Source organism: Spartinivicinus poritis, from assembly GCF_028858535.1.
GTDB lineage: Bacteria > Pseudomonadota > Gammaproteobacteria > Pseudomonadales > Zooshikellaceae > Spartinivicinus > Spartinivicinus poritis.
In genome coordinates, this window is record NZ_JAPMOU010000004.1 from 173,014 (window position 1) to 230,684 (window position 57,671).

Here is a 57,671-nt window from a genome sequence, read left to right on the forward strand (position 1 = left end):
CCTGGTATGAAGACTCAGCTTAATCAGCTAGAAGCGTTGTTAAATAACAAACTGGCTAATTTTGATAATGCTGATCAGCTAACAACTGCCCTAGCCACGGATATTACCAAACAACTAACTAAAGCTATTGCAGAAAAAGGGCATGCCACTCTGATTTTATCTGGAGGACGCACCCCTATTCCATTATTTAAGCAATTGGCCAATACGGACATTGAATGGGAAAAAGTTTATATCACGCTAGCCGACGAGCGTTGGGTAAATCCTGATGATGAAGCGAGCAATGAACGATTAATCCGCCAACACCTATTACAACAGCATGCCGCTAAAGCTAGTTTTACCGGTTTAAAAAATCACCATGATTTAGCTACAGCAGGCGAAACTGAATGTAACAATCTATTAGGCAAATTACCTTACCCATTTGATGTGGTAGTGCTGGGAATGGGCAATGACGGGCATACCGCTTCTTTATTTCCAGAATCTACACGCCTGGCAGAGGGGTTAGATCCCAATAACCCTAACCACTGCCTTGCTATCACCCCAATGCACGCTCCCCATGAGCGAATGAGTTTAACCTTTGCCTCATTAAAACAAGCCAAACAGATTATTTTACATCTTTGCGGAACAGATAAATTAAATACCTTACAAACTGCCTGTGAGGATGGACCCATAGAAGACATGCCAATCAGAGCATTTCTCCGCAGCCAGTTGCCATTGACAGTCTATTGGAGTCCATAGTTAGGGATTAAAGGTTTTAAGAAATATGACAACACAACTGCCAACGTCTATCACCAGCCAAATTGACCACATTTGTAGTCAGTCTCTGATAATGCCTGTTATTACAATTAATTCTGCTGAACAGGCATTACCTTTAGCAGAGGCATTATTAGCAGGCGGTATCAATGTATTAGAAATCACCTTACGTTCTGAATATGGCTTAACTGCCATTGCTGAGCTAAGAAAAAAACTACCAGAAGCCTGGATTGGAGCAGGCACAGTCACCAATCGCGAGCTATTAAAACAAGCGCAAGAGGCAGGCGCACAATTTATAGTAACGCCAGGCAGCACTGATGATTTATTAGCAGCCGGCGTAACAGCTAATATCCCACTATTACCAGGTATTGCTACTGGCTCCGAATTAATGATGGGGCTGGAAAAAGGCTATCAACGGTTCAAATTCTTCCCTGCCGCCATAAACGGAGGAACAGCAGCACTAAAAGCATTTTCAGGCCCATTTGGCCAGGTAAAATTCTGCCCAACCGGCGGAATCAATTTAGACAATGCCGCTGAGTACTTAGCCTTAAATAATGTGATCTGTATAGGCGGTAGCTGGGTAGTATCTAAAGACGCCATCGAAAATAGCGATTGGAAAAAAATCACTACTATAACCAAAGAAAGTATTGAGCAGTTGGCTTAATATACCCAATGCGAAGGGTTTTTAGGGCTAGCCTACAGAGGTGAGGCTAGCAATAATAGCATTAACTGATAAAAGAGCGTTATCGGCAAGCCATCAAGTGACGAGTTCCAGTAGCACTTTTTATATCAATTAAAGTTGCTACCGCAAGTCTTACAGTAGTAGACTTGCCCCCATGAGCCTATATTAATAGGTGACTGGGGTGAGGAATGAAGATAACAAAACCTAAAAATGATTCGCGACGGGTATAATACAGCTAGTGAGGCACTTACAATAGTGTTTACTAAAGGGAGTAATGACTCCCTTTACATTTGAGCATGATATTACTTTTCTACCCCACTAAACATCGTTGTTTTTTTGCCTTTAATTACTAATGACCAAGCATTTTTTACGCCCGACCCAGTGTAATTATTTTTTTCTGTATCTTTAAACCAATAATACAGTGGCAAACCATCATAAGTTAACTGTAATCAATTACAACTTAACAACAATACAAAAATAACACCAAAACAATGTTTGATGAGCATACCCCCCCATAAAAGCTCTTGTTGACTTATATCAATCATTGCTTTTTATTATAATCAAAAGATTACTTTAGAGCTGCCATTACTCTAACTGTCAAGTAAAATAAGCACACGACAATGATCAATAACCAACCAATTTTTAAAGGAGTAACCTATGTTAGCTCGGATGGCATTGGCTATTATTATATGGGCATTAACTATTACCGCCATCAACTTACAAGCAGCTGAAGTTAACTGTTTCCACACCGAGCAAACATGTAATAATTAACAGCAAGGAAAGATAAATAAGGATCTATAAAAAAAGGGACAATCACCAATATCATTTAATTCTAGTAATTCCTCGTAGCTGCTCATTTAAATGACTACGAGGACTTTTATATATAGTTCTTATAGTTTGCTAAAGCTTACTCCACTTCTTAATAATAGCTTTCTAGCCTTATATAAAAAACAAGATAATGCAAGTCTATATAACCCCTTACATAATGCAGGGCAAACATACGATGTAAGTTGATTTAACACAACAATAATATTATTAACGATTGTTTTATTATGCTAACTTTCAGCGCTTGTGAATAATAACCAACATGCGAGCGAATTAGCATTTTCAGGCATATCTAATGATTGTTTACCCCTGAAGTCAGTCACTGCTACTATAAAAATTTTGGATACTATAATAAGGATGTAACTCACTAGTTATTTTTTACTTTCAAAAATATAGGCGCACTATATTAATTAGAAATAATTTTGCAATTAATATAATAAACAATTATATAACAATATTTTTACCTGCTTATGTATGATTACCAAAAAAATTTGCTAGAATTATAAAGCGCTGTTGAAGAAATTGATATCACCTATGATCAACTATTTAACCAGCTTACCTTTACAACAATTTTTAGGTTAAGGTTAAGCTTATGCCTGGCCATAATACCACTAACTTAAGTGTTCAACCTCTTCCCGAACCTATCAAGTCTTCCAGCCTTTTACTTAAAAGGCTGGAAGCTGCGAGTACTCCGGTATCTTATCGCCTGGATATTTTACTTATTGTATTCGGTTTTCTGTCACAAGAAGCAAGACATGAAAATATTAAATATTTAAATAAACTGAACGCTGACTCAGACATTGGCCACTACTTAATAAGTAAAAATATTATAACAGAAAGAGAGTTTCAGCGTGTTTTAGCTTATAAATTAGGTATGCCTTTTGTGTCACTTATAGATTTAGAATTTGACCTAAATATTATAAATCTTTTACCTGAAGAAGTCGCTAGAGACCATACTGTATTGCCAGTATTAGATCTTGGAGAAAAACTAGTCATAGCAATGACGTTGCCACTAAAAAGCCAAACTATAAAATATTTAAGTTTTTTAACCAATTTTGTTATTGAGCCTGTAATTGCAGAGAGAAAAGATATTGAGTTCGCAATAGCAAGACTATACGGGACCAGTAGTGAACTTGAAGCATTAGAAGAGTTTAAAAGCAACTACCATGAAGGAAACAAGCTAACTAGCAAAGACAACCTATTACTTGGCCAAAAAAAGCCTATTGTAAAACTTGTTCATAATATGATTCTTGATGCTATTGGTAGCAAGGCCTCCGACATACATTTGAGACCTTGTGAAAACGGGATAGATTTATTATTTAGAATTGATGGTAGCTTAATTAAAATACGAACATTTACTAAAGGGCTACTAGCCCCCATCATAAGCAGGTTAAAAGTCATGTCAGGAATGGACCTTGCTGCACACCATTTACCACAGGATGGACAGGCTTATTTAAAAAAAGGTGATCGGCAAATTGACTTACGGTTTTCAGTTATACCTACTATTTATGGAGAAAGCGCAGTTATAAGAATTCTTGATGCAAAGTATGGCATGAAGAATTTATCTGGTATTGGTTTCTCAGAAAAAGACTTAACCTTATTTACTAATTTATTACACCGATCAAATGGTATTATTCTAGTGACAGGACCTACTGGCTCCGGAAAATCAACAACCCTTTATGCCGCTTTACAAGAAATAAAAATGCGTAATGTTAATGTTGTTACCGTAGAAGATCCGGTTGAATATCATATTGACGGTCTTGTACAAATACAAGTCAACCACTCGATTGGCTACACTTTTTCAAGGGCATTAAGGCATATTCTAAGACATGACCCTGATGTGCTTATGGTAGGTGAGATAAGAGATTTAGAGACAGCACAAATGGCTATTGAATGTAGCCTTACAGGACATATAGTACTCTCTACGTTACATACTAATAGTGCAGCAACAACTATAGCACGTTTACTAGAAATTGGTATTGATCCTTATCTTGTAAATACTTCCTTGTTAGGTGTTTTAGCCCAGCGGCTTGTTCGTTGTAACTGTAAACATTGCTTAGTGGAAGAAAAAGTAAGGGCTGGTGTTCACTCTTCTCTGGGTTTGAAAGATGAAGAAACTTTTTATCGAGGTAAAGGTTGCGACCACTGCCGTAACACAGGTTATTCAGGCCGGCATGCCGTTTATGAGTTACTGATTATGAGCAATGAAATTCGTCAAGCAACTATTAATGGTAGTGGTGCTGAGCTTATTAAAAATGCAGCTATAAAAGAAGGTATGACACCGCTCACACAACAAGCACTTAGCTTGGCTCGTAATAAACTAACATCGTTAGAAGAAGTATATCGAACCATTTTAGATTAAAAAAAAACAAACTTGCTATCAATGGAGTATTGACTATGCATATCTCCTTAACGAAACCAGAGCTAGATAGAGCACTGATCAAAGCCACAGAAATGTGGGAAAAAAGTGATGATAGTGACTATTTAGCAAAATCGTTACTTTATCATAATCAGTTAGTGAAAAAGCTAGATGCTGTTTATAAGGCAGCTAAGCTATATTTACATTCAGGTAGTGGAGCAAAGGAGCATACAAAACTCATTAGAGCTATAGATATAGTAGAACAAATCGAGTCAATTAAAGAATGGTAAAAACCATATCATAATTCAGGTAATAGTTTTTCAAACTATTACCTTTCCAACGAAAACGGAGATAACTTTATAAACCACTATGATCTAACCTGATTAAAGCTCAAACCAAACTTAGACAAATAAATCCGTAAACGATGACTATCATTATTAGATGCTTTTTGCGTTCGAGAATAATTAAACAATTCCCTTCCTGCCGCCGATAACGACGATTGCTGCTGGCAAATAGAAATCACCTGCTGTAGTTGTAACTGATCAAACAAATCAATTGAAGCTAATTGTTCTTCACTAAAATAATGTGCTAAGTCTACACCAAAATGATTAACTTTGGGCTGATCGGTTTGCCAGTGCTTGGATAACCGTTCTACTTCTTCACTGACAATGATTTCATTAATTCGTCCTCCTTCTGCTAACGTTAACATCCTTTGTACGCTGGCATTTAAGTCACGAAAATTGCCTCGCCAACTGGCCTGTGAAGATGTAGCAAAAGCTAGGTATTGCTGCTTTGCCTGTTGATTAAAACTGGCTTTATGGGCTGTTTTTCGCTCATGCTCCTGTAGCTCATAATTCAAGTTTGGCTCAATATCTTCTTTTCGTTGAGCTAAACCAGGCAGCTGATAAGTCCATAAGTTGATACGAGCTAATAAGTCATCACGAAATACCCCTTCTTCAACTGCCTGATATAGATCTTTATTGGTGCCAGCTATTTGTTGAAAATCACTTTGGACAGGCTTATCACTACCTAATGGGTAGAATGTTTTTTCCTCAATAGCATGTAGTAGCATAGCTTGTTCATCTAGCCCAAGCTCACCAATTTCATCAAGAAATAACAACCCTTGGTTTGCTGCTAATAATAAACCATCCCGCTTATTTTGAGCTCCAGTAAATGCCCCTTTAATATGACCAAATAATGCTGACATAGCATTATCACCTTTTAAGGTTGCACAGTTAACTGCAATAAAATCACCAGCAACCAAGCCTTTTTGTTGTTTTAGCTGATAAATTCGTTTTGCCAGCATTGATTTACCTGCTCCAGTTGGCCCAGTAATTAACATGGGTGCCGTACTCCGAACAGCGACTTTCTCGATCTGCTCGATCATTTGGTTAAACGCTTTATTTTTAGTTTGAATGCCACTTTTTAAGAAAGACTGGTCATCTAAAGCTTCTTTTTGAAAACGCTGCGCTAAGGCATCATATTTAGATAAATCCAGATCAATAACGGAGTAAGTACCAATCGCATTACCTTCTTCGTCTTTTACTCCTGGAGAAGACTGCAATAAACGGGCAGGTATATAGTTAGCTTCACACAATAAAAACCAACAAATCTGCGCTACATGGGTCCCAGTGGTGATGTGCAAATAGTAGTCTTCCTTTTCAGGCTTAAACGGGTAAGACTGACAGAACTCCAATAGCACACTATAAACTTCTTCAAAATCCCAAGGGTCGATAAAGCGAACTGAATGCAAATTGTAAGCTGTATGATTAGACACCTCCTGCACATCTTCACACACCTTAGTTGCCAAGTTTTTATCCCTTGGTTGATGCAGCAACTCTAAACGATCTAGCTTAAGATCCTTTTGCTGAAAAATACTAACGGTTGGCCGCCAGCTACTCCAACGCTTAGTCCCTTTACCTCGACGATCCTTAGTCGTACCCAGCAAACCAATGGCAACCTTAGTTTTGTTTGTTTTTTCACTCGTCACACCAACCTCACCTTATTACATTGCATACAAATGCTGCTACTCGGCCCTACCAATTAACCGCTAACATACATATTATTTATATAGATCAATATTATATCCATATAGATATTTCAACAACAAAACTTCAGCGACAGCAATTCATGCTGGCCTCTCAGGTGATTCTTGCTATACCTTGAATATCAAGGCCTCCAACACTTTTAACAAAGAAATTTTAAAAGTTGGCACGTTAATCGCCTTATGATTACTGTGCAAAGCGGAATGCTTTAGCAGGTCTGGTTTTTTGCTTCAAACCAAAGCCAGCCTGGTAACTCTTGTTTCAAGTAAGTTGTACCAAAGCGTCCCAAGACACAGTGCCCTTTCTCGGCATGGATTCGTAAGAATCTTATTGGGTTTTTTATGATATGGCATACAACTGGGTTCGAGTCCCTAAAAACCACCATTCATACTGGCTTTTAACCAGTGCTTGATAGCTCATTTGGTAGAGCAGTTGCTTAGGGAGCAATTGGTAGAAGGTTCGATTCCTTCTCAAGCTGTATAAATGTAAAAAGACTACGCAAGTAGTCTGCAATGAAATATACCCAAAGCGAAGGGTTTTTAGGTGAGGCTATCGAGTGATGAAGCCCCGTGAGCCTATAAATAATAGGTGATTGGGGTGAGTCACGATGATAACAAAGCCTAAAAGCGATTCGCGAAAGGTATAAAAGAGGTTAGCGGTTGTTGCCGCTGTTTAGCTTAATTAAATAACAGCATTAAATTTATCAAAACTTAAAGTGAATGCAGGAAGCAATTACTTAAGGAATGGTGACTTTAATGAGGTAGCTAAAGCTGTACTAGTAGTTACCAGTTATTTAATTATTTGGTTCGTTATTGAATCATTCCTTACAGGGTTACATTCTGTGGATCAACCACATACGATGTACAAATGTAAGCGAACCATTCTTTAACCACCACTATTCAAGTAACCGCCCCTAACTTCTTTAGTTATGATGAGTCGCTTTTTAGTAGTTAATCAACTACTGACCAGTACTCATCATGACTAATAAGTCCTATTTTTAAGGGCATTTAGATTTAATGGAGATGTATTGTGTTTAAGAAAATAGTTGTCGGGCAAAATGAGCGACTAATTGTTGTTAAAGATAAAAGATTAAGTAAAGTTCTATCGACAGGAGTACATTATCTGCCTATTTGGCAATATGATGATGTAGAATTGGTTAGTACTGAGTCAGTACGCTTCACTCATGACAGCCTAGAACAGTGGCTAAAAGAGCCTGTATTTTTACAATATTTTGATAAACTAGAGTTAGGCCGATTTGAAGTTGGGTTAGTTTATAAACATGGTCAGCTTTGGCAGTTATTAAACCCGGCGACTACCCACTATTTGTGGAAAAATAGTGATGATATTGAGGTGCGTACCATCAATACCGAAAATAGTTATTATCTTGAAGATGATCTATTATGGCAATTAACAAACAAAGAGCAGTTTGTTATTAATGCTAATACCAGTAATGTTACTACCCATAAAGTTAATGCAGGATTCGTTGCTTTAATCTATGTGGACAGCCAACTTATCGATTTGCAAGGTGAAGGTGAGTTTGGAGTATGGCAGTATCAGCGCAAAATTGAAGTAGTCATGATGGATACCCGCAAAGGGTTAAAACTTGATTATATATTGCAGGAAAACTGGTTAGAAATTCCTGCTGTTGCAGAACAAATTGCGCTATTTAAAACTGAACCACAGCAAGTTGGGCTACTGTATGAAGTACAGCATGGCCAGCGTCGTTTTAATCAATTACTGCCACCAAATACTGAAATTGCTGTATGGCAACAGAATAAAGTGTGGGAGCTTGATCTGGTTGATATCAACAACGACTTTCGGGTAACCAAACCATTGCTAGATAGCTTACGTCAGTATTTAAGTGGCCAGTGGTTAACAACCTCTATCGACCAACAGCATATCGGTTTGCTACTGCAAGATGGTCAATTGGTTAGCACCCTGAATACTGGGCTACACGCTTATTGGCCTTTTGGTCGCCAACTGGAAATAAAACAGTTTGATTTACGCTGGCAAACAGTGGAAGTCAGTGGACAAGAAATATTAACCAAAGATCGGGTTAGTGTGCGGGTCAACCTAAACGCCAACTATCGTATTTTAGATGCGGTAACGACTTTTGAAAGCGTTAACAATGTTAATGAGTTTATTTACCGTACGTTACAGCTAGCATTACGAGAAGCCATAGGTACACGAAACTTAGATGATTTGTTAATGGATAAAGAGCATGTAAATCAGCTATTGCTAAAGCAATCAGCGGAGCATTTATCATCTATTGGGATAGAGCTTGGTCAACTGGGAATAAAAGACATTATTTTACCTGGTGAGATGAAGGAAATTCTTAACCAGGTGGTTAATGCCCAAAAATCAGCAGAAGCTAACAGCATCAAGCGTCGGGAAGAAACAGCTGCTACTCGTAGCCTGCAAAACACCGCCAAAGTTATGGAAGGCAACCCAACTTTGCTGCGCTTGAAAGAACTGGAGTCATTGGAGAAAGTAGCAGAAAAAATTGACCAATTAAATGTATATGGAGGATTAGAACAAGTAATGAATGGCTTAGTTAAGCTAAAGTAAACGTTGTGGTGCATATAGATGCACCACAACGTTTTTAATAAAAACAATTGATATTAAATAGGTTAATTACTTTCCCAATTGAATACTGTGCCGTCACTAAAATGAATCATCACTGTATTAGGCTTCACTACTTTTTTGTTTAATAAATAATCTTTACTGCTAAAATTGGCGGTAATCGTGGAGCCATCACTAAAGGTTGTTTGTTGTACTTGTCGACTTTTAGTTAAGTCAAGAAATTTCACTAAAGCCTTATCCCAAAGTTTTTCATGAGCTATCTGAAATCCTTTCGCATAGTGTTTTAAAGCAGGCAACCGCTTTCGTAAGCTATTACGACTAATATGCAACATTGGCGGTGTGTTATATAACATCGCGGTTAAATCACGTACCACTTTCACATCGGAAAATTTTAAACTGTCTGCCCCCCAATGGTAGCCATTAATAACAGCATCATGAAACACGGCCTGATATAACGGCAGTTTATACTCGGGCGCAAACAATAAATTTTTATAAAGCATTTTGACTTGAGCTGGCTTAAAGAAAACCTGCGGCTCGTCATTTGGCCACCAAGTACCAAGATAATATGGTGATTGTTTATTTTTACGCATGTCTGGATCACGCCAACCAAAACCTGTAGTTTGAATTCCATGAGCAAATACTATTGACGACGTATTAATTGCATTACCATCTTCAGAGCCTAATGGTAGTTGATATTGATCCACAAACCACTGCAAGCGATAATTAAATCCTTTTGCCATGGTAGACTGGGAGTGTAAACGTTTAGAATGGTAATCCTCATAAAGCATTCCAGTGGCATCAGCGTCCAAAAATAAACTATTAAAACCACCATAGTGCATGATTTTAGCAGTACGTTGCTGATAGTAAGTTTGCATACAACTTGGATTGGTATATACTCCTTTTCCTTTATAGCCCATTTTTTTATATCCATCTTTCTTAACAATGCCACAGTTTTCCCGTAACTGGCTAGGTATCTGAGCAGTCAGCCAATTATCATTTACCCCCATCGGTATTGCTGTATTATACGAATCATAGGTGCTTATTAAGTAGCCAGCCTGTTTTGCCGCTATGACAGCCTCTGGATGATAAAAAGCTGAGGTCCAACTGGGTGTCAGTAATAATAATTTATTCAATTTGGCTGTTTGAAAATCCTCTATGACAGGTTTGGATAATCCCTGTCCCCAATTGACTACTGGCTTTAAAAAAACTCCCAATCTTGCTTTCACTATTTTTTTTCTTTTTTTTGCTACCAGGTACTGCTGATCAATAAAATCTCTTTTATCCGGATCAGAAGAGACTGGTAATACTTTTGTGAACGCATGATTAAGCATTTCAATCACTTTACGCTGGTGATAGTGATTCATCCATTGTGAATTTATACCCGTATCGAATCATTTTTAGGTTTTGTTATCTTCGTTCCTAATCACCAAGGATGGTGTGAATGCAGTTAATGCATTATGACATGGATGTCATGTATTAGGGCAATGCAGGAGTAGTTGCCTAGGAGCATTTAACTGTCACCCCAATCACTTATTAATATAGGCTCATGGGGACAAGTCTACTACTGTAAGACTTGCGGTAGCGACTTTAATGGATATAAAAGTGCTACTGGAACTCGTCACTTGATGGCTTACCAATAACGCTGTTTTATCAATTAATGCTATTATTGCTAGCCTCACTGCTGTAGGCTAGCCCTAAAAACCCTTCACATTGGGTATATATAACGTTAAAAACACATAAATATTAAAGCAATCAATATCATAAAAAGCGTTTATAACAATTTTTTACCAGTTAGGCTTATGAAAATTATATAGCTCAGAACCTATTACTGCCACTTGCACAGAGGCTGCTCATAGATAGTATATTTCTCACAGCTACTTTTAGTCCTAAATCCTCCACACCATTTTTTTAAATTAAAATCTTGCGTCTGGTAATTATTCTCTGAATTTTGTAAACAGCTTTGTGCTTTAACTTCAACATAACCTGGATATAAACTTAGCTCTGGTTTATCATAACAATAATTCATGACTGATTCTTTATCATATGATCCAATAAATACAAATAAATTATATAATTCTTTTAACATGTAATGCTTCTTTTATAATCTGTTTTCTTAGTTTTCGTTGACTATCTTTCATTAGATCTATATTTATTGCAAAAAACCATGTTTGATTATCCTTCTCTAGGAAACCAACATACCAGCCTATGTCTATCCCTTTTCCATTTTTCATTACCCAACCTGTTTTTCCATATAGTTTATATGATGGATTACTTTCATTAAGCATAATCTTCTTAGTTTTTTTCTGATATTTTTTGTAGTATGGCAGTCTTTCAGAATATAATTTTTTTAGAAACTCAATTTGTTGATATGCATTGATTCGTAACTTTCCATCTAACCAAAACGTCGTTAAATTGCCTAACTCTCTATTACCATAGTTCATTTTTTTTAAGTGATACCGATACTGCAATCTCCCAACATCTTGAGCTACCTCTTGATAACACCATATACATGAATTGGATAATGCAGACTGTAATGTATGATTTTGATTCCATATCTTCCATCCTTTATCTTTTCCATCCCATAAAAATACATGACCATCAGGATTTATAGCCCCCTCTGCAAGACCAATTAGTGTATTAGGGATTTTGAATGTTGATGCAGGTAAATAATTTTTTTTTGCTCTAGATTCATTATGTATGTACACTTTTTTTCCATCAGTGGACGATATAACCAATGTACCATTTACATTATATTTATTGAAAATGCTTAATAATTGCTTATCCTCAACCCCATATGAAAAAACAGCCTGAATAAATAAAAGCGAACCTAAAAATAGGTTTTTGATATGTATCTTCATGATTTTAGAAGCCTATTAATGTAAATTGAAAAAACTATTTTATATAAATAACTAAGAAACTTTGTACTTTTCTGATGATCAATTATGATAAAAAATGGCATTAAGTACCCATTTATTTAATCTTACCGAGCACCCTATTATTACACGCCTTGCCTCTCACGCTAGAATTTAAACAGTAAATTAGTATTGTATTTATTGTAATGGGTATTACACTCCAAAGGTAAAAGTCAATAAAATATTTACCTATTTACAAAGAAAAATATAGAGGGTAATCAACAAGAAAGAAGATTATTATTTAACTTGGCATTAATTATATTTACATTCTTAAAAGATGTTTAATTACACAATAAATTCTGAACTTAATAGATATTTGTACTTATTGTGGTAGATATTCGTCCATCCAACGTACACTTTAAGTGTGAAGTTATTAAAGTGTACGCTATGACCTACTAAATCTTTAATTGAAGGGTTCGTTATTATTTTTCGTCTATATTGAGTTTAATTCTGAACAGTTGACTTGCTGGAGATAAAATAGTGATATTTCTTTATTTGATATAATTTCTTGCTTTGGCTTTATTTTTACTGTTGCACAAAACAAATTTAAAGATTGAATCCAGCTTTTATCAATGTATTTTTTTTGTGCTGGTTGATTTTTTTATAACATGTATTTTTATCATTGCATGTCTTTCTTATATCAGTAATTGTTCCTCCCATCTGATATCCATCTTTTTCTGCATTGAATAACGTATAGCCTACATGCACCTTAAACTGGCCATTTTTACATGGCTGAATCACTTTAGTAATTAGTGAGTTAGATTTATTATTAGGAGAATAATCTGCAACTTCGTTTAGTACTTTTTCTTTTATAATGTCTTCAAAGCTATTATATGTACGATTAGGAGAACCTATTAATGCAGCAATTTCACTTGATTCTATTCTCTTAGCAAAATCACTACGTTTTAATTTAACCTTATCAAGATCTAATTGCTTTTCTTTACAGGGAGAGCGTATAACACTTAATTCATAAGGCGTTAAATTATATACTTTAAAAGTATAATTCTCAGGTGCAGCCTGAACTGTCAGTACTACCATTAAATTACTAATGATAGCTAGTTTAATTCTATACAACCACATTATTAATTACTCAAATGCTGACTACTTTGATATAACACTCAACAGCAGGCAGACATCTTCTAGTTCTATCAGATTACATTAAGCTGGTGAAGGATACAGATAAAGGCTCCTTTAAACATCATAGGTTACTGCCCCTATCAAGATTATTATTTTATGCCATAAATACTAATCTAATTAGCATTACAAGGATATCGACTTACAAATGCTCCTTCAGGATTTTTAGTTTTTGCAAGATCGGCAACTGGATATTTTTCACACATTTTGGTAATTTTGCTACCAAGATTAAACTTATCTTCAATATGGTGTTCTTCCGACGCAATAACCTGACCATCCTTATAAGCATAAAATGTGTAGATACCCTTTGGCAGACCACCAACTGCATTTCTTAACCATTGACTACTACAACCACTCAGCAAAATTAAACCAACAAATAACAAGACCAATTTTTCTTTCATAACAAATCTTTTAGTCATATAAATAATTGGAGATAAGTAAACTTATTATTTTCAAATAATATTAACAAAATGTCACGTGAATGTAACATTTTCAACAAATATAAGACAATTTAAGTATAAACACCTACTCTTTTTGAAGATATTGAGCGAATATCAATCAGATCTGTTTTCATTTATTAGCATTGAGTAAATGCAATTCAATGTTAGACTTTCAACTACCTCTAACTCAAAACTACCAGTGTTTAAACAGTTTTTTGCAACAGTTATGACTGAGTCAATCATAGACAATGCCCATTCTATAGGGATATCTTCTCTTAGTTTTCCTTTAAGCTTCAAAGCAATTAACTCACTTTTAAGCCTGTTTGTAGCATTAAATTTTTCACCTTGAATTAATTGTATTACTAAATACTCTATATTACATTTTTTTCTTTCAAATACAGTTGATGAGTTTTCGTTCAATTACATTTACCTTATTATTAGAATGCCTATTACCTAACAAGCAAGTATATCCAACAGAATTGCTTTGGCAGGCAATCCTACACCAAGGCATTATAATAACAATGGTTTTATGAAGATCAATTATGACAAAAAATGACATTAAGATAATTTTAAGTGCTCACTTTTCAACAGTGATTCCAGCATTCCAACACAACAACACCTTCTCAACACCAATATTTACACCAATTTATTAACGACACCTGAACTATTGTAGTTACACTGCTCCTTTCCCAGACACGCTTGCACAGTTGGCTGTATTATCTAACGTTTATTTTCTTAACTGCCTTTGTATTTTTAAATATGATGGTAGATACGATCTTAGATGTAATGAGCCAAGAGCAAGAAAAATTTCGCGCTGAATCTCATGGTGAAACAGAAGAAGGTGGTACACCTGCCAGTCGGGCTCAGATTGAAAAGCTAGAAAAAGAGTTAACTGAAATAAAAGCGCTATTAAAACAACAAACATCTATCAAAGAACAATAGCTACTTTTAGTTAGCCCAGCGAAATTTATCTTCTGAGCTAACACAAACTGTAGGACACCTTTAATCAGGAAATATAACTATTATTAAGTGCCGCAGCCGCTCCCACTAACCCAGGATATTCACTTAATACTAAATAAGTAGGTATTTTTTCTGCGTAGCTTTGTAACCGCCCTTTATTTTCAAATGATTGCCTAAATTGACTCGCAGCAAAAAAATCTTTAAAGCGTGGAATAATACCACCCATTATGTAAACGCCCCCTTCTGCTCCCAAGATAAGCGCTGCATTACCTGCAGCAGCACCCAACAAATTACAGAAATGGGCTAGTACTTGATGCTCTATTGAGTTTTCATCACTTAATGCTATGGATGATATATCAGCTGCTGACTGCTGCTTAACAGGTACTTTGTTTAATTGGCAATGGGCTTCATATAAATCCACCAAGCCGGCACCACATAGCAGTCTTTCAACTGATACGCGTGGATACTTTTTTAAGAAAAATTCCAGAACATCCATTTCAAAGCGATTGCGGGGGGCAAAATCCACATGGCCGCCTTCGCCGGATAATGCTAACCAACCACTGCTGGTTGAAGCTAATCCTGCCATACCTAGCCCTGTGCCCGGACCAATCACCAATTTAGTTTTATTTGCAACAGCTTCACCGCCGCCTATTTGCATTAATTCATCGTTAGTTAAATAAGGTACTGATAAGGCAAGTGCCGTAAAATCATTAATTACCTTAAATGAATCAAAACCAAATTGCTGCTGCACAGCTGACTGTGAAAAATCCCAATGGTTATTGGTCATTTTAATTCGGTCTTGATGAATAGGACAAGCAAAGGATAAACAAGCTTGTTTGACATCGGGATTGCCCACCAATGCTAAATAATCAGCTAACGCATCTGGCATATTGTTATAGTCTGCGCAGGGCAGCACTTCGATTAACTCAGGCTGCACACCCCCATCTAATACCATGGCAAACCGGGCGTTTGTGCCCCCAATATCACCAACGACAATTGGTTGGTTCATTTAACTTCCTCATTCGCAAAACCAAACACTGAAGCACCCTGTTCAGCACCACCGGCAAACGCTCGCATTTGACCGAACAGCTCTCGGCCCATGCCTTGGTGAGAGTTGGATAAATCCACCTCAACTGCTGTACGCTGCAGCCATTCTTGATCATCGACTAATGCAGTCAACTCTCCGGTTTCTGCATTTAAACGTATAACATCGCCTTCCCGCAGTTTGGCAATTGGTCCACCTTGGGCAGCTTCAGGATACACATGAATAGCTGCCGGCACTTTACCAGAAGCACCTGACATTCGGCCATCAGTAACTAATGCGACTTTAAATCCCTTATCTTGCAATACACCCAAATAAGGCGTCAGTTTATGTAGTTCTGGCATGCCAATCGCCTGTGGCCCTTGAAAGCGCACCACAGCAATAAAGTCTCTTTCCAGTTCTCCGCGTTTAAAGGCTTCAGCTAAATCATTTTGATCATGGAAAATTACCACGGGGGCTTCAACTATTTGATTATCCTTAGCGACGGCCGACACTTTGATCACACCACGGCCTATATTGCCATTTAATAGTTTTAAACCACCTTCCGGGCTAAATGGATTTGCTGCAGGTCTTAGTACCTCCGCATCATGAGTTTCCTCCACTCCATCTCGCCACACTAACTTATCCCCATCCAAGAAAGGTTCTTGCGTGTATTGACGAAGCCCTTTGCCAACTACAGTTGTGACATCATCATGAAGCAAGCCACTATCTAACAATTCACGTATTAAAAAAGCCATCCCCCCAGCTGCCTGAAAATGATTAATATCTGCCTGACCATTGGGATATATCTTGGTTAATAAAGGCACCACCGAAGAGAGTTCTGAAAAATCATCCCAGGTTATGTTTACCCCTGCTGCTGCTGCCATCGCAACTAAATGCATGGTGTGGTTAGTTGAGCCACCAGTCGCCAGCAATGCCACCACAGCATTGATAATCGTCTTTTCAGATACCACCTGATACATTGGTGTAAAATCACTACCTAATGCAGTAATTCGAGCCGCTTGTCGAGTCGCTTCTTTTGTCAGCTCATCACGTAGCGGAGTATTAGGATTAATAAAGGATGCTCCTGGCAAGTGTAAGCCCATCACTTCAACTAGCAGCTGGTTACTATTAGCTGTTCCGTAGAAGGTACAAGTGCCTGGGCCATGGTAAGACTGAGATTCCGCTTCAAGTAATTCTTCTCTACCGACTTTACCTTCAGCAAACAATTGGCGAATTCGAGCTTTTTCCTTATTTGGCAAACCTGATGGCATTGGGCCTGCTGGTACAAATATCACAGGTAAATGACCAAAGCGTAAGGCACCTATAAATAAGCCAGGCACAATCTTGTCGCATACCCCCAGGCACAGAGCTGCATCAAACATATTGTGGGAAAGGGCTACTGCAGTAGCCATTGCAATCACATCACGACTGAATAGGCTTAGCTCCATACCCGGCTGGCCTTGAGTCACCCCATCACACATCGCCGGTACCCCACCAGCAAACTGAGCCACCGAACCAACATCATGGGCAGCTTGTTTAATTAGCTCAGGAAATACCTCCAAAGGCTGGTGTGCAGACAACATGTCGTTATATGACGAAATAATCCCTATATTGGCCTGATTCATCATCTTAAGTGCCTGCTTGTCTCCACCAGAACAGGCAGCAAAGCCGTGGGCTAAATTACCACAAGACAATACCCCTCGATGAGGGCCCTTTTGCTCCGCATGCTTCATCGCTTGCAGGTAGGCTTGCCGAGAGCGACGACTTCTCTCGATAACCCTACGGGTTACGTTATCTACTACTGGGTGCATGGGGCCTCCTCATCTTTTTTCCCGAAGCATAGGATATGGGCTTTCGTTCCTAGCAAATATTGTAATATTACATAACTTTTTAAATTTATTTCAGCATTCCAGCTTGTTAACTGGAATTTTTATTTGTAATATTACCAAACAAACAGAATAAGAGTCTTCTTTTTATTTTCTCATAAATTTGGCAAGAGTCGCCTGTTATGTGAACGTTTATTTAAAAAGTACATGGTAATGTGGCTTGTATCAGCTTGTTAGGAGGTTTAAATGACCATTCGTGTTGCCATTAATGGTTATGGTCGTATCGGTCGTAATATCTTGCGTGCTCTGTACGAAAATGGCTATCGAGACCGAATCCAAGTCGTTGCAATTAATGATTTAGGCGATGCAGAAATCAATGCCCACCTAACCCGTTTTGACAGCGTTCATGGTCGCTTTGCTGGTGAAGTAAAAACAGCAGGCAACGCTATGCAGGTTAATGGTGATACCATTCGTATCAGCTCAGAGCGTGACCCAGCCAAGTTGGATTGGAGCTCATTAAATGTTGATGTGGTTTATGAGTGCACAGGCCTGTTTACCAGTAGAGAAAAAGCCGCCGCTCACCTACAAGCAGGTGCCAAAAAAGTCATTATCTCTGCACCAGGTAAAGATGTAGATGCCACCATCGTATATGGTGTTAATCACGACATATTACGCCAGTCTCATCAAATTATTTCCAGTGCATCTTGCACTACAAACTGTTTAGCGCCTGTAGCCAAAGCATTAAATGACAAAATTGGGATTGAGTCAGGCCTGATGACCACTATTCATGCCTATACCAATGACCAAAATTTATCTGATGTCTATCACTCAGATATGTACCGTGCACGTTCCGCGACTCAATCTATGATTCCAACCAAAACCGGTGCTGCCGCAGCCGTTGGGTTAGTGTTGCCTGAACTTAATGGCAAACTGGATGGACAAGCCGTGCGGGTACCCACCATTAATGTTTCACTTGTCGATTTGAACTTTGTTGCCAGCCGTGCCACCTCTATTGAAGAGGTTAACAGCATAATGAAAGCAGCAAGCGAAGCTTCAACTATTCTGGATTATAACGATATTAAATTGGTGTCTATCGACTTTAATCACAGCACAGCCTCAGCCACTTTCGACTCTACCCAAACTCGGGTAAACGGCCAGCTGGTAAAAGTAATGGCTTGGTACGACAACGAGTGGGGCTTCTCTAATCGAATGCTCGATAACACCTTAGCTTTAATTAATGCACCTGCATAAATTAGACGATAGCCTGTAGAAGATTACCTGATGATTCGCAGAACTAAAATTGTAGCAACCCTTGGTCCTTCCTCTAGCGAGATTGAAACGTTAGAACAGATGATCGCAGCTGGGGTCAATGTTGTTCGTTTAAACTTCTCCCATGGAGAAGCCCAGGACCACATTGAACGCGCCCAGCGGGTTCGTGAGGCGGCTGCCCGTCAACAAGCGTTTGTTGCAATTTTAGGTGATTTGCAAGGGCCAAAAATTCGTATTTCTCGTTTTAAAAACAAAAAAATAGAATTAAAAAATGACGATACTTTTATCTTAGATGCCAAGTTAGATAAAGAAGCAGGCACTGAAGAACGAGTTGGTATTGAATACAAAGCATTAGTCGCCGACTCAAAACCTGGTGATATTTTATTATTAGACGACGGCCGTATTGAGCTTGAAGTAACAGGTGTTACCGCTCACGAAGTCATCACCAAAGTCATTATTGGTGGTCCATTATCTAATAACAAAGGTATTAATCGCCAAGGTGGCGGCTTATCAGCAAAAGCTTTAACTGAAAAAGATAAGCAAGATATTAAAACGGCAGCAAAAATTGGCGTCGATTATGTAGCGGTTTCCTTTCCACGCTCTGCTGAAGATATGGAAGAAGCGCGACAGCTTCTTAAAGAAGCAGGCTCAAGCGCTGGCTTAATTGCCAAAATTGAAAGAGCTGAAGCAGTAAATGACGATGAAATTTTAGATGGTATTATTAAATCATCTGAAGGGGTAATGGTTGCCCGTGGTGATTTAGGTGTTGAAATTGGTAATGCCCAATTGGTTGCCGTGCAAAAGCATATTATTGAACGTGCTCGCACCTTAAATAAAATTGCGATTACAGCGACTCAAATGATGGAGTCAATGATCAGCAACCCTATGCCAACTCGGGCCGAAGTATCTGATGTAGCCAATGCTGTTTTAGATGGCACCGATGCTGTCATGCTTTCAGCAGAAACGGCAGCAGGGTTGTATCCAGTACAAACTATAGAAGCAGTACATAATGTGTGTGTTGGCGCTGAAAAACATCCTTTAGCGTTTCGATCTAAACACCGTATCGACGAGCCTTTTCAGCGCACAGATGAATCAATAGCATTGGCAGCTATGTATATTGCCAATCATTTGCAAGGTGTTAAAGCAATTATTGCAATGACCGAAAGTGGGGCTACTCCATTACTGATGTCCCGCATCCGCTCGCATTTGCCTATTTTTGCTTTTTCACGCCGCAAGGACACCCAAAACCGGGTTGCTCTCTATCGAGGGGTCATTACCGTACCTTTTGATACGGATGAAATTGACAACGCTCAAGTGAATCAGTGCTCTATTGATAAACTAAAAGCACTGGATGTTGTTAATGAAGGTGACCTGGTAATTATCACCAAGGGCGATTATGCCAACGCCCAAGGTGGCACCAACACCATGAAAGTGGTTAAGGTGGGTAACAAAATTCTTTAAGTTAGTAAAAGTCATAATCACTTTTACTGGTTTAGAGAATCATGGGAAATTTTACTTAAGCTCCCAAGTGCAAGGCTGTTTTCAGTCCTGTGGACTTTTAATAGGGTACTTTTAGTACCCTTTTTTTTGTCTAATACAAACTAATTCAATAATATTCATACCAACAAAACCATGTTTAGCCATAATTTTGTTTATTTCCCGAGATTCTTCTAACTTAGCAAGCTCCAAGCTCCTTTTCAAAAGCTTGTTTAACTAATAGGGTCAGTTGTCAACAACTACTGTTTGTTGCTTTGCATAACGCATTGGAGCAACAAGTATAAGAACCCACAAGCTTTTTTTAGTAAACATCATCTACACGCCAACCGTGCTTTTTCATTATTTCTTTTACCATTCCCTGCTGTATCAACAAACTAAACCCCTGATTAAAGTCAGCTAATACATTGTCATGCTTAGGAGATTTTTTGGGTATCATTAAAAATAACTTATGAGATACTAATGGTTTCTCTAATATCTCCAAGCTAAAATTTCTATTTTTAAACTTTGTGTTAAGCAAGTACTGAGTTACTTTCTCTTCTGCCACAATAAGATCTAGTCGACCAATTAATAGCAAATTAATGTTTCGTTCAGTATGAACCTCTTCCAGCTTTTGCAAGTAGTGGGCTTTGTTAAATTCATCTGTATAGTGATAACCTCTAACAATACCGATTCGATATGGAGATAAGTCTTCCAAAGCTTTATAGCTTATCTGCCCTCCTTGTTTTTGGAAAAAAACCAAATTACTGGTTGATATAGGTTTTGAGTAGCTAAACAGCCTTTCTCGCTCTTTTGCATAAAAAGCCCCGACCAATCCATCATATTTGCCCTTCTTGCCTAGCTCAAAAGCTCGATTCCACGATGTATATAAAATACCTGCAGTTTTGCCTACTTGCTGAAAAGCTTGATAGATAATATCAGCAAAGTAACCTTCATCAGCCAGCTTAGGACCAAAATGAGGAGGCCAGGGCTCAGTCGCTAATAAATAATCATGCTCTTTCTCTGCCATAACCATAGAGCAGACAGAAAAGATATAAATCAAAATTATCCTTTTAAAGATAAGCAGAATAGGCATAGTCGACTGTAGGCTTAATTACTATTAACTAAAAAATAGCATAAAGGCTCTAAATCTGTGTTTGAGAGGAATTGGAAGACCAATTAAGAAGGGATAACCAGCCTGTAAAACAGGCTGGTTATTCACGAAGGCTGATACTTGGAAAGTAATTAGCGATCAATACGCTCGTCGGTCTTAGGATCAAAAAACACCGCTTTACTCATATCAAAGCTTAAATCCAATACAGTATCTGGTCGAGCATCACAGTCAGGGGAAACCCTGGCAGAAATTTCCACACCATTTAGCTCAGACATAACTAACGTATCAGATCCCATTGGCTCTGTTACTTGAACAGGGCATGAGATTGTCCGATTAAGTGGCTTTGAAACCAAATGAGGTAATGGCTCAGTAATTTGTTCTGGGCGGATACCTAAAATTACCTGCTTGCCAACCCAGCTTGACAGCCCTTGGCAGCGCTCAGGCACAGGTAATAACTGAGGTTGGCCACCTTGATAGCTCACTTCAACCTGCAAGCCAGAGTCAGACTCTACAATTTGCGCAGGAATAAAGTTCATTCCTGGTGAGCCCATAAAACCAGCTACAAAGCGGTTAGCAGGGTCATCATAAATTTCTTTTGGCGTGCCCAGCTGCTGTAGCTCACCATCTTTCATAACTGCAATACGATCAGCTAAGGTTAACGCTTCAATCTGATCGTGAGTTACATAAACAATAGTGGTACCTAAACGCTGGTGTAGCTTCTTAATTTCTGTGCGCATTTCTACCCGGAGCTTGGCATCCAGGTTACTTAGTGGCTCATCAAATAAATAGATTTGTGGCTTTCTGGCTAAGGCACGCCCCATCGCTACCCGCTGCCGCTGGCCACCCGATAAATGGGCTGGCTTACGATCAAGCAAATGCTCAATCTGGAGCATTTTCGCTACCCGCTCTACTTCTTGGGCACGCTCTTGTTTAGAAACACCCCGCATTTCCAAACCAAACGCAATGTTATCTCGTACCTTCATATTGGGATATAGCGCGTAAGACTGAAACACCATAGCGATATCACGATCTTTTGGTGCACTGTTAGTAACGTCATTGCCATCAATTAAAATTCGGCCGTCGGAAATATTATCAAGGCCAGCAATGGAGTTCATCAGGGTAGATTTACCACAACCAGATGGCCCTACTAAAATCAAAAACTCACCACGATCAATGGCTATATCAATGCCTTTTAATACTTCATGGTCGCCATAGCGTTTTTTTACATTATCAATAGTTAAAGCAGCCATTATTTATCCCTCCATTACCCCTTAACAGACCCAGCAGTTAAACCACGCACAAAGTATTTGCCAGCCAGTACATACACTAACAAGGTAGGTAACGCGGCAATGATGGCGGCAGCCATTTCAACATTATATTCTTTCACGCCTGTGCTGGTATTCACTAGGTTATTCAATGCAACTGTTATTGGCTGTGTATCACCCGCAGCATAAACAACACCAAACAGGAAGTCATTCCAGATTTGAGTAAACTGCCAAATGACACAAACTACAATAATTGGTGTAGAAACAGGTAATAAAATTCGCCAGAAAATTGTAAAGAAGCCGGCTCCATCAATTTTGGCAGCACTGACTAGCTCTGAAGGCACCGACACATAGAAGTTACGGAAAAATAAGGTAGTAAATGCCATACCATAAACCACATGAACAAATACTAAGCCTGCTGTAGTGTTGGCTAAACCTAACCAACCTAGCGTTTGCGCCATCGGCAATAGTACTACCTGGAAAGGAATAAAGCAGCCAAACAGCAACAGACCAAAAAATAAGTCACTGCCTTTAAATTTCCACTTGGTTAATACGTACCCATTGAGTGCTCCCAGAAAAGTGGAAATGAATACTGCAGGCAAAACAATTTTAATAGAGTTTAAAAAGTAGCCTGAAACACCTTCACACGCTACCCCAGTACAAGCACTGGACCATGCTTTGCCCCAGGCATCAAATACAAATTCTTTTGGCCAGGATATTAACGTACCTGTTCGAATATCTGCCATGCTTTTAACCGAGGTCAAAAACATAACTACCAATGGCATCAAATAAAACAATACTAAAAATGCCAATATAGCGTAAATAAATATCCGCCCCAGTTTTGCAGAAGAGGTTTGCGGCCCTAACACAGTACTATCATGCATTGCGGGTACCTCTCAGCTCAGAATATAAATAAGGAATCAATATCGCCAATACACCAGCCAACATCATCATGGCACTGGCAGAACCTAAGCCAATTTGACCTCGGGTAAATGAGAATGCATACATAAAGGTTGCAGGTAAGTCGGTTGAGTAGCCAGGTCCACCATTCGTCAATGCTTTAACCAAATCAAAACTCTTGATTGCAATGTGGCAAAGAATGATAAATGCACTGAAGAATACAGGACGTAAGCTGGGTAAAATAATCCGCCAATAAATTTTAGGTAAGCTGGCCCCATCAATTTGAGCAGCTTTAATTATAGAACTATCAATTGAGCGTAACCCTGCTAAAAATAATGCCATGACAAACCCAGAAGACTGCCATACTGCTGCAATTACCAGGGTATAAATAGCCATATCAGAGTTTATTAGCCAGTCAAAGGTGAAGTTTTCAAAACCCATGTCTTTCACTAGGCGTTCCAGACCTAAACCAGGGTTTAAAATCCATTTCCAGGCTGTACCCGTTACAATAAATGAAAGCGCCATTGGGTAAAGGAATACTGTTCTTATCGCTCCTTCAGCACGAATGCGCTGATCCAGCAAAATAGCCATAAATATGCCTAGTGCCAGACAAATTAAGATAAATAAACCACCAAATATGAATAAATTATCTACAGCGACGCCCCAGCGTTCATTTTCAAATAATTTTTCGTACTGCAAAGTACCTGCAAATTTATAATTGGGCAAAAAGCTGGATTTAGTGAAAGAAAGTACACCGGTCCAGATAACATATCCATAGATAAACACTATGGTCATTAAAATAGTTGGTGAAAGTACCAACTTAGGAATTTGATCCGCAATAAAATCAAGCGGCTTCTTTTTTGTTTTAGCAACAACCACTTGCATCTCTTCTGCATGCACACTCATAGTACAAGCTCTCTTATACTGTAACGCTGTTTATAGAGCCTTAACCTGAAAAATCAGACTAATATTTTTTCAGCAATTTAAAATGGATTATGGAGTAATCCTAAATGCCAACAGTAGCCGTGTTATCCTCCACTGCTGGCATTGACTTCTTATATACTAGCTTTCACAGCCTTAGCTAATTTTTGAGCAGCTTCTTTAGCAGTTATTTTATCACTGTTAAAGTAGTTAGAGACCACATCAAAAATTGCACCTTGTATATAGGAAGTGGTAGACATGCCATGAGCCATACTTGGTACTAACCCACCAGACTTACTGGTAGATACAAAGCTATTCATGGAATCTTTGGCACAACTATCAAACTTCTCCATATTCATGCCTAAACGCACAGGAATTGATCCTTTGTTTAGGTTGAAGACTTCTTGGAATTCAGGTTCGAGGATGGTTTTTGCCAAGGCAGCCTGCGCCTTTTTGTTTTCTGGATCTTTCACATTAAACATGGCAAAACTATCAATGTTAAAAGTAAAGCTGTTTTGTGTGCCTGGTGCAGCTACACAGAGGTAATCTTTGCCTGGTTTTTTGCCTGCAGCAGCAAACTCACCTTTAGCCCAGTCACCCATTAATTGCATAGCCGCTTCACCTTTAATTACCATAGAAGTGGCAATATTCCAGTCACGACCTGGTGCATCTTTATCCATATATTGTTTCAAGCTTTTGAATACCTCGAACACTTCAACCATCTTGTCGCTTTGCAAGGTTTTCATGTCATGTTCAACAAAAGCTTTACGGAAAAATTCTGGGCCACCAATGCCTAATGCTACTGATTCAAATACAGTTGCATCCTGCCAAGCTTGACCACCATGAGCTAAAGGTACAAAACCCGCTTTTTTGATTTTTTCAGCTGCGTCTTTAAATTCAGCCCAAGTAGTCGGTACTTTTGCACCGGCTTTTTTGAAGATTTCTGGGTTAACCCATAACCAGTTTACTCTGTGCACATTGACAGGCACAGCTACATACTGGTCATCATACTTCATCACCTTACTAACAATTTCAGGCATTAAAGAAGACCACTTGTTCTCCTCTGCCACTTTATCCAAATCAGTAAGGAAGCCTAGCTCTCCCCACTCTTGGATATCTAACCCCTTAATTTGTGCTGCAGAGGGAGGATTTCCGGAAACTGCACGAGACTTCAATACAGTCATCGCACTTTCACCACCGCCTCCGGCAACAGCGAAGTCTTTCCAGGTATGGCCTTGTTTTTCAAGCAGTTCTTTCAGTACTGCGACAGACTTGGCCTCACCACCAGAAGTCCACCAATGCAATACCTCTACTTCACCAGCATAGGCACTTAGGCTCATAACACTGGAAGCAGCAATGGCAAGTAATGACTTTTTAAATTTTTTCATAAATCAGACCCTGTAAATAATTATTATCGTCGTCTGTCTCTGACAAATGCCCCTAAAGAGTGCACTCCTGCACTATAGCGACTACCTGGAGTGTATTAAGAGCGCTAGAGGATGTAACGTAAGATAACGCAAGCTAATGTAACAAAGTCTTACAAGTGTGGCACTTATTCTTTAAGAAGCTGTAGTTCTGGATATTTTTTATCCAAATCTATTAAGATTTGGTTACAAAAAAGTGGCGGGGTCTCAGGACTGTTAAATTTTAAGTTAAGGTAATTTGCTACAAAAGTCACACTTCTATATTGCTACAAACAAAAGTGGGCAAGCTCTTCCTTCACTCTGAAGGTAAGTCTAAACAATAATAATGAATCATTGATGACAAAAACAATAACAGGCAACAACTCAAGATTACAAACTGGCTTGAACGGCCTCTCCAAGTTGCCGAGCCGCTTCTTTTGGTGAAATTTTGTCATTACGGAAGAATTTAGTGACAACATCAAATATGGCATTTTGCGTATAAGTTGTAACAGCCATGCCATGAGAAAGGCTAGGTATAATCTTGGAGTCTTTACTAATAAGCACCTCTTTACTCTCTTTAGCACACGCATCAAAGTTGCCTATTGCCATATCTTGACGAACAGGAATAGAGCCCTTATTCATATTGAATGTTTGCTGAAACTCTTTATTCAAAATATTTTTTACTAAATCAGCCTGCGCTTTTTTATTCTCAGGGTCTGAAATTTCAAACATAATGAAGCTATCAACCACATAAGGGAAATACATTGATGTAGATGGAATTGAGACACATAAAAAGTCTTTACCTAATTGTTTTTTTTCAGTAATAAACTCACCTTTTGCCCAATCCCCCATAATTTGCATAGCTGCTTTACCATTAATAACCATACTGGTCGCAGCATTCCAATCTCGATCTAAAATATTTGGATCCATATACTGCTTAAGCTTTCTAAAAGCCGCAAAAACACTCACCATCTTATCACTGGTTAAACTTGCATTGTCTAGCTCCACAAATGCCTTGATATAAAAATCAGCGCCATTCATCGCTAACATTAACAGTTCAAACACTGTTGAGTTTTGCCATGGCTGATCACCATGAGCAATGGGTGTTATCCCCGCTTTTTTGAACTTTTCAAGCGCTACCCAAAATTCAACTAAATTAGTGGGAACCTTGGCTCCTGTCTGCTTAAAAAGTTTTGGATTAATCCATAGCCAATTTACACGATGGATATTAACAGGTACTGCGACATAATGGCCGCCATAGCTGACAAGTTTTCGAACAAAGTCTGGCAATATTGCTTCCCATTTCTGCTCGTTAGCAATTTTGTCTAAGTTTGTGAGTAGTCCAAGTTTTCCCCACTCCTGAATATGGTGCCCTAAAATTTGTGTCGCTGTAGGAGGGAAACCCGACAGGGCTCTAGACTTTAATACCGCCATTGCTTTATCACCACTGCCACCCACTACAGCAAAATCTTTCCAGCTATGGCCCTGCTTAACCAGTTTTTGTTTGAGCACATCCAGCGAGCGGGCTTCTCCACCAGAGGTCCACCAGTGCAGTACTTCAACTTCTCCAGCAACTGAGATTTGGCTAAGCATCATAACCAAAGCAATAAACACAGGGGAAAATCTCTGCTTAAAGTTCATATCTTAGCCTTATTATGATTCACTTCAGCTATATTCATGACTTGCTGCAACGTCATTCCCTTTCTACACTATTTGGACTAACAGTGGCTTCCATGCACTTATAACTTAATATAGATGTTAGAAACTCGTTTTTGTACAATAAATTAATTAGCTGGTATCGCTTATTGTATATCAAAAGTATTTTGTCAATTTTATCTTACAAGCCTTTAGCCTGGCTTAACTTAGTATTTCTAACTACTTATATTCAGTACTTGCATGCAGCCGCTACTCCTTCTTGTCAGAAAACACCTTTGACGCTTGCGGCACCATTATCTCCTCCTTACCATACCAATAACCAACAAGGCTTTATCGATAAATTTTTAAATTTAATTTTTTCAGAAATAGGTTGCAAAATAAAAGTTATTACGCTACCTGCCATGCGCACATTAAGCGACACCAATAAAGGCAAACTCGATGGAAATTTTATGTTTTCAGATGAACTATATATTGATAAATACCCTAATTTAATAAGAATTGAACCCAGTTACTTTAGTTATTTTTTAGCTTTTACCGGGTTTGGTAATTTACCTAAATCAGATAAAGAAATTTCCATCTACAGACTAGCAACCATTAGAGGCATGTCATTACCTAAACCCCTTGTAGATCATCAACATGTTTTTCTTGCTAAAGATCTCACTCAGTTAACCACCTTACTACGACGCAACCGAGTAGACGTAGCTATAATGCCAGTAGCTGTCGCCTACTTTTATAAACAACAAAGCTGTTTTAAGTCATTAAATATAACTGTTTATTCAGAGTTAAGTGTTAATTTATATATTTATTTACACAAACGACATAGTAACATCAAAGCTCCTCTCAGCAATAGCGTGCGCCGGCTTAAACGAAGCAAGCAATACCAGCAGCTTTTACAAACAGCTATCAGAAAAGGGTTAGATATTCCGTTACCAACATGCTAATCAGTGTCTGGGTAAAACCACCCTAACGATAAGCCCACACTCATGATGGTTATCAAGTAGCAGCTCACCACCATGGGCCTTCACTATGCTTCTTGCGATACCTAAACCTAAACCAGTACCACCTGTATTGCGATTACGGGATTTTTCTATACGATAATAAGGTTCAAAAACCTGTTCCAGCTCTTCTTCAGAAATACCAGGCCCATAATCACGAATAATTATTTTAATTTCATCGACATCATCTTCTAAATTTACCTCTGCTCGTTCGCCGTAGAAAATAGCATTATCAATCAAGTTTGTTAAACAACGTTTAAGGGCCAACGGTTTTCCCATATAAGGTTTTTTAATTTCACCATAAATTTTAATGGTGTGACCAGCCTCTTCTACATCTCTTTTTAGTTTATTAATAATATCCATTAAATTTGTTGGTGACTGAGGCTCATCAAGCTCCGTATCTTTAGCACATTGTAAAGCGCCTTTAACCATTATTTCTAACTCTTCCAAGTCGGTAACAAACTTTTCTCTGCTGGTTTCTTCTTCCAGCATTTCTGCTCTTAGCCGCAACCGGGTGATCGGGGTCTTCAAGTCATGAGAAATAGCAGCGAATAACCGAGCCCGGTCATCTATATAGCGTTTCAGCCGTTGCTGCATTGCATTAAACGTTCGTGCAGTGGCAATCATTTCCTTACTGCCTTTTTCTGCAAGTGGAGGGTGATCTAAATCCCTGCCTAAATCATCTGCAGCTTTTGATAATCTAGCCAATGGCTCAGTCAGCCAGCGTACCGCAAAAAAAGAAATTAATAATACGCAAAGAATGGTCAGCCCTAAAAATAATACCCGTTCAAATGATATAAACTCAGTCTTAGCTAAAAAAGTTGGGTGAGGTATTAGTGCTGCAACATATAACCATTCTTTTTCTGCTAGTTTTATCTGGGTAACTAAAATTGGAGGTGATAATGGTTTAATCAGTAAACTATGATGAGCCCAGCGAGGAGGTAAGTCGGTCAAATAGGTATTGTTATTAAAAACTTTTAGCTTTTCTGCCTCAGCAAACTGCACAATTATTCTTGGCTTGCCCCCCAGCTCTTTCCGTAAAATTGTATAAAACTGATCGACTACTATGTCATGTAAGTAACTATCTGCCAGATCGTCTACTAATATTTGTGCTTGATTGACACTAACAAAAAAGCGCGTGCCTCCCATATTACGTAATTGATCGAGCACAATATGTCGATATTGATGGGGCAATGACTGGAAAAACTTTACCGTAGAAGCCACACCATAAGCCATATGATTCGCCATATTAGTGACACTGGCTTCTTCTGCCCGGCGAGCCTGGGTAATCCATACAACGCTGCTGATTACCTGGGCCAGCAAAACCCCCAGCAACAGCACAACCACCAATCGCCAGCGTAACGATCCAGGCCAAAGCTTCTGTTTACTAAGTTTAGAAGTCCACTTCATCTTGCTGAGCGACAGGTACTGCTAGTACATAGCCAACTCCCCTGACTGTTTTAATAATCTGGGGGTTCTTACCATCATCACCTAAACGATGACGCAGCCGGCTGATATGCACATCAATAGAACGATCAAATGGGCTAGCTTCTCGCCCTCGGGTTAAATCGGAAATTTCATCTCGTTTTAAAATAGTTTGCGGGCGCTCTAAAAATAGCATCAATAAAGCAAAGTCAGCACCTGATAAGGTTACTTCATTGCCATTATCATCAACAAGTTTTCGGGCCGTTGAGTCTAATACCCAGTTTGAGAAACAAAAGAAACGTTTGGCAGTAACTGCCTCCTGCTGCCTGTCTGACTGCCCTGTTCTTCGTAAGATTGCTTTAATTCTGGCCAATAGTTCACGAGGGTTAAAAGGCTTAGCCATATAGTCATCAGCCCCCATTTCTAAACCCACAATACTATCGGTTTCATCTGAGCTGGCAGTTAACATAATGATTGGCACATCCGACAATTGACGAATTTTTTGACAAAGTGAAAACCCGTCTTCACCAGGCAGCATGATATCCAGTAAAATTAAATCGACCGGCTGAAGAGGGAATAAGCGAAATAACTCTGTTCCATCACCTGCTTGAAGTACTTGAAAACCATTTTTCGCCAGATAATCATGGAGCAACTGTCGAAGCTCAATATCATCATCGACAACTAAAATTTTTTTTTCATTATACATGCAGTGTTTAATTGCCCTCTATTACCAGCCATAACCACTTTTACTTTAGGGCAGAGACAGCAAACAATTATTAGAGGTGCCCTTTAGCATTATTTACGACTGTATAACTATACCTAATGCGTAGGGTTTCACCAACCTACATGATGGAGGCGGAATTTTTGTGCTCTTTTCATGCTTTAGTCTTTCAACGTTCTCTCGAAGCTGCCAAATTTCCCGCTCTAGTTCCCGTATCCGCTGCTCTGTACGATAAGCACGCTCTCCCTGGTGCCAGGCCCGTAAAAACTCAGCCTCTTCCTCCTCAGAGCAAACACCAGAGTAACTATAGCCATGTCGCCCCAGATAGTAGCCATTAGCCGGACGACAATAATGGCGAACGCCTTCCTCACGACCTTGTTGATAACTAGTTAAGTCTGGAACAACCCCATACTCTGCACAAGCTTTGCGGTGCTCTGCAACAAAGCCTGGTAATCGCCCTTTAGTACCATCTTCATAACCAATAGTCTGCCAGTTAGCAGACAAACACTCTTCCCGGCTTAGTGTGGCACAACCATTCAACCCAACAATAGCAAGTCCTATCAAGGCCCAACGCCACAAAGGCGTTATTTTTGTTGCAATTCTGACCACCACTTGCTTACCTGCCTAACCCACTTTACCCTTTTTACATTATACAACTTGTCTCCCTTCTACGTGCTATCAAGTTGCTGGCTATCAAACTAACGGTTATCAATATACAAGCTGTTCTATATTGAACTTTGAGTCATATAGCGTAATCTTTTAAATACTACCTAAGTAGTTTATCTGTTCAAGTAGCCAGTAACCTTGATATAAGAGTAATACACAAACCCAATGAAGCGATATTATAAACCAGCTGTAGCCCTTCTGTTAGCTTGCATTTTTACCTTGACCAGTTGCTCAAACCAACCTTTCCAAATTGAAAATCTTGCAAAAACAGACACTGATTTAGTAGCTGATTCAGTTCGACAAAACATGAACAAGCTACTTAAGCGATTATTAATTAAGCTTTATAAGCGTAACCCTGCTGAGCTAGCTAAGAATCCAAATCAAACCATTAAAACACGCACTGAGCAATTGTTTAATAATGCAAGCCTGAAACGCTATCCAGAGCTTTCGGGCAAACAGGCTATCGACGCCATGCTATTGGCATTTGATGATCATTTTCATGGTGATCGAGTATTTGCTTTGATGGCAGGCTTAACCGACATGATCAAACAGTCTTATAATTATCGTAACGAGTTTTTTGTATTAGATGAGCTAGACCAGCAAAAACTTTACAATAGCGCAAGGAATATGGAAGTATTGGCTTGGCGATTAAACAATCGACTAAATGCCCAAGGAAAGCCTTATCTACTCACCAATGCGACTAAAACTCAATCACTCAATCTAAGTTTTGAACGGCTATTTGGAAAAATGATCGCTTTACAAGATATGATGGCCATGATTATTGCCGATAAAACCAACAGGACAATTAATTTTATAGTTAGAGGGGTAGCAACTGGAACATTTATACCCATTTAATAAAACTACACTACTAATAAGCTTGCTATTATTCAAGCTCATCACTAATTTAAATTGGTAGCAAGAAACATCTCTTCCAATATGAAGCTATTCATAATTTAAATAAAGTATTAGTAATTATAGTGATAATAACTAAGCTATAGCAATTCGCTAATAGTTAATTATAAATTATTTCATTCATTTTTTTGGTTAAAGCCCCCTGATTAAGCTAGGATTGAAACGTCAGCTGCCTGCACATGAAAGGAGCCTCGTAGCATGTATCTCAGGAAAATAAAGTCTCACCATTTACCTATTCATGAGCTCAACATCATTTCCCATGAAGGGGATATATACATAGCAGAAGTTCGTATCCATGATCATATCAGCGTCATTCGAGACGAAATAACAGACCAGCCAGTTATTTTTCATAGCGTTAACAGCGTGAAGGAATGCTTTCAGGGTATTAATATCGTTTGTATGAATCTTGTTCACTATACCCCTTATGATGAAATGATAGGTAATGATACTGAATGTGCTGGAAAAATGGTTATACATTCAAATGTTGCATAACCACTGGCCTAAAAATTGCCGTGACTTTATCTCTAATTGTTAACGCCACTCATCTATTATTCATAGCCCCATGGGTGCAAATCTGTTACTGCAGTTGCTACCCTAGCTGATCAAAAATGCTACTGGGGCTCATCACTCAGTCGTCTAACCCAAAATTCTTTTACATTGGGTATACTATTTTCATTTCCCTTAGAATATCTTAATATTCACTATTAATTAAAATATAAGTTGCTTTTTACTTATCGGTTTTAGTCCTCCCCAAGAAACCTCTCGACAACCCGGCAGAATAGCTCTGGTTTTTCTGCATGCAGCCAATGGCCTGTATTTGGAATTTCCCTCACTTGAGCATTAGGGAACATTGCTATAATTTCATTTCTATGTTTTGGTAATAAATAGTCTGAGTTTCCTCCCTTAATAAACAATACATCTCCATTATATGGTTTATCAAAGGTTTGCCCATCAATAATATTTTCATACTGATTATGTAAGGCAGCTAAATTCATTCGCCAGGTAAAACCCGCTTCAGTGCTTTTAACCAGGTTTTTTAATAAAAAGCTTCTTACTGGTAATTCTTTAATGTGCTGCTGTAAAATTTTATCTGCTTCAATACGAGATTTTATAGCTTTTGGGTTAATCGCCTGCAGCCCTGCAAATACATCATTATGCCTGGCACTATATTTAATTGGTGCAATATCAGCTACTATCAACTTATTTACATACTGTGGATTGTTTAAGGCAAGCTGCATTACAGCTTTTCCACCCATAGAATGTCCTAATAAATGTGCCGCCTTAATTCCATGCTCGTCCATAAAGTGAGCAACATCACCTGCCATTAACTGATGATCCATTCTATCTGAATGAGGTGAACGGCCATGATTTCTCATATCAAGAGAATAAACCATAAACTTTTCAGCTAAAATTTTGGCAATACCTCCTAGGTTTTCCAGCGAACCGAATAACCCATGCACCAATATTAAAGGTTCACCAACGCCCAATACTTTATGATGTAGTTTCAACATAGTTATTTCACTGCAGCAACATAGTACCAATCAATCATTATGATGTGATTATAATAGAATTTCGGTTATATTAAAATACACTTTTAATTTTATTTCATTATACCTGCAAGCAATTAAAACTATTTTTTAAAAAATAAAGTAAGAACCAGTAGATTGTAGAAATTATAAATTTAATCTGAACTATCCGAAAAACTGTATTAGTATAATACTATACTCTACTTATTGGGTATAACAAAAAGGAACTTTGTACGAAAAAATAGTGGTAGCAAAATGGAAATTTCTCCTTTTATATTTTACGCCGGTATCGAAGCAATTACTGTTCTATTCTTTTCTTGCATATTTCTTGGCTTCCTGTTATTCAAGTTAAAAAAAATGCATGTCAACATATTACATGCACTATACAATTATCAGCCTAGCAAAAGGGTTTCATTTATTGAGGTTTTCAAACATTTTAAAAATCACTCTCCAACAACAAAAATACATCAGCTTCTGTCAGTTTGTACTGAACAAGAGCAAACTATTAACATGATGAAATTACAACTAGAGAAGTTAAGTTACCAAACAGAACTTGATGAAGGGGGTCCACAAGAGTTAGTTACACAGCAGAATGAAGTTATCAGACAGCATGAGAATACTATTAACAAGCTACAACAAGAGCTTGAAAGCTCAAATTTAAAAGTCAGCGAACTTCAAGCCTTATTAAGTAAAAACGACCTAATATCTGGCTCAGAAGAAGATCTTCGCTCTATTATCCAGCGATTCATTATCGAAATAAAAGAACTAATGAACTGCATATATACTCTTGAAAAGGAAAATGATTCTTTAAAATCTAAGCTAGGTATGGACTCTTTTGAAATAAGCTAATTACCAAAAATAGATAGCTATATCAGTAGAGCCTCTTATACCTCAATGGCTTAGCCAACTCCAACCCAACACCTACTTACCGTAAATACTGCTATTAGAGTAAGGGGTATCAGCAGCTTCATAAGCATTTTCGCTTATTTATTTTTCTTCAAAAAAACACAAAATAACCGCTATAAATATTCACCGTTTTTGAAATCATAAATATGCGCTACAAACAAGCAGTGACTAGTCTATGTTCCACGGCATACAGTGCCTGAGAATCAAGTAAGTTCTTATGTTGTAGTCATCACCACCTGAATTAAAACCATTTCACGGATTTGTAATTTAAGGTGATTTATAGCTAATAGCTATCAAAAACTGTGAATTCAAGGTTTGAGTTTATCTCTACTTGGAACTATGTTCTATCGCCTGTTATCACCTAATTTTAGGTGAAAAAGGACGCCTTCTTTACAAAGGACAATCTCATGAAAAAAGCGATCTTTTTTTTATTATTCACGGGTTTATCCATCGTGGGTTGCTCACAAAATACTATCAACAATGAATCCCTGTTCATTTCAGAAGTAGTCACAGAGGAAGCCGCTTCAACTTGCACAGAGTGGGCATTTGAAGACAAAGTACCATCAGATGCTGTTAATAAATACGTGAATGAGTGTGTTGCCTATTTAATAGGTGAGCGTGACGAGCCAGCCTATTTATGATCCTAGATATCAATAGCTTAATTAGAGTAACTGTAGCAGTGACTTTGGATTGCTAGTTAATCCCACCACTACTGCTACTGCTACTCTGATTATGTTTATTGATACTTTATTAGATTATCACAAATACGATCTAACTCTATCTATAGCCACTTCCATTATACAGCAACCGCAGCTTTAATATGCGGATGCGCCTGATAGCCAACTAGTTCAAAGTCATCGTAGCTAAATGAAAATATATCAGTAACCTGTGGATTAACTTTCATTTTAGGTGACGGGAAGGGCTCCCTTGTCAACTGTTCTTCTGCTTGCTGTAAATGATTACTATATAAATGAGCATCTCCTAACGTATGGACAAACTCTCCATATTCCAGGCCGCACACCTGAGCAATCATCATAGTGAGTAAACTATAAGAAGCAATATTAAAAGGAACACCCAGAAAAATATCAGCACTACGCTGATAAAGCTGACAAGATAGCTTGCCATTTGCTACATAAAACTGAAACAAGCAATGACAAGGAGGCAGTGCTTGCTTACCATTTGCAGCGTTTTCGCTGGGTTTAAGCCCTGTATCAGGGAGTACAGCAGGGTTCCAAGCACTAACCAGTAAACGGCGAGAGTCTGGATCACGCTTAATGGCTTCTACCAGCTCAGCAATTTGATCAATCGTTTCTCCACTACTTCCCTCCCATGATCGCCACTGCTTTCCATAAACCGGGCCAAGTTCACCTTCTGCAGTTGCCCATTCATCCCAAATTGAAACACCATGTTCTTTCAGGTATTTAATATTAGTATCACCACGTAGAAACCAAAGCAGCTCATGAATAATTGATTTCAAGTGACACTTTTTTGTAGTGACTAAGGGGAACCCAGCAGCTAAATCAAAGCGCATTTGATATCCAAAAACGCTATAGGTACCTGTACCAGTTCGATCTGCTTTATAAACACCATGTTCTTTAACATGACGCATTAAATCTAAATACTGCTTCATATTGTTTTACAAATAGCCAGTGCTTTTGAAAGTTATCTAGAAAAAGTCTTGGGTCTGTTAATATTTCTAAGCTCAAGCATCAATGGACTCTATGCTTTTGCTTTGTGCTTATCTAAAAAAGCTTGGTCATCACTATTGATCCCATTAATTAAAGGATAGCGCTGGTAAGCAAAAATGATAAAGGCCACCCCCAGGATAATCATAGGTAATGACAAGATTTGCCCCATAGTTAACCAATCAAAAGCTATGTATTGGAGATGTTCATCAGGTAAGCGGACAAACTCAACTAACGACCGGAATAAGCCATAACCAAGCAAAAATACTCCTGATACAGCCATTCTTGGACGAGGTTTTTGAGAAAACCAGTATAAAATCAAAAATAATACGACACCCTCTAGGGCAAACTCATACAGCTGGGATGGGTGCCTAGGTTCTATGCCTACACTTGGAAAGATAACTCCCCAACTACCATCTGTTGGCTTACCATACAGCTCCCCGTTAATAAAATTACCTATTCGACCAGCCCCCAACCCTAAAGGTACTAGTGGGGCAATAAAGTCTGTCATTTGAAAGAAAGATTTATTAATTTTTCGGCCATAAAACAACATGGCTACCAGCACGCCTAGTAGCCCACCATGGAAAGACATTCCCCCTTCCCACACTTTTAATAACATCCATGGTCTAGCAATAAAGTCGTCAAAATAATAAAACAACATCGAGCCTACACGACCACCGATCACAACACCTAAAGCACCGTAGAAAATTAGGTCTGACACCTGGTCTTTATTCCATAGCCCTTGGGATTTTGCTGCCCGGCTATTAGCCAACCACCAGGCAAGCGCAAAGCCAACCAAATACATAAGGCCATACCAGTGTATCTGAACTGCCCCTAGATCCAGTGCAACCTTATCTATGTTATGGGTGTATACCATTATTTCATCCCATTAAATTAATTGAGCCAGTAGCCACGCAATAAAGCTGATACTCCTTGCGACAGATTCTTTGAATTGAGAAACAGGGTGTATGAGTGCTTAGCTATCGTAAAAACTCTCAATATCAGTCTAAATCTTATACAAAAGCATAAAACATCAGCTGCTTAAAAAAACATCATATGCCCACCAACAGCGCACAATAGCAAGGCAAACAGTTGACGTACATAATTTGAAGGAAGCCTGTGTGCTAGCCATGCTCCCAGCTTGGCAAATATCACACTGGTTAAAATAATTCCTAACAAAGCAGGCAAGTATACATAACCAACAGCCAGATCGGGTAGTGCGGGATTCCCCCATCCTACCACAATATATGTACAAGCCCCGGCAATTGCGATAGGAAGGCCACAAGCAGCAGAGGTCCCTATTGACTGCTTGACAGGCACTCCTTGCCAAGTGAGAAAAGGCACAGTCATTGTGCCACCACCAATCCCAAAAATGGCAGACAAAAAGCCGATTACACCACCACCACCACTTAATAATGGTTTATTGGTCTTTTCTCGCTGTTGGCCAGGAGACCAGTTTACCGCCATTTTTAAACCTACTAATAATGCAAAAACTCCAAAAACCAGCTGCAGTTTATCTCCAGAGAGTGAAGCAGCAAAAAACACCCCTAAAATAGAGCCAATAATAATGCCCAAAGTCAGCCATTTCACCAGTAGCCAGTTAACAGCTTGTTTATCATGATGCGCTTTTACGGAACTTAGAGAAGTAATTACAATAGTTGCCAAAGAAGTGCCTATAGCTAAGTGAGTTAGCGTATCAGGTGCAAACTGTTGTAGTTCAAAGCATGCAATCAACACTGGTACAATAATTAACCCGCCACCTACCCCAAATAAGCCAGCAAGTGTGCCTGCTACCATTCCTACTAAGATATAAGACAAAAACAAACTCATAAAATTATCTGCCAGGTATAGATAAACGTGTTTTCAGAATATTTTTTCATACATTGAACCTACAGGTATACAACGGGTCTTACTTATGCATAATTACTCACATGAATGAACGCTCAATAATACTAATAAAAACCCAAAATCGTTCAATTTTTAAACACTTTTATTTTTGGTCTTGCAAACTTGATCAAAAATTTAATTTTTGAAAGGTATTAATTGTGCGCAATCGAAGCATGGAACAGAAGCTGTCTCGCCGCCAGTTTCTGATGTGTTCTGCTGCTACTTTGACCACAGCAGCATTATCAAGTTACAGTCAAGCCTCTATTTTTAAAGACTTTGCTCAACCTGCTTATAAGTCTCTCGTACTAAATAATACCCACACGGGGGAAAAAGTATCTGTTACTTTTTGGGAAAAAGGCCAAATTGTAAAAGATGCTATGTCTGAAATTAATCGAGTACTTCGTGACCACCGTTCAGGTGAAACATACAGCATGGATCCAGAATTAATGGACTTGCTTTTCTGGTTACAATATCAGCTCGATTTACCAGCCAAAACACCCTTTAATGTTATTTCAGGCTATCGCTCACCAAAAACCAATGCAATGTTGCGCCGTCAGGGCCGTAGCGTAGCTAAAAATAGCTTTCATATGAAAGGAAGAGCCATAGATATAGCTGTACCTGGGCGTAACTTAAAAGATGTAAGAGGTGCAGCACTCAGTCTGAAAGGTGGTGGAGTAGGCTATTATCCTGGAAGTGGTTTCGTTCACTTAGATACCGGCCCCACACGCATTTGGTGAAGCACTGATTTCTGTCGGGTTAAGTTCTTTGGCAGGGGTCAAAATTTTTCCCAGCCCCGCCTTTCTTAACTCCAACTCAAGTGTACTGTGAATGATCTTGGCATCATCAAGCACAAGCACCTTGCTTAGTACTTCTTTTGCCCAGCCAACACTGATATTACTCAACACCCATTTTACTTTGGGTAAGTTCGTAGCATTCATAGACAGCACATCAAACCCCATTGCAACCAATAGTACTACTGCTAGCGGTTCTCCAGCCATCTCACCACAAATACTGACAGGCTTTCCTGCAGCATGGGCATCTTTCACAACTGACTGCAATGCATACAATACTGCAGGATGAAACGAGTGATATAAGTCAGCCACCCGCGGATTATTTCTATCCACAGCCAGAATATATTGGGTCAGGTCGTTACTACCAATGGATAAAAAGTCAACGCGTTTTACAAATTCAGACACTTGATATACAGCACCTGGTACTTCAATCATCACTCCCACTGGAGGAAATTGTACGTTAACGCCTTCACTCACAACCTCCCCATAGGCTCGATGAATTAAGTGTAAAGCATCATCAACTTCCGCCACGCTGGAAATCATAGGCAACATAATACGTAAATTATTAAGCCCAGCACTGGCCTTTAACATGGCGCGAATCTGCACCAAAAAAATTTCAGGATGATCTAACGTAACTCGAATACCTCGCCAACCAAGAAACGGGTTATCTTCTTCAATTGGAAAATAGGATAGTGATTTATCACCCCCAATATCCAGGGTTCTCATCGTAACCGGGCTCGGAGCAAATGCTTGCAGCTGGGCGCGATAGATTTCCTGCTGTTCATTTTCACTCGGAAACCGCTCCCGAATCATAAAAGGTACTTCTGTGCGATACAGACCAACCCCTTCAGCCCCACGGTCTAACGAGCGCATAACATCTGTCATTAGCCCGGTATTTACCCATAATGGAATACGAAAGTTGTCGCGTGTAATACAAGGACGCCCTTTTAATCCTTCTAAACCGGCAATAAATTGCTTTTCTTCATCAACGACTTCTTGGTATTGGTTACATAGCTCACTAGATGGACTTAAATAGACTCGACCTAAATTCCCATCGACAATCATCTTTTTGCCGCTGAGTTGGTTATACGGCAGGTCAACTGCGCCCATTACTGTGGGAATTCCCATGGCCCGAGCTAATATAGCCACATGAGAGTTAACTGAGCCCAACACTGACACCAGCCCCACTAACTTTTCTTTAGGCACTTCTCCTAGCATGGTAGGAGTCACTTCTTCACTGATTAAAATGGTGTTTTCTGGGTAGGAGACATTAATCTTATTGTCTTCTTGAAGGTAGGCTAAGACTCTTCGGCCTAAGTCTTTAACATCGACTGCCCGCTCTCTTAAGTAAGGGTCTTCCATCATTTCAAAGGCACGGACATGCTCTTCAATCACCTGTCTCAATGCACCTTGAGCCCATTGCCCCTGCCGAATCAGCGCACTAACTTCAGCACCGATGGCATTGTCATCCAGCATGCGCAAATACACATCAAATAATGCCTGCTCTTCTGGCCTGATTCGATCTGCCAGCTTACTAGCAGTACGTCGCATATCCTCACGCACTGCTTCCAGGGCCTGTTGAAACGAATGCAACTCAAGATCTGCATCCTCAGCTTCTTTATCAGGTACTGCACTCAAGAAAGCAGGTGGCAATATAACTACCGCCTCACCAATAGCTACTCCTGGTGCACCGGCTACACCATTAAACTTGGCTTCATGGGGCTCGCCACTTTTACGGTTGGACTTTTTGATGGAACCGGTGGCTTCAGCATGCGCAATAACACCAGCAAGCTGTGCTGACATAGTGACTAAAAATGACTCTTCACTTTCCCTGAAACGACGCCGCTCTCGTTGTTGTACAACAAGTACTCCCAAAATTTGCCGGTGATGAATAATGGGAACACCTAAAAAAGCATGGAAACATTCTTCTCCAGTTTCTTCTAAATAAAGAAACTTTGGATGGGTAGGAGCATCTTCTAAGTTAATTGGTTCTTCACGCAGCCCAACTTGGCCTACTAAACCTTCTGAGCGACCAATGGTGATACCAATAGCAGAGCGATTAAGCCCTTCAGTGGCCATCAGCGTATATTGGTTGGTTTCATGATCAAATAGATAAACAGAGCAAACCTCTGTGTGCATGGCTTGACGCACTTGCGTGACAATAATATCCAATGCCGTCTCCAGGTCGTGAGCGGCATTCACTTCTTGGACGATCCTCCTTAACGTATTGAGCATACTTACCTATCCGCAACCTTAACCATTGTGGTAGCCGGGTTGGACTAACGGTTATTATTATTGTTCAGTCGACTCATTCGTGGCGCCAACTCTTTTAACGCACGACGGTATACCTCACGCTTGAACGAAATCACCTGGCCTAAGGGGTACCAATAGCTGACCCAGCGCCAACCGTCAAATTCAGGCGAATTTGTATGACTAACGCAGACCTGATCATCGGCCGTTAATAACTCCAGCAAGAACCATTTTTGTTTTTGTCCCACACAAATCGGATGGCAATGATGGCGAACTAATCGTTTAGGTAAACGGTACCTCAACCAGCCCCGAGTACAGGCTAAGATATTAACGTCTTGAGGCTGCAATCCCACTTCTTCATGAAGTTCCCGATACATAGCTTCTTCTGGCGACTCATCAGGATGAATCCCCCCTTGTGGAAATTGCCATGCATCTTGACCAATCCGCCTTGCCCACAATACCTGGGAATGCTGATTAGCAAGGATTATACCTACATTAGGCCTAAATCCGTCCGCATCTATTGTTCCAGTCGACTGTTGTAACTCACGATGACTATCACTCATAGCGTGCATCGTTATCAGAAATCTGTAAACATTAACTGCATTGTTCCACAAATCAGCAACTTTCAGCAACGTACTTTAGAATCTATCTGTAAAAAAATAACTAAGGCCACTTAGCCTATTAACACCTTATCGATAAGCCTTCACCTAAAAACGCCTTCAGTAACATGGTTTACATCAGGTGATGCATCCTGTAAATAAGAGTGTTAGATGCCTCTTTTTTACAGGGTGCATCACTTAGCAATATAGCTTATGAATAACATAGCTGTCGGCTATTAAGACTATATTATCTTAGTTTGTTATAGCTATAGTGGTTTCAGCTATATCAGAAAAACGAAACGATACCTATAGCCATTCTGATATAGGGTGATTTTTACAGACTCGAAATTTACTTGGAGTATGGGGTTTACGCGTGGCACTGGCAATCTTTGATCTTGATAATACATTATTGGGTGGTGATAGTGACCACGCCTGGGGTGAGTTTCTGGTTGAGCAAGGGATAGTTGATGCTGAAGCCTATAAACAAGCTAATGACTACTATTACCAAGCTTATCTAAATGGCAATCTGGATATTAATGAGTTTTTGCAGTTTTCCTTAAAGCCTCTCAGTCAACATAGCACTCAGCAGCTCAATGAGTGGCACCAGCAGTTTATGCAGGAAAAAATTGAACCTCTAATGTTGGATAAGGCTGCTAGCTTATTAAATGATCACCGTAGTAATGGAGATTACTTATTAATCATCACAGCGACCAATGCCTTTGTTACCTCCCCTATTGCTGAACGTCTAGGTGTTGATCATCTTTTAGCAACCACTCCAGAATTCCTTAATGGTCGTTATACTGGACAAGTGTCGGGTACTCCTTGCTTTCAAGCAGGTAAAGTCAAACGCCTGCATAATTGGCTAACAGCAACCAACCACAGTTTAGATGGCAGCTACTTTTACAGTGACTCTCACAACGATTTACCGCTATTAGAGGAAGTGGATAACCCCGTTGCCGTTGATCCAGACGACACACTACGGGAAGTAGCTCACTCCAAAGGCTGGCCAATTATTAGCCTGAGATAAATCTAAGATAAAAAGGGAGCGAAAGCTCCCTTTTTACTAAATCAATGTAACCCTACAAAATAAGGCTTTTAAATATTCTGTTTCAGGAATAGCTGGTAATACAGGGTGGTCTGGGCCTTGGTATCCCTGTTCAATAATCTGTAAATTACGATCCAAATGGCGACTTGCCTGTCGCAAAATATCCACCAGCACATCTCGCTTCAAATGCATTGAGCAGGAAGCTGATAGTAAAATACCATCTTTTTCCATTAGCCTAATAGCCAACTCATTAATTCGTCGGTACGCAAGTTCTCCATTAGTTAAGTCTTTTCTACGTTTGATAAAAGCAGGTGGATCTACCACAACGATATCAAATCGCTCACCATTTTCCTTTAGCTGCTTTAATGTATCAAAGGCATCACCGCATAAGGCTTCAACTGTATTCTTTACGCCATTTAATTCAGCATTCGCAGTAACAAACTCAAGTGCTGATTTGGAACTATCAACACATACGACTTCTGAAGCACCTGCTTTAGCCGCTTGAATTCCCCAGCCACCTACATAACTAAAAACATCAAGTACTCGCTTACCTTTTACATAATTCTGTAACCTGGCCCGGCTCATCCGGTGATCATAAAACCAGCCTGTTTTTTGACCATGTTTAGCAGGAGCCAAGAAAAATACATCATTTTCTTCCAACTGCAAGTTATCAGGTACTTCTCCAGAAACAACTTCCACATACTCAGGTAACCCTTCTAAGGCTCTGGATTGGCCATTGTTTTTAAATAAAATACCTTTTGGTTGCAGCGCTTGCTCAAGAGCAGCAATGATTTCACCCTTAGCTAATTCCATCCCAGCCGTACTTAACTGTACTACTAGATATTCACCATAGCGATCAACTATCAGCCCAGGTAACCCATCACTATCACCATAAACTAAACGATAAAAAGGCTTACTAAAAACCTGTTCACGCAAAGACAAGGCAATATTTACTTTATGAACAATAAATGACTTAGTCAGGCTGTACTGAATATCTCGACTAATTAAACGCCCACATATCAAGGTATTAGGGTTAATTGTTGCCACACCCAAAGGTTTACCTGTAGAGCTTTCCACAACAGCCTGAGTGCCAGGTTCAAAATTACTAAATGGGGTGACTTTAACATCAACCTCATTGCTAAAAATCCACAAATGCCCCGCCCGGAGCCTGCGATCTGCTTTTGCTTTTAATCGTATAGTTGGAAGTGACATAGCACCATTCTATCCACTCAAATTTGGCTTAACTTGCAAGTTACACCGCCGAATAAATTAAAGGACACATCCTTCTTAAGAAACGACTTTACATAAAGAAGATAGCCAGCGAACCTTTAAAAATTGGCCAGTTAACGGTAATACAACATATTTAATAACATACTGCCATACTTTGGCTTAGCATAATAGTAGCGCTCTATTATCAAGAGTTATCTACAAGAGCTGCTAGTCTCTTTTCAATTTGCCCTATTTTGATTACTGTGTAATGTCAATAGACTGAAAGCTCTTTCTATTATCAAAACAGTTTACAACAATTAAATAAGTACTATTGAGGGATTCTTGATGCAAACAAGTCTTATATTATCCATTATTGCCGATGATAAACCCGGCCTTGTAGAAAACCTCTCTAACATCATTAGCCAACACCAAGGCAACTGGTTAGAAAGTAGAATGAGTCAAATGGCTGGTAAATTCGCCGGCATCGTTCGAGTAGAAATACCCGAGCAAATGGCTGATCAACTCGTCAAACAGCTAGAAAATATTAAATCTACTAACTGTCATATCCATTTTGAAGTTAGCAACTTGCCTCCAGTCCCCCAAACAACGACCTACCAAGTAACCCTCCAACTTGTTGGAAATGATCACCCAGGTATTGTCAAAGAAATTTCAGCTGCTTTAGCGCAGCGTCATATAAATGTTATAGACTTAGAAACTGAGTGCAGCCCAGCTCCTATGTCTAGTGATATGTTATTTAAAGCAGAGGCCACCCTGCAAGTACCAACCAATATAAATAAAGAAAAACTTGCCCTAGATTTAGAATCACTAGCAAACGAATTAATTGTTGAAATTAATATGAATTAATAATTACTAACGCAACTATCGACCTAACACACCTATACCAGAAATAAAAAATAACTACCAACAGCTATAGGTGTAACTAATCACAATCGCTAGGGACAGCATGATAAAATACAATCTAGCAATTATTGCTATCGCAGCAGGTGCCTCAATTGGCTACCTATCCTTTTCACTAGTCGACAGTAGCAACCTCTATAAAACAACAAAAGCTGTTGTTAATAATAAGACTGAGCAGTCACCACAGTTATCTTCACAACCAGCTTTCATAAAAAAAATAACTGTTAGCCATCATATTATCAAACAGCTTCTGTCTTATGATAAAAGTTCACTACTACAGGCTGCAATTGAGGCCCAGCCACAGTTAACACAAAGTTTTGAACTGATAATGAAACAATGTCCCAGCTCTCAGGCTAGCACCTGCATAGAATTATTTGGGAATTTATTACCAGAAAATCATCCAAAGGAATTGAAGAAGCTATTAATCAATCTTTACCGCTTATACATCGCCGATCAATTATTAAACGATAGTAATACCAAAGCAGCTGAGCCGCTAATAGCAAATAATCTGCAAGAGGTATTAGGACGTGAGCTAGCCCAGTCACTGACAGACCCACAAGCTAGTCAGCAGCTAACTTCTTTATTTCAACGTTTGGAAAGTGAATCAGAGGAAAGTGAACAGTATGAACAAACATTATCAGAGATAGAAGCCTTGTTAGACAACTCTTTGACTAAACAGGAGTCGCTAGCAGCAGAACTTAAGCTATTAGAACACTCTCCCAACAAAAGCGAACAAGACATTCTAGAACAGGCAAAAGCTATTCAGGCTAAATATTATTCAGTCGATGACGCTAACTCAAACCCTCTGCTACAAAAGCAACACCAACAGTATCAACAACAAGAGATAACAGTATTAGAGAATATAGACAAGCAATATCCACACCTGACAGAAGTTGAAAAACAACGCATCATATCTAGTCAACTCGCCGAGTTAAGAGCAAAAATATATTATCCTACTAAGCCAAATACGTCTTCTGAACCAGTAGTTCAGTAACTCCTCATAAAAGCTTATATTCAAACAACGCAAAATTTTTTCTAACCATCTTAAGCTTTTATAGAACGTTAGTGGCCATACATCAAAGAAGGTAACAACCTTAATATGGCCACTATTTAATACTTTCTATCTCACAGTTTTTCAGAAAGCCATACCTAATCATTTACCCCCATCATAATATTAATAACACGATACAACCAGCTCACTGGGCGCTGGAAATCACGAGAGCCATCATATTCCACCTGTTTTAAAAGCGGCATTGATCGGTTAAATAAGTTGTCAACAAAGTCATTAAATTCTAAGCCAGCTTCTTGAATATCACTATTCGCAAATTCCAAAATAGTCGTGCAGTGACTACCCGCCAACCCTCTATATTGGGGAAAGAAATAGCCCCAGTTACCATATTTATCCAACTCAGCTATCAAGTTATCAGTATCTTGGTACCAATATTTATGAAGTAATTTTTTGCGTTTCTTTTTATCTGATTGATTATAAATTTCAGGGTAAAACCGCTCATAGGAATAAGCCGAGTAGATCAAGTCCTCTCTAAAGTGACTATATGCTAACCTATCTGTAGGATAGTAGTCTGCTAATGCACCATAAAAACTACCTAAGTTTTGCTTGGTTAATCCTACTAACTCTTGGCTTAAATCATCAATTAAAGGGTCTAGTCCCCAAGACTTTCGAATGGTGAGATGAGCAGGATAAGATTTCCAATGGTTAGAATTATCCAATGCATTAAATACAGGCCCTGAATCATTTAACATATAGCTATATGTCGGCTGTAAATCTCTTCTCAGGTAATGATAGTTTATAATTGCACCATTACCGCCCGCACTACAGCCTGTTGTAAGCATTTGCTCTGGCTGACTAAGATTTTCTCTTAACCAAGCAACGACTGCTCGAGCATTACGGATTCCCCGATGATGCCATACATAAGGTTTACCTTTGCCTTCTGGATCTTTATAGATGACTGTTCGATCTCCAGCATGTACATCACCCGTACAATAAGGCAGAAATACTTGGGTCCAGTCTTGTGCAGGAAAGTCATCTCGATAATGATTACGGTACAAGAAAGGCGTTAAATAAGCAGTTTGTACCTTATTCATATAGTTATTTGGTATTCCATTTATATTTCGCGCCCCTTTAATCCCATTTTCTCCTTTACAGCTCGGATAATCCCAACAAGCACCTCCTGGCTCAAAGTTAATACTTAAATTTGTCGTCCCCTTACTCAAATTTACATAGAACTTGTATGGCGACCCATTACCACAAGTTGCCCCTGTATATGGATGCAGCTCAACCTGCTGCCACTTACCAAAGTGTTTAGGATCAAAGCCATCATTAAAGCTCTCTGGGTTAGCTATTAATGGGAAAGCGCCTTGTTGTTCCTCAACCGTCAACTTATTTATTCCACTAGAAATAGATAACTGCTTTTTGGCATAATCAACCATCATTGAATTAGCCTTTGCATAATCAATTAATGCAAAAGGCATTAGTAAGATACCTAATGTTTTCAATTTTGATAATTGCATAGCTACTGTTTAACCTCCTTGTTTTTTTTATTTTTATTAGTTACTAGTCAACTGCTGACCACTAAGACAATCATTAATAGCCATTAACCAGTATAGGGTATTTTAAAATCATTACTCGGTAATAAGCTATCAAATGAAGCTATCCAATGCCCTTTTCGAAGGCCTGCTAAAATAGGAGAAACATTAAGCTTTTGGTTTATTGCAGCTAACACAAGTGGTTTTAACTCAGGGTAACCTATTAAAATAGCCCCTACAATTCTACCTTCACTAATGATCAATTTACGATATTGGTAGTTTTTATTGTTTAACAGCACAATGGACTGACCACCTTCCTTTATGCGTTCACCAACCACCAGCAAGTCAATCTCAGTCATTTTTAATTGCAATATTTTTTCAGCAGGCTGATAGTTTTCTATTTTTCCTAAAATATTGTTTGCAGCAAGGCTTCCTTGCTTCTCAGCAACTGACCAAAGCCCATCAACTCTCGAACTGTTTTCAAGTTCTGCCAAGTCTCCTATAGCATAAATATCTGGATTCGAAGTTTGCAACTGCCTATTAACAACAACCCCTTTACTCGTTTTCAAATTAGCTGCTTCTGCAAGCTCTATATTAGGTTGATTACCAGTAGCCAATATCAGCAAGTCACATTTCAATTGACGTCCATTATCTAGTTTTACTGCTTTAATATTATCCTTACCAATACATTCCTCCAACTTTGAATTAAATAGTAAATTTAAGCGCCTTTTACGCAATTGCAATGCCAAAACAATAGCAGCTGTTTTATCAAGATGATGCTTCATTAGTTGATTGGATCGCTCCAATATAATGACTTTAATTCCCATCGAATGTAGCGAATCTGCGATCTCTAAACCCAACGGACCAGTACCAACAACCACAGCGACTTTACAATTACGTTGCTGAATATCACTGCGTATGGCGATAGCATCATCTGCCGTACGCAGTGAGTGAATTCCTTGTAACTGGTTATTAATAAAAGTAGGAGGGTTAACTCTGCTACCTTGGGCTAAAATCAACTTATCATAAGAAAATTGCTTACCTAATGCTAGCGTAACTTGCTTCTTTTCAGGGGAAATACTGATCACTTGTGTATTTAACCACATATCTACCTTATTTTTTAAAAACCATTGTTCTGATTGCAATTGAAAACCTATTAGTCCCATTTTTCCAGTTATTAACTGAGTAATATTCATTCGGTTATAAGGTAAATAGGGCTCACCACCAATTAAGGTAATATTACAATTATCTGAAAGGTCTCGAAGAGACTTTACCGCAGACAACCCAGCAATTCCTGAACCTATTACAACAATATGCATTCCTTGTTGATATTTAGACAGCTGTTTGCAATCAAGACTTTCAGCGTTTTTAGGTAATGACTCAGCTACACCTAGTTCAATAGAAATATCATCAAATACTTTTACACAGCAAGCCAATCGAGCAGTTGATAGTTTCGTCAATGAAGATAAAGTTATTTGTTCTGTTGTTGAAACCGGTGAAACATTATCTTTTCCAGCAATAATCGTGACTAAATCGGCTCCACAGCCTCCCACTCGACAGTTACCTTGTACACCAACATTACCTTCTTCTAAAGCATCTAATAAAATTCTTCCTTTAGCCATTGTAACTGTTTGTTTTCTACTGACTATGGTAACCTTAACTATGTCATCGTTGCTACCAAGTTCAACCACATTGATTAGATTATTTTTACTTATCCTATTTTTTATATTTACCTTATTCCTTGCTGAGAGATAATCTTTCTCTTGTTTATATACTTTCTTTATCCAGGTGATAGAATAAAAGCCAATTATGAAGTTAGGAGCATAGCTCAATGCATGAGGCAACTCAATTTTTGTCAGTTGATTAACTCCATCAAGAATATGGGAACCGTTAAATATATAAAATATCATTAATACTGCTAGGCCAAATAAACCTGTTAACATACCTAATCTTATTAAGGCAATTTTCCATAACAGCACAAACACAATTAAGCTAAAAACAGGAAAGACAATAAAATAAACCAATAATAACGTTTGATTACTTGTCGTTACCTGCTCGGGCCCGAGAAAAAAAGCCAGAATGACGCCAGGGAATATGCTGATAAAAAGTAATCTAGCATTCACCCTAAATTGACTTCCTTGATAAAGCTCATTAACTACAGTAAGTCCTTTATCATTATCAATACAATGTTGTACACAAGATAAACAAGGCTTGCAGTGATGGTTATTTATACTAGTTAGTGGTGACTGCCCATAAAGCCACTGTAACGATGCTAATGGGCAAAACGTTCCACACCAACCGCTTTTACCTTTAAAAAGTAAACCACCTACTAATGCAGCCAGCATTGTAAATAACCCTAGTAAAGCTACTGTCACACCACTGCTATCCAAACCATACTTTCTACTCAAAATTCCCGTTACCAAGATACTCCCTCCAATAAATGGAGCACTATTAAACAAAAAATTAGGTAACTGGTAATGCTTAGATAAACCAAATAATCTTGGTATTTGATTGATAGCAGCCAAAGGACAAATATTACGCCAAACACTAGGTATAAAGAAGAACACCAGGGGTAATAATGGAATATATATTTTCCATACCAACAGTAAACCTACTTGTTCATGCTGATTACTTAAACACAAAGTGATTGTGATGACTAACGTTGAAATAGCTACCGTTTTAAGTAAGTCCCAAGCCAACAACTTCGACACATTGAGCTTAGTGATAAATTTAAAGTAATTGTGACTCAAGAATAGTCCCACCAGTCAATACTAATTTTTTTTATACTTTCCAACAAGCACCAATAATTCAACTATTAATTTATCACGCAAACCCACCGAGTAGATAAGCATAATAAATGACTGGTAGCACAAAATTAGTTTAATTAAAGTTCAATTAAAAAATACATCAACTCTATCAATGTCAGTTAATTTTGGCATCACACAAAACATAGAATTATTTATCTTTTACGACTAAAACTACATCAACAAATACTAATATAGTTATATTTTACTAGTTTCAACAATCACTATTACTAAAAAATTAGGTTTATTGAATCAAGTTGAGTATATTATATAGAGCGAATGATGCTAAAGAAGAGTTACATGGCAATCGCTTTACAAAATAATACCAATTTAGACTAGAAGAAGGAGCTTAATATATGCACAAACCGACTATACTGTTTTATTTTCTATTACTTCTACCAAGCATGGCTCTTAGCTTTCCTTTTGATGAGCTAAAAAATTTCGTACAAAAAAAATACAATATCAATAAGTACTTACTAGAGTTTAATGATAAACTCAATACTCAATTGGAGTATGATATAGAGTCCATTAAAGCATTGATGGCTATTTTGGGGATGGAGACTGAAAGCAGCGATATCATATCAACTGTTAAAAAATACTACTCAACAGAAACCACACAAGCTGTTGAGTTACTTCACTTGTCCTCAATCAATATTAAGTTACTGGATTATAAACAGCAGCAATACCGCTCAGCATTAATTGTGGAACATAAAGCATATCATTGGACTAACACCATTAATGAGTTTAAAAGTTTAGTACTGCTAGTATATTCTTTTTTACCTGCTGAGCAACAAGCACAGTATCGGCCCCAACTTAACCAGGCAATTACAACCCTTGTTTCATTGCATAATAATATAAAAAATATTATTTGGGATGCGCACCCTGGATCAAGTAAAATAAATATAAAATTATTACAAAAAAACTTTACAGGCACTAATACCAAAATAGCTGTTTTTGACCTGTTTGAAGAATCTCTATTAGCCACTCAAAGGCAACAGCATAATACTTCCATCGAAAAAAGTCAGGTTTTTGGTAATCCTGTAGAAATGAGTCATGGAAATGCAGTTATAGATATCATTTTGTCCATTGCTCCCAACGCCAAAGTCATACCTATTAGTGCAGATACTAAAAATTATAACCAAGCTTTAAAATTTATTATCAGTCAACAAGATGTAACTGTCGTTAATATGAGTAGGGCTTTCCTCGAAAAACAAAATAAGTTAGATCCAACCTTTCAAAAACTATTGATAACATTAGCTCAACAATCAATTATCACTAAATCACTAGGAAACTGTGGTACAGATTTATTTGGTAAATTATCACCTATCAGACAACGGTTAGGTTTAGGTGAAGTTGGTGCAATTACATGTTATGATACTAAGCTTATTAATCAATTTTTAACTGATCCTTTTTCAAGCCAATATCAACAAAATATCCTCTATGCAATTAATGTAACCCCTTTTGCTGATCAAACTTCCTTAACTGCAACGGTACCAGGCAATTTGCCACAAGCTCAGTTACATAGCATAGCTATCCCAGCTGAAGGTGTTTACACAACAATAACTGATAATTTTGAATCTGGTAGCTCCTTTGCTGCACCACAGCTTGCAGCAGTTATCGCTTTACTCTATCAAGCTTCACACCAAAATCACCCTTACCAAGATAAATCATTTCACCTGTGGCAGGTGATACAAGCAATAAAAGAAACAACAAATAATAAAATAAAAAATAGCAATGAATTTGGTTTAGGGTTATTAAATGGAGATAAAGCTGTAAAATTTTTAATAGGTAATCCTAAAATATAAATCCAAGTGCTTTATAAATAGTTTTTCAAGATCATTTATCTACTATAATAATATTGTCCAGCCTTACAGTTGAAGGCTGGACAATATTATTATATAGACTTTAACTCAATCCCATCACCGAAAAATTTTTGGCAATAGTTTAAACTTTTAGCTTAACCCTGTCTTAAAACTTACTATCGCTACTGATACCAATAATTTATTACCGCATATAGCCAAATAGGATATAAATCACTATTAGAGTATACAAGTCGTCTATCACCTAAATACATTAGAGCTTCATCACAAAATAGTTGTTGAAGATTTAATGCTATTAGGAAATAGCCTTTATTGGTATATTACTAGCAAGGTTAACAAATAAAACATACACAATCGAGAAATATCTATTAAAGTCACCATACCTCTTATACCGCATATAGCTAACCCGTTTATTCCTCCTTTTACAAATTATTATTTAGTTTTTCAAATAAAGGCATTTTGTAACTATTGCAGTTAAACTTAAAAGAGGAAGAGGTATAAGCCATGGAAAAGCTTTCTAGTTGGATCTGCATACTATCATTAGTAACATCTGTAATTTTATCGCCAGCTGCTAATGCTATTTTGAATATTCACGAGCCCAGTTTAGAGTTTGATAATATTACTAATCATACTGTTCTAGCTTTTTCTGTAGATATAGCGATTACCTCAAAAATAGAAGGCAAAGTAGCTAGACCCCGTAAGCGGCTTAATTAATTTTTTATTATTCTAGTATTTCTGAAAATTTATACAACAGATTAAACAAAACTGGCCAATAACTTGCTTGCTAAAGCAATGTTAGTTAGTGGATATTATGTTTTGGAGCCGCAATGAATAAACGAAGTGTTTCTTTATGTCACAATGGGTGTAATAATAGTGAAACAGAAATGGCGCTATTGCTTATTAAAAAACATGAACAATTTCTTAAGAAGAACTACTCAAGTTTAACGAATAAAAGCCAACAAGGCTTCTTCCAATGGGCATGGTTTACTGTACTTGAAGCTATGTTATTAGCATCCTTTTATAACCTTCCAAGCGATAACTTTGAGGAGTTACTATTATTTATCATTGAGTCTCACTCCTCTCAAGCTAATTCAACAACCCAACAAGTTGAACTCGAAAGCTTTGCTTAGTCACGGCTAAGCTCTAATAAATAGCGAATACGAAAGACTTTTGAGCACGGCCATCAAGTAAAGATGGCCTAATATACCTATCAACTGTTGGTGAAGGTTATAACTCTAGTCATTTATCGACTTTTACCCGTCCACTTTTTATACATTACTGGGTGGGTAAGCGTAGTGCTTCAAACCTGCACAGAATAAATAACTATAGTCTTCGCTGCCATTGGTGAAATTTTTCCAGCCAAGATAAAATTGTTGGGGAGACATGTGCTTTCTTCCACATACCAGCTGCATACTTGTTTGCTTCAGCCAAAGTGGGATAAATATGAATAGTAGCGAGTATTTTATTCATGCCCAAGCCATGTTTCATGGCACTCACATATTCAGCTATTAATTCAGCCGCATGATAACCAACAATAGTGACGCCTAAAATTTTATCTTTCCCTGGTTGAGAAAGCACTTTAATAAAGCCATGATCTTCTTCATCTGCAATAGCCCTATCCAAATCATCAATACCATAATAAGTCACTTCATAGGGTATTCTTTGACCTTTCGCTTCTTGCTCATTTAACCCTACTCTAGCCACTTCAGGATCTGTAAATGTAGCCCATGGAATGACAGAGTAATCGACCTTAAATTTTTTTAATCTACCAAACAACGCATTAACACAGGCATACCAGGCTTGATGGGCTGCAGTATGGGTAAACTGATAAGGGCCAGCTACATCACCACATGCATATATATTTTTATAATTTGTTTGTAGATATTCATTTACCTTTACTGTGCCTTGTGGGTTTAGTTCTACTCCTAATTCTTCCAAACCTAGTCCTTTAGTATTTGCTTGGCGGCCTACCGCTAATAATACTGCATCACATTCAATTTCAATATTTTCTCCCTGATATTCAGCTATCAGCACTTTTTTATTTTCTTGTTGCTTAAACTCTATTGCTTTGTGGTTTACCCTAACATCAATACCTTCTGCTTGAAATTTTTCAGTTACGAACCTGGAAACATCCTCATCTTCACGCGGCAGAATACGTGTAGCCATATCCAGTTGAATTACCTTTGATCCTAACCGAGAAAATGCTTGCGCCAGCTCACAACCTATCGGCCCACCGCCAAGTACTAGTAACGTTTTTGGTTGTTCACGCAACTCCCAGATAGTATCTGAAGTATAATAATTTATAGTTTCTATTCCTTTAATAGGGGGTATAAATGGACGAGCCCCAGTTGCAATGACAATATTTTTTGTGGTGATGACTTTGCCATCAACCTCTACTTCATAAGGAGACTTAATTAAAGCATGGCCAGTAATACAGTCAACACCTAAACCCGTATACCGTTCAATAGAGTCATGAGGCTCAACTTTTTTAATAACACGCTGTACTCTCTCCATTACTTTAGCAAAGTTTACTGTAACAGCAGCCTGTTCTAACCCAAACTCTTCAGCTCTATCTATATAGTGTTTAATTTTTGCAGATCGGATTAATGCTTTTGAAGGAACACAGCCAGTATTCAAACAATCACCACCCATTTTATGACGTTCAACTAAAGCCACCTTTGCTTTAACGGCTGCAGCGATATAGGAAGTGACTAAACCAGCAGAGCCAGCCCCAATTGCAATGATATTCGTATCAAACTGGCTTGGCTTTGAAAACGCTTGAGGCTGTTTACTCATATTAAAAACCTTATTTTTAGCTTAAGAGGTAAAAATTTATTTTCCACTTTAATTAGACTGTTTGACCTTGACCAGCTTAATAATACCTTTAGCAATCCATGGGAATGCAGCCAATAATAAAAATGAAATAATAATGCCTGGGGTAAACAAGCCAGTGACTGATAGTTCTTCTATATTTGATAAACTAGCCCCAGCATTGACATAAACAATTGTTCCAGGCAACATTCCGATTTGGCTGACAAAGAAAAACTGCAGCACTCTGATTGGAGTTAACCCCATTACCAAATTAATTACAAAAAAAGGAATTGCAGGTATTAGACGTAAAGTAAATAAGTAAAACCCTCCCTCTCGTTCAACCCCATCATTAATCGTTTTAAGGTGAGAAGAAAATTTATTCTGCACCCACTCGCCTAATAAAGTTCTTGAAATTAAGAATGCTAAAGTAGCACCTATTGTGCTGGCAAAAGAAACAATAATAACACCTGTGAATAACCCAAATATAAGCCCTGCAATAATGGTCATTATTGCAGCACCAGGTAAAGAAAGTGCAGTTACAAACACATAAATTACAAAAAATATTGCTATAAGGGTATAAGGGTTATTTTCTTGCATAGGCCCTATTTGCTCTGCATATAGGCTTTTTATTCCATCAACGGTCAGATGCTGATGCAAGTCAAGACTAAAAAATACCCCTACTCCAATAAACACTACTGCCAATACAATTAACTTCGTTTTAGACATAAATACAAGCCCTATGACCGTTTAAATGGTTGTATCATCATCCAACTAATAGATGATGTATCACTGTGTTGATATTGAGTTAAGCCAAGGGGCATAACTGCCTCATTGGTTACAGGCTTATCCCGATAAGTGCCAAACAAGTAATCCCACCAGCTTAAACTGAAACCAAAGTTGGAGTTTGTTTCTGTTACGACTACTGAGTGATGAATCCGATGCATACTAGGGGTAACCAGTATTTTTCTTAATAGTAGGTCAACCCTTGTTGGCAAACGAAAATTAGCATGCTCAAATAGCGACGAGGTACTAAGTAAGATTTCAAATATGATTACAGCAATAACGGGTATACCTAACAAGACAATTAATAAAGACTTAAACAAAGTTGAAATAATCATTTCAACTGGATGAAACCGAACACCAGTAGAGAAATCAAACGCTCGATCAGCATGATGTATTTTATGGAAACGCCATAATATGGGTAACTTATGCATCAGCCTATGTTGCCAATAAATTGCACAATCTAGCATAATAACCCAGCCTATCATCATAACGACATTATCTGTCAGCTCCGACAAGCCTAACCAATGGATCGCCCCCCAATTATTATTAACTGTCACAATAGCGACTGAAAGAGGTAATAATACTTTAAATAATACCCTCAGAATAACGGTTGCTATACCAATAAGTGCAAAGTTACTCAGTAGATGCGTCCATTTATTTTTCACGACTCGATATGGATACCGGTACTCAAAGTAGCCTAACAAAGCAATAGCTACCAAAAAAATCAACAAACGGGATGTGCTTACAATATCAAGCCCTATCATAACCAAACCTTATATCAAGCTTTTATTAAGCTATTATCTTATAGAACCTGATTTAAATGAATTTATTTCATTATATTTACCAACAACTATACATTCCTGCCTGATATCACTGCCTATCTGATAGAGATAACCAAGCAATAACTTCCATACCACGAGTTTACAATAAGCCTTGAGCCTCTATTACAGAGAGAATATAAACTGTCCGACAAAAAAATAGAGCCAATATAGGCTCCAAATGGTCGCAGAGGACAACAAGAGATTAAGAGAGGTTTATATGAACTATAGAAACTGCTCGAACTCTTCTAAACAATATTTCTTGGTACAAAGGAAAAGTTACGAAACTGACGTTTATAAGGTGACTCACTCATTTTTTTTACTCTGGCAACGCCCATCTTGTAGTTGTAATTGCCACTAATATTATCAACTACTCTGGCAGTTAGAGCATTGGTTGGCTGACGCATATCTAACATATTGGAATACAGCACACCTTGCTTAATTGCAGGTGTTACCATTGCAATGGCTGTTACTGCTGCTTGCTCTAGTTCAATATGTCCCTTAGCTAACAGCTCAGAGAATTGAAATTGCCCCTCATAACTACCATGTAAAGTGTCTTTAAAACAGGGCACCCGATCAGAATATAAAATAACTCTGTCACCAGACTCAATACCTCTGGTTTTGGCATCAGCAGGGTGAATCTCTACCCAGTTTTCTGGCCAACGCTGCATGGTATAGGCTCTTCGCTGAGTATCATCAAAACCTGACTGCCATATTTCATTTATTCGGCCATTGGTAAACCAAAGTTCATCTTCTTTAGGCTGTATCCATTGATGAAAATCTGAAAATAAACTCCAGGGGTGTTTCTGCAAGTTAACTTTTCCTGTGTGGGTATTAAATGCTAGTAATGTTTTAGGAATAATATTAGCGCCTTGAGGTCCATTTTCTAAGCCTTTTTCTGCAAGCTCCTCCAGCCCCATTTCTGTATCATGAAGTCGTTTGGTGCCTATCAATTTATTCGTTTTGTAGTTAAAAAATACCGGGGCTTGAATGCCTTCTGTACCCATTTTTCTGA

Annotated in this window: 52 protein-coding genes, 1 tRNA gene and 1 pseudogene (2 of these 54 only partly in view); 22 read left to right on the forward strand and 32 right to left on the reverse strand. The window is 38.4% G+C overall.

Translation table 11 applies throughout. From position 1 onward, the window contains the following. The 3 genes in view from zwf to ORQ98_RS05140 are tightly spaced (at most 25 nt apart) and all read left to right on the forward strand, a layout consistent with a single transcriptional unit that may run on beyond the window. Nucleotides 1-23 carry the 3' portion of a glucose-6-phosphate dehydrogenase gene (zwf, locus tag ORQ98_RS05130; protein ID WP_274687710.1) on the forward strand. 1,456 nt of this gene lie to the left of the window's left edge, so the window shows 23 of its 1,479 coding nt (coding positions 1,457-1,479); its start codon lies off the left edge, out of view; the stop codon is at nt 21-23. Next, nucleotides 7-735 carry a 6-phosphogluconolactonase gene (gene pgl / locus ORQ98_RS05135; protein WP_274687711.1) on the forward strand — a complete coding sequence of 243 codons (729 nt, stop codon included), beginning with the start codon at nt 7-9 and terminating at the stop codon, nt 733-735. Before zwf ends, pgl begins: the two co-directional genes overlap by 17 nt. 25 nt (nt 736-760) lie before the next feature. Next, nucleotides 761-1,414 carry a bifunctional 4-hydroxy-2-oxoglutarate aldolase/2-dehydro-3-deoxy-phosphogluconate aldolase gene (locus ORQ98_RS05140; protein ID WP_274687712.1) on the forward strand — a complete coding sequence of 218 codons (654 nt, stop codon included), beginning with the start codon at nt 761-763 and terminating at the stop codon, nt 1,412-1,414. Nucleotides 1,415-1,734: 320 nt separating this feature from the next. Here ORQ98_RS05140 and ORQ98_RS29555 read toward each other — a convergent pair. Next, nucleotides 1,735-1,866, reverse strand: a pseudogene (locus ORQ98_RS29555) (hypothetical protein); the annotation flags it as partial. A gap of 983 nt (nt 1,867-2,849) precedes the next feature. Between ORQ98_RS29555 and ORQ98_RS05145 the strand changes: the two are divergent. Both ORQ98_RS05145 and ORQ98_RS05150 read left to right on the forward strand, forming a co-directional pair. Then, the gene (locus ORQ98_RS05145; RefSeq protein WP_274687713.1) at nt 2,850-4,619 is read left to right on the forward strand and encodes a GspE/PulE family protein; all 1,770 of its coding nucleotides are present in this window, start codon (nt 2,850-2,852) and stop codon (nt 4,617-4,619) included. 35 nt (nt 4,620-4,654) lie between these two features. Next, nucleotides 4,655-4,906 carry a hypothetical protein gene (locus ORQ98_RS05150; protein WP_274687714.1) on the forward strand — a complete coding sequence of 84 codons (252 nt, stop codon included), beginning with the start codon at nt 4,655-4,657 and terminating at the stop codon, nt 4,904-4,906. Between the two features lie 77 nt (nt 4,907-4,983). On the opposite strand, the gene rtcR is transcribed toward ORQ98_RS05150, so the two are convergent. Then, the gene (gene rtcR / locus ORQ98_RS05155; protein ID WP_274687715.1) at nt 4,984-6,606 is read right to left on the reverse strand and encodes an RNA repair transcriptional activator RtcR; all 1,623 of its coding nucleotides are present in this window, start codon (nt 6,604-6,606) and stop codon (nt 4,984-4,986) included. Between the two features lie 461 nt (nt 6,607-7,067). Here rtcR and ORQ98_RS05160 point away from each other — a divergent pair. Together ORQ98_RS05160 and ORQ98_RS05165 are read left to right on the forward strand one after the other, a co-directional pair. Further along, nucleotides 7,068-7,139, forward strand: a tRNA-Pro gene (locus ORQ98_RS05160). Nucleotides 7,140-7,690: 551 nt separating this feature from the next. Continuing rightward, nucleotides 7,691-9,229: a slipin family protein gene (locus tag ORQ98_RS05165; RefSeq protein WP_274687716.1), complete on the forward strand. Its 1,539-nt coding sequence runs from the start codon at nt 7,691-7,693 to the stop codon at nt 9,227-9,229. Between the two features lie 62 nt (nt 9,230-9,291). Here ORQ98_RS05165 and ORQ98_RS05170 read toward each other — a convergent pair whose 3' ends face one another. From ORQ98_RS05170 to ORQ98_RS05195, 6 genes are all read right to left on the reverse strand, one after another. Beyond that, a complete protein-coding gene (locus ORQ98_RS05170; protein ID WP_274687717.1) occupies nt 9,292-10,608 on the reverse strand; it encodes a glycoside hydrolase in 1,317 nt (438 codons plus the stop codon). A gap of 461 nt (nt 10,609-11,069) precedes the next feature. Continuing rightward, on the reverse strand, nt 11,070-11,330 hold the full coding sequence (locus ORQ98_RS05175; RefSeq protein ID WP_274687718.1) for a hypothetical protein: 261 nt from the start codon (nt 11,328-11,330) through the stop codon (nt 11,070-11,072). Further along, entirely contained in the window at nt 11,311-12,102 is a 792-nt protein-coding gene (gene blaOXA / locus ORQ98_RS05180; RefSeq protein ID WP_274687719.1) for a class D beta-lactamase, read from the reverse strand. The genes ORQ98_RS05175 and blaOXA overlap by 20 nt, the downstream gene beginning before the upstream one ends. Before the next feature lie 600 nt (nt 12,103-12,702). Next, nucleotides 12,703-13,236, reverse strand: coding sequence for a hypothetical protein (locus tag ORQ98_RS05185; RefSeq protein WP_274687720.1), 534 nt, complete (start codon nt 13,234-13,236; stop codon nt 12,703-12,705). Between the two features lie 170 nt (nt 13,237-13,406). Then, the gene (locus ORQ98_RS05190; protein ID WP_274687721.1) at nt 13,407-13,691 is read right to left on the reverse strand and encodes a hypothetical protein; all 285 of its coding nucleotides are present in this window, start codon (nt 13,689-13,691) and stop codon (nt 13,407-13,409) included. A 153-nt stretch (nt 13,692-13,844) separates the two neighbouring features. Continuing rightward, entirely contained in the window at nt 13,845-14,150 is a 306-nt protein-coding gene (locus tag ORQ98_RS05195; RefSeq protein ID WP_274687722.1) for a hypothetical protein, read from the reverse strand. Nucleotides 14,151-14,489: 339 nt separating this feature from the next. Here ORQ98_RS05195 and ORQ98_RS05200 point away from each other — a divergent pair, with 339 nt between their 5' ends. Continuing rightward, on the forward strand, nt 14,490-14,672 hold the full coding sequence (locus ORQ98_RS05200) for a hypothetical protein (RefSeq protein ID WP_274687723.1): 183 nt from the start codon (nt 14,490-14,492) through the stop codon (nt 14,670-14,672). Between the two features lie 64 nt (nt 14,673-14,736). On the opposite strand, the gene ORQ98_RS05205 is transcribed toward ORQ98_RS05200, so the two are convergent. Further along, a complete protein-coding gene (locus ORQ98_RS05205) occupies nt 14,737-15,699 on the reverse strand; it encodes a glucokinase (protein ID WP_274687724.1) in 963 nt (320 codons plus the stop codon). Next, a complete protein-coding gene (gene edd / locus ORQ98_RS05210) occupies nt 15,696-17,525 on the reverse strand; it encodes a phosphogluconate dehydratase (RefSeq protein WP_274687725.1) in 1,830 nt (609 codons plus the stop codon). Before edd ends, ORQ98_RS05205 begins: the two co-directional genes overlap by 4 nt. Nucleotides 17,526-17,786: 261 nt before the next feature. Between edd and gap the strand changes: the two genes are divergently transcribed. Next, nucleotides 17,787-18,791, forward strand: a complete 1,005-nt coding sequence (gap, locus tag ORQ98_RS05215; protein WP_274687726.1) for a type I glyceraldehyde-3-phosphate dehydrogenase — start codon at nt 17,787-17,789, stop codon at nt 18,789-18,791. Between the two features lie 30 nt (nt 18,792-18,821). Continuing rightward, nucleotides 18,822-20,270: a pyruvate kinase gene (gene pyk / locus ORQ98_RS05220; RefSeq protein ID WP_274687727.1), complete on the forward strand. Its 1,449-nt coding sequence runs from the start codon at nt 18,822-18,824 to the stop codon at nt 20,268-20,270. Between the two features lie 337 nt (nt 20,271-20,607). Here pyk and ORQ98_RS05225 read toward each other — a convergent pair whose 3' ends face one another. The 6 genes from ORQ98_RS05225 to ORQ98_RS05250 form a co-directional block, all read right to left on the reverse strand. After that, nucleotides 20,608-21,312, reverse strand: a complete 705-nt coding sequence (locus ORQ98_RS05225; protein ID WP_274687728.1) for a substrate-binding periplasmic protein — start codon at nt 21,310-21,312, stop codon at nt 20,608-20,610. Between the two features lie 215 nt (nt 21,313-21,527). After that, a complete protein-coding gene (locus ORQ98_RS05230; protein WP_274687729.1) occupies nt 21,528-22,646 on the reverse strand; it encodes an ABC transporter ATP-binding protein in 1,119 nt (372 codons plus the stop codon). Nucleotides 22,647-22,660: 14 nt separating this feature from the next. Next, complete coding sequence (locus ORQ98_RS05235) at nt 22,661-23,545, reverse strand: carbohydrate ABC transporter permease (protein WP_274687730.1); 885 nt, start codon at nt 23,543-23,545, stop codon at nt 22,661-22,663. Further along, on the reverse strand, nt 23,538-24,446 hold the full coding sequence (locus ORQ98_RS05240; protein WP_274687800.1) for a carbohydrate ABC transporter permease: 909 nt from the start codon (nt 24,444-24,446) through the stop codon (nt 23,538-23,540). The genes ORQ98_RS05235 and ORQ98_RS05240 overlap by 8 nt, the downstream gene beginning before the upstream one ends. A gap of 170 nt (nt 24,447-24,616) precedes the next feature. Then, nucleotides 24,617-25,870, reverse strand: coding sequence for an ABC transporter substrate-binding protein (locus tag ORQ98_RS05245; protein WP_274687731.1), 1,254 nt, complete (start codon nt 25,868-25,870; stop codon nt 24,617-24,619). A gap of 405 nt (nt 25,871-26,275) precedes the next feature. Further along, nucleotides 26,276-27,526 (reverse strand): ABC transporter substrate-binding protein, encoded by a 1,251-nt coding sequence (locus tag ORQ98_RS05250; RefSeq protein WP_274687732.1) that lies wholly within the window; start codon nt 27,524-27,526, stop codon nt 26,276-26,278. A 131-nt stretch (nt 27,527-27,657) separates the two neighbouring features. Between ORQ98_RS05250 and ORQ98_RS05255 the strand changes: the two genes are divergently transcribed. Then, nucleotides 27,658-28,482, forward strand: coding sequence for a type 2 periplasmic-binding domain-containing protein (locus ORQ98_RS05255; RefSeq protein ID WP_274687733.1), 825 nt, complete (start codon nt 27,658-27,660; stop codon nt 28,480-28,482). Here ORQ98_RS05255 and ORQ98_RS05260 read toward each other — a convergent pair whose 3' ends face one another. The 3 genes from ORQ98_RS05260 to ORQ98_RS05270 form a co-directional block, all read right to left on the reverse strand. After that, nucleotides 28,483-29,946: an ATP-binding protein gene (locus tag ORQ98_RS05260; protein ID WP_274687734.1), complete on the reverse strand. Its 1,464-nt coding sequence runs from the start codon at nt 29,944-29,946 to the stop codon at nt 28,483-28,485. Then, nucleotides 29,930-30,667: a response regulator gene (locus ORQ98_RS05265; protein ID WP_274687735.1), complete on the reverse strand. Its 738-nt coding sequence runs from the start codon at nt 30,665-30,667 to the stop codon at nt 29,930-29,932. Before ORQ98_RS05265 ends, ORQ98_RS05260 begins: the two co-directional genes overlap by 17 nt. Before the next feature lie 93 nt (nt 30,668-30,760). Beyond that, nucleotides 30,761-31,294, reverse strand: coding sequence for a DUF2799 domain-containing protein (locus ORQ98_RS05270; protein WP_274687736.1), 534 nt, complete (start codon nt 31,292-31,294; stop codon nt 30,761-30,763). 219 nt (nt 31,295-31,513) lie between these two features. On the opposite strand from ORQ98_RS05270, the gene ORQ98_RS05275 reads away from it, so the two are divergent. Continuing rightward, nucleotides 31,514-32,203, forward strand: a complete 690-nt coding sequence (locus ORQ98_RS05275; RefSeq protein ID WP_274687737.1) for a hypothetical protein — start codon at nt 31,514-31,516, stop codon at nt 32,201-32,203. Nucleotides 32,204-32,458: 255 nt separating this feature from the next. Next, a complete protein-coding gene (locus ORQ98_RS05280; protein ID WP_274687738.1) occupies nt 32,459-32,752 on the forward strand; it encodes a DUF6482 family protein in 294 nt (97 codons plus the stop codon). Nucleotides 32,753-33,000: 248 nt separating this feature from the next. Here ORQ98_RS05280 and ORQ98_RS05285 read toward each other — a convergent pair whose 3' ends face one another. Further along, nucleotides 33,001-33,771, reverse strand: coding sequence for an alpha/beta fold hydrolase (locus ORQ98_RS05285; RefSeq protein WP_274687739.1), 771 nt, complete (start codon nt 33,769-33,771; stop codon nt 33,001-33,003). Between the two features lie 270 nt (nt 33,772-34,041). On the opposite strand from ORQ98_RS05285, the gene ORQ98_RS05290 reads away from it, so the two are divergent. Both ORQ98_RS05290 and ORQ98_RS05295 read left to right on the forward strand, forming a co-directional pair. After that, a complete protein-coding gene (locus ORQ98_RS05290; protein WP_274687740.1) occupies nt 34,042-34,635 on the forward strand; it encodes a hypothetical protein in 594 nt (197 codons plus the stop codon). A gap of 464 nt (nt 34,636-35,099) precedes the next feature. After that, complete coding sequence (locus ORQ98_RS05295; RefSeq protein WP_274687741.1) at nt 35,100-35,333, forward strand: hypothetical protein; 234 nt, start codon at nt 35,100-35,102, stop codon at nt 35,331-35,333. A 155-nt stretch (nt 35,334-35,488) separates the two neighbouring features. Here the strand turns inward: ORQ98_RS05295 and ORQ98_RS05300 are convergent, their stop codons facing one another. The 3 genes from ORQ98_RS05300 to ORQ98_RS05310 form a co-directional block, all read right to left on the reverse strand. After that, entirely contained in the window at nt 35,489-36,322 is an 834-nt protein-coding gene (locus ORQ98_RS05300) for a thymidylate synthase (protein WP_274687742.1), read from the reverse strand. Nucleotides 36,323-36,411: 89 nt separating this feature from the next. After that, nucleotides 36,412-37,254, reverse strand: coding sequence for a prolipoprotein diacylglyceryl transferase (gene lgt, locus ORQ98_RS05305; RefSeq protein WP_274687743.1), 843 nt, complete (start codon nt 37,252-37,254; stop codon nt 36,412-36,414). Nucleotides 37,255-37,418: 164 nt separating this feature from the next. Further along, complete coding sequence (locus tag ORQ98_RS05310; RefSeq protein ID WP_274687744.1) at nt 37,419-38,207, reverse strand: sulfite exporter TauE/SafE family protein; 789 nt, start codon at nt 38,205-38,207, stop codon at nt 37,419-37,421. Between the two features lie 215 nt (nt 38,208-38,422). On the opposite strand from ORQ98_RS05310, the gene mepK reads away from it, so the two are divergent. Beyond that, complete coding sequence (gene mepK / locus ORQ98_RS05315) at nt 38,423-39,001, forward strand: peptidoglycan L,D-endopeptidase MepK (RefSeq protein ID WP_274687745.1); 579 nt, start codon at nt 38,423-38,425, stop codon at nt 38,999-39,001. Here mepK and ptsP read toward each other — a convergent pair. Both ptsP and ORQ98_RS05325 read right to left on the reverse strand, forming a co-directional pair. After that, entirely contained in the window at nt 38,972-41,290 is a 2,319-nt protein-coding gene (ptsP, locus tag ORQ98_RS05320; RefSeq protein ID WP_274687746.1) for a phosphoenolpyruvate--protein phosphotransferase, read from the reverse strand. The genes mepK and ptsP overlap by 30 nt on opposite strands. Nucleotides 41,291-41,334: 44 nt before the next feature. Beyond that, on the reverse strand, nt 41,335-41,868 hold the full coding sequence (locus ORQ98_RS05325) for an RNA pyrophosphohydrolase (protein ID WP_274687747.1): 534 nt from the start codon (nt 41,866-41,868) through the stop codon (nt 41,335-41,337). 409 nt (nt 41,869-42,277) lie between these two features. Here ORQ98_RS05325 and ORQ98_RS05330 point away from each other — a divergent pair, with 409 nt between their 5' ends. Beyond that, nucleotides 42,278-42,931, forward strand: a complete 654-nt coding sequence (locus ORQ98_RS05330) for a histidinol-phosphatase (RefSeq protein WP_274687748.1) — start codon at nt 42,278-42,280, stop codon at nt 42,929-42,931. 36 nt (nt 42,932-42,967) lie between these two features. Here ORQ98_RS05330 and ORQ98_RS05335 read toward each other — a convergent pair whose 3' ends face one another. Continuing rightward, on the reverse strand, nt 42,968-44,161 hold the full coding sequence (locus tag ORQ98_RS05335) for a class I SAM-dependent rRNA methyltransferase (protein ID WP_274687749.1): 1,194 nt from the start codon (nt 44,159-44,161) through the stop codon (nt 42,968-42,970). A 342-nt stretch (nt 44,162-44,503) separates the two neighbouring features. Here ORQ98_RS05335 and ORQ98_RS05340 point away from each other — a divergent pair, with 342 nt between their 5' ends. Continuing rightward, entirely contained in the window at nt 44,504-45,022 is a 519-nt protein-coding gene (locus ORQ98_RS05340; RefSeq protein ID WP_274687750.1) for a glycine cleavage system transcriptional repressor, read from the forward strand. Between the two features lie 100 nt (nt 45,023-45,122). Next, nucleotides 45,123-46,070: a hypothetical protein gene (locus ORQ98_RS05345; protein ID WP_274687751.1), complete on the forward strand. Its 948-nt coding sequence runs from the start codon at nt 45,123-45,125 to the stop codon at nt 46,068-46,070. A gap of 155 nt (nt 46,071-46,225) precedes the next feature. On the opposite strand, the gene ORQ98_RS05350 is transcribed toward ORQ98_RS05345, so the two are convergent. Together ORQ98_RS05350 and ORQ98_RS05355 are read right to left on the reverse strand one after the other, a co-directional pair. Beyond that, the gene (locus ORQ98_RS05350) at nt 46,226-47,605 is read right to left on the reverse strand and encodes a pectin acetylesterase-family hydrolase (protein ID WP_274687752.1); all 1,380 of its coding nucleotides are present in this window, start codon (nt 47,603-47,605) and stop codon (nt 46,226-46,228) included. Nucleotides 47,606-47,688: 83 nt separating this feature from the next. Further along, nucleotides 47,689-50,370, reverse strand: a complete 2,682-nt coding sequence (locus tag ORQ98_RS05355) for an FAD-dependent oxidoreductase (protein ID WP_274687753.1) — start codon at nt 50,368-50,370, stop codon at nt 47,689-47,691. Nucleotides 50,371-50,780: 410 nt separating this feature from the next. On the opposite strand from ORQ98_RS05355, the gene ORQ98_RS05360 reads away from it, so the two are divergent. From ORQ98_RS05360 to ORQ98_RS05370, 3 genes are all read left to right on the forward strand, one after another. Continuing rightward, complete coding sequence (locus ORQ98_RS05360; protein WP_274687754.1) at nt 50,781-52,229, forward strand: S8 family serine peptidase; 1,449 nt, start codon at nt 50,781-50,783, stop codon at nt 52,227-52,229. A 519-nt stretch (nt 52,230-52,748) separates the two neighbouring features. Continuing rightward, entirely contained in the window at nt 52,749-52,958 is a 210-nt protein-coding gene (locus tag ORQ98_RS05365) for a hypothetical protein (protein WP_274687755.1), read from the forward strand. Nucleotides 52,959-53,071: 113 nt separating this feature from the next. Beyond that, the gene (locus ORQ98_RS05370) at nt 53,072-53,374 is read left to right on the forward strand and encodes a hypothetical protein (RefSeq protein WP_274687756.1); all 303 of its coding nucleotides are present in this window, start codon (nt 53,072-53,074) and stop codon (nt 53,372-53,374) included. A gap of 193 nt (nt 53,375-53,567) precedes the next feature. Here ORQ98_RS05370 and lpdA read toward each other — a convergent pair whose 3' ends face one another. From lpdA to ORQ98_RS05385, 4 genes are all read right to left on the reverse strand, one after another. Beyond that, nucleotides 53,568-55,040 (reverse strand): dihydrolipoyl dehydrogenase, encoded by a 1,473-nt coding sequence (gene lpdA, locus ORQ98_RS05375; protein WP_342455181.1) that lies wholly within the window; start codon nt 55,038-55,040, stop codon nt 53,568-53,570. Nucleotides 55,041-55,088: 48 nt separating this feature from the next. Beyond that, entirely contained in the window at nt 55,089-55,781 is a 693-nt protein-coding gene (locus ORQ98_RS29500) for a TVP38/TMEM64 family protein (protein WP_342455182.1), read from the reverse strand. Between the two features lie 11 nt (nt 55,782-55,792). Then, nucleotides 55,793-56,602 (reverse strand): sterol desaturase family protein, encoded by an 810-nt coding sequence (locus ORQ98_RS05380; protein ID WP_274687757.1) that lies wholly within the window; start codon nt 56,600-56,602, stop codon nt 55,793-55,795. Between the two features lie 302 nt (nt 56,603-56,904). After that, nucleotides 56,905-57,671 carry the 3' end of an arsenate reductase (azurin) large subunit gene (locus ORQ98_RS05385; protein WP_274687758.1) on the reverse strand. 1,933 nt of this gene lie beyond the right edge of the window, so only the last 767 of its 2,700 coding nucleotides appear in the window; the start codon falls outside the window, past its right edge — the gene reads right to left on this strand; its stop codon occupies nt 56,905-56,907.

Coding starts and splice junctions, on each gene's coding strand:
- ORQ98_RS05280 (WP_274687738.1), top strand. CDS start 32,459: ATGTATCTCAGGAAAATAAAGTCTCACCATTTACCTATTCATGAGCTC.
- lpdA (WP_342455181.1), bottom strand. CDS start 55,040: ATGAGTAAACAGCCTCAAGCGTTTTCAAAGCCAAGCCAGTTTGATACG.
- ORQ98_RS05290 (WP_274687740.1), top strand. CDS start 34,042: ATGGAAATTTCTCCTTTTATATTTTACGCCGGTATCGAAGCAATTACT.
- ORQ98_RS05370 (WP_274687756.1), top strand. CDS start 53,072: ATGAATAAACGAAGTGTTTCTTTATGTCACAATGGGTGTAATAATAGT.
- ORQ98_RS05170 (WP_274687717.1), bottom strand. CDS start 10,608: ATGAATCACTATCACCAGCGTAAAGTGATTGAAATGCTTAATCATGCG.
- ORQ98_RS05335 (WP_274687749.1), bottom strand. CDS start 44,161: ATGTCACTTCCAACTATACGATTAAAAGCAAAAGCAGATCGCAGGCTC.
- ORQ98_RS05175 (WP_274687718.1), bottom strand. CDS start 11,330: ATGTTAAAAGAATTATATAATTTATTTGTATTTATTGGATCATATGAT.
- ORQ98_RS05345 (WP_274687751.1), top strand. CDS start 45,123: ATGATAAAATACAATCTAGCAATTATTGCTATCGCAGCAGGTGCCTCA.
- pyk (WP_274687727.1), top strand. CDS start 18,822: ATGATTCGCAGAACTAAAATTGTAGCAACCCTTGGTCCTTCCTCTAGC.
- ORQ98_RS05145 (WP_274687713.1), top strand. CDS start 2,850: ATGCCTGGCCATAATACCACTAACTTAAGTGTTCAACCTCTTCCCGAA.
- ORQ98_RS05205 (WP_274687724.1), bottom strand. CDS start 15,699: ATGAACCAACCAATTGTCGTTGGTGATATTGGGGGCACAAACGCCCGG.
- ORQ98_RS05245 (WP_274687731.1), bottom strand. CDS start 25,870: ATGAAAAAATTTAAAAAGTCATTACTTGCCATTGCTGCTTCCAGTGTT.
- ORQ98_RS05250 (WP_274687732.1), bottom strand. CDS start 27,526: ATGAACTTTAAGCAGAGATTTTCCCCTGTGTTTATTGCTTTGGTTATG.
- ORQ98_RS05240 (WP_274687800.1), bottom strand. CDS start 24,446: ATGCAAGTGGTTGTTGCTAAAACAAAAAAGAAGCCGCTTGATTTTATT.
- ORQ98_RS05150 (WP_274687714.1), top strand. CDS start 4,655: ATGCATATCTCCTTAACGAAACCAGAGCTAGATAGAGCACTGATCAAA.
- gap (WP_274687726.1), top strand. CDS start 17,787: ATGACCATTCGTGTTGCCATTAATGGTTATGGTCGTATCGGTCGTAAT.
- ORQ98_RS05295 (WP_274687741.1), top strand. CDS start 35,100: ATGAAAAAAGCGATCTTTTTTTTATTATTCACGGGTTTATCCATCGTG.
- ORQ98_RS05275 (WP_274687737.1), top strand. CDS start 31,514: ATGAAGCGATATTATAAACCAGCTGTAGCCCTTCTGTTAGCTTGCATT.
- ORQ98_RS05200 (WP_274687723.1), top strand. CDS start 14,490: ATGATGGTAGATACGATCTTAGATGTAATGAGCCAAGAGCAAGAAAAA.
- ORQ98_RS29500 (WP_342455182.1), bottom strand. CDS start 55,781: ATGTCTAAAACGAAGTTAATTGTATTGGCAGTAGTGTTTATTGGAGTA.
- ORQ98_RS05360 (WP_274687754.1), top strand. CDS start 50,781: ATGCACAAACCGACTATACTGTTTTATTTTCTATTACTTCTACCAAGC.
- ORQ98_RS05365 (WP_274687755.1), top strand. CDS start 52,749: ATGGAAAAGCTTTCTAGTTGGATCTGCATACTATCATTAGTAACATCT.
- edd (WP_274687725.1), bottom strand. CDS start 17,525: ATGCACCCAGTAGTAGATAACGTAACCCGTAGGGTTATCGAGAGAAGT.
- ORQ98_RS05300 (WP_274687742.1), bottom strand. CDS start 36,322: ATGAAGCAGTATTTAGATTTAATGCGTCATGTTAAAGAACATGGTGTT.
- ORQ98_RS05350 (WP_274687752.1), bottom strand. CDS start 47,605: ATGCAATTATCAAAATTGAAAACATTAGGTATCTTACTAATGCCTTTT.
- pgl (WP_274687711.1), top strand. CDS start 7: ATGAAGACTCAGCTTAATCAGCTAGAAGCGTTGTTAAATAACAAACTG.
- ORQ98_RS05310 (WP_274687744.1), bottom strand. CDS start 38,207: ATGAGTTTGTTTTTGTCTTATATCTTAGTAGGAATGGTAGCAGGCACA.
- ptsP (WP_274687746.1), bottom strand. CDS start 41,290: ATGCTCAATACGTTAAGGAGGATCGTCCAAGAAGTGAATGCCGCTCAC.
- ORQ98_RS05380 (WP_274687757.1), bottom strand. CDS start 56,602: ATGATAGGGCTTGATATTGTAAGCACATCCCGTTTGTTGATTTTTTTG.
- ORQ98_RS05285 (WP_274687739.1), bottom strand. CDS start 33,771: ATGTTGAAACTACATCATAAAGTATTGGGCGTTGGTGAACCTTTAATA.
- ORQ98_RS05260 (WP_274687734.1), bottom strand. CDS start 29,946: ATGAAGTGGACTTCTAAACTTAGTAAACAGAAGCTTTGGCCTGGATCG.
- ORQ98_RS05185 (WP_274687720.1), bottom strand. CDS start 13,236: ATGTGGTTGTATAGAATTAAACTAGCTATCATTAGTAATTTAATGGTA.
- ORQ98_RS05340 (WP_274687750.1), top strand. CDS start 44,504: ATGCAAACAAGTCTTATATTATCCATTATTGCCGATGATAAACCCGGC.
- ORQ98_RS05235 (WP_274687730.1), bottom strand. CDS start 23,545: ATGCATGATAGTACTGTGTTAGGGCCGCAAACCTCTTCTGCAAAACTG.
- ORQ98_RS05140 (WP_274687712.1), top strand. CDS start 761: ATGACAACACAACTGCCAACGTCTATCACCAGCCAAATTGACCACATT.
- ORQ98_RS05225 (WP_274687728.1), bottom strand. CDS start 21,312: ATGGCAGAGAAAGAGCATGATTATTTATTAGCGACTGAGCCCTGGCCT.
- ORQ98_RS05325 (WP_274687747.1), bottom strand. CDS start 41,868: ATGAGTGATAGTCATCGTGAGTTACAACAGTCGACTGGAACAATAGAT.
- ORQ98_RS05230 (WP_274687729.1), bottom strand. CDS start 22,646: ATGGCTGCTTTAACTATTGATAATGTAAAAAAACGCTATGGCGACCAT.
- lgt (WP_274687743.1), bottom strand. CDS start 37,254: ATGGTATACACCCATAACATAGATAAGGTTGCACTGGATCTAGGGGCA.
- ORQ98_RS05190 (WP_274687721.1), bottom strand. CDS start 13,691: ATGAAAGAAAAATTGGTCTTGTTATTTGTTGGTTTAATTTTGCTGAGT.
- ORQ98_RS05265 (WP_274687735.1), bottom strand. CDS start 30,667: ATGTATAATGAAAAAAAAATTTTAGTTGTCGATGATGATATTGAGCTT.
- blaOXA (WP_274687719.1), bottom strand. CDS start 12,102: ATGAAGATACATATCAAAAACCTATTTTTAGGTTCGCTTTTATTTATT.